Source organism: Nocardiopsis sp. N85, from assembly GCF_028882275.1.
GTDB lineage: Bacteria > Actinomycetota > Actinomycetes > Streptosporangiales > Streptosporangiaceae > Nocardiopsis > Nocardiopsis lambiniae.
Window position 1 is genome coordinate 1 of the sequence record NZ_JARBUT010000022.1, and the last position, 55,931, is coordinate 55,931.

Annotated in this window: 54 protein-coding genes and 2 tRNA genes (1 of these 56 running past the window's edge); 27 read left to right on the forward strand and 29 right to left on the reverse strand. The window is 70.5% G+C overall.

The genetic code is table 11. From position 1 onward, the window contains the following. Positions 1-214 precede the first annotated feature (214 nt). From PWG71_RS23860 to PWG71_RS23875, 4 genes are all read right to left on the reverse strand, one after another. A complete protein-coding gene (locus PWG71_RS23860; protein ID WP_274812216.1) occupies positions 215-1,435 on the reverse strand; it encodes a helix-turn-helix domain-containing protein in 1,221 nt (406 codons plus the stop codon). 129 nt (positions 1,436-1,564) lie between these two features. Beyond that, entirely contained in the window at positions 1,565-2,239 is a 675-nt protein-coding gene (locus PWG71_RS23865; RefSeq protein ID WP_274812217.1) for a DUF2637 domain-containing protein, read from the reverse strand. Next, positions 2,236-2,493: a hypothetical protein gene (locus tag PWG71_RS23870; RefSeq protein ID WP_274812218.1), complete on the reverse strand. Its 258-nt coding sequence runs from the start codon at positions 2,491-2,493 to the stop codon at positions 2,236-2,238. Before PWG71_RS23870 ends, PWG71_RS23865 begins: the two co-directional genes overlap by 4 nt. Then, positions 2,490-2,882 (reverse strand): hypothetical protein, encoded by a 393-nt coding sequence (locus PWG71_RS23875; protein WP_274812219.1) that lies wholly within the window; start codon positions 2,880-2,882, stop codon positions 2,490-2,492. Before PWG71_RS23875 ends, PWG71_RS23870 begins: the two co-directional genes overlap by 4 nt. A gap of 1,138 nt (positions 2,883-4,020) precedes the next feature. On the opposite strand from PWG71_RS23875, the gene PWG71_RS23880 reads away from it, so the two are divergent. Together PWG71_RS23880 and PWG71_RS23885 are read left to right on the forward strand one after the other, a co-directional pair. Continuing rightward, the gene (locus PWG71_RS23880) at positions 4,021-4,353 is read left to right on the forward strand and encodes a WhiB family transcriptional regulator (protein WP_274812220.1); all 333 of its coding nucleotides are present in this window, start codon (positions 4,021-4,023) and stop codon (positions 4,351-4,353) included. Positions 4,354-4,680: 327 nt separating this feature from the next. Next, positions 4,681-5,298, forward strand: a complete 618-nt coding sequence (locus PWG71_RS23885; RefSeq protein ID WP_274812222.1) for a DUF1707 and DUF4870 domain-containing protein — start codon at positions 4,681-4,683, stop codon at positions 5,296-5,298. Between the two features lie 85 nt (positions 5,299-5,383). Here the strand turns inward: PWG71_RS23885 and PWG71_RS23890 are convergent, their stop codons facing one another. Beyond that, entirely contained in the window at positions 5,384-5,983 is a 600-nt protein-coding gene (locus tag PWG71_RS23890; protein WP_274812223.1) for a hypothetical protein, read from the reverse strand. A gap of 309 nt (positions 5,984-6,292) precedes the next feature. Here PWG71_RS23890 and PWG71_RS23895 point away from each other — a divergent pair, with 309 nt between their 5' ends. Both PWG71_RS23895 and PWG71_RS23900 read left to right on the forward strand, forming a co-directional pair. Next, on the forward strand, positions 6,293-6,817 hold the full coding sequence (locus tag PWG71_RS23895; protein WP_274812224.1) for a peptidylprolyl isomerase: 525 nt from the start codon (positions 6,293-6,295) through the stop codon (positions 6,815-6,817). 74 nt (positions 6,818-6,891) lie between these two features. Beyond that, a complete protein-coding gene (locus PWG71_RS23900) occupies positions 6,892-7,800 on the forward strand; it encodes a rhomboid family intramembrane serine protease (protein WP_274812225.1) in 909 nt (302 codons plus the stop codon). Between the two features lie 195 nt (positions 7,801-7,995). Here the strand turns inward: PWG71_RS23900 and PWG71_RS23905 are convergent, their stop codons facing one another. From PWG71_RS23905 to PWG71_RS23940, 8 genes are all read right to left on the reverse strand, one after another. Beyond that, a complete protein-coding gene (locus PWG71_RS23905) occupies positions 7,996-8,250 on the reverse strand; it encodes a cell division protein CrgA (protein ID WP_274812226.1) in 255 nt (84 codons plus the stop codon). Positions 8,251-8,384: 134 nt separating this feature from the next. After that, positions 8,385-10,187, reverse strand: coding sequence for a Stk1 family PASTA domain-containing Ser/Thr kinase (pknB, locus tag PWG71_RS23910; RefSeq protein WP_274812227.1), 1,803 nt, complete (start codon positions 10,185-10,187; stop codon positions 8,385-8,387). 65 nt (positions 10,188-10,252) lie between these two features. Continuing rightward, positions 10,253-11,710 (reverse strand): serine/threonine-protein kinase, encoded by a 1,458-nt coding sequence (locus PWG71_RS23915; RefSeq protein WP_274812228.1) that lies wholly within the window; start codon positions 11,708-11,710, stop codon positions 10,253-10,255. Continuing rightward, entirely contained in the window at positions 11,710-13,164 is a 1,455-nt protein-coding gene (locus PWG71_RS23920) for a peptidoglycan D,D-transpeptidase FtsI family protein (RefSeq protein WP_274812230.1), read from the reverse strand. Before PWG71_RS23920 ends, PWG71_RS23915 begins: the two co-directional genes overlap by 1 nt. Then, complete coding sequence (locus tag PWG71_RS23925; protein WP_274812232.1) at positions 13,161-14,570, reverse strand: FtsW/RodA/SpoVE family cell cycle protein; 1,410 nt, start codon at positions 14,568-14,570, stop codon at positions 13,161-13,163. Before PWG71_RS23925 ends, PWG71_RS23920 begins: the two co-directional genes overlap by 4 nt. A 6-nt stretch (positions 14,571-14,576) precedes the next feature. Continuing rightward, positions 14,577-15,947, reverse strand: coding sequence for a Stp1/IreP family PP2C-type Ser/Thr phosphatase (locus PWG71_RS23930; protein ID WP_274812234.1), 1,371 nt, complete (start codon positions 15,945-15,947; stop codon positions 14,577-14,579). Further along, positions 15,944-16,453: an FHA domain-containing protein FhaB/FipA gene (locus PWG71_RS23935; protein WP_446725089.1), complete on the reverse strand. Its 510-nt coding sequence runs from the start codon at positions 16,451-16,453 to the stop codon at positions 15,944-15,946. Before PWG71_RS23935 ends, PWG71_RS23930 begins: the two co-directional genes overlap by 4 nt. Positions 16,454-16,753: 300 nt before the next feature. Then, positions 16,754-17,518, reverse strand: a complete 765-nt coding sequence (locus tag PWG71_RS23940) for an FhaA domain-containing protein (RefSeq protein ID WP_446725090.1) — start codon at positions 17,516-17,518, stop codon at positions 16,754-16,756. A 230-nt stretch (positions 17,519-17,748) separates the two neighbouring features. Between PWG71_RS23940 and PWG71_RS23945 the strand changes: the two genes are divergently transcribed. Then, positions 17,749-17,831, forward strand: a tRNA-Leu gene (locus PWG71_RS23945). A gap of 177 nt (positions 17,832-18,008) precedes the next feature. Here the strand turns inward: PWG71_RS23945 and PWG71_RS23950 are convergent. Beyond that, complete coding sequence (locus tag PWG71_RS23950; protein ID WP_274812236.1) at positions 18,009-20,411, reverse strand: beta-xylosidase/alpha-l-arabinosidase; 2,403 nt, start codon at positions 20,409-20,411, stop codon at positions 18,009-18,011. Positions 20,412-20,679: 268 nt separating this feature from the next. On the opposite strand from PWG71_RS23950, the gene PWG71_RS23955 reads away from it, so the two are divergent. Then, positions 20,680-21,291 (forward strand): TenA family protein, encoded by a 612-nt coding sequence (locus tag PWG71_RS23955; RefSeq protein ID WP_274812237.1) that lies wholly within the window; start codon positions 20,680-20,682, stop codon positions 21,289-21,291. Positions 21,292-21,383: 92 nt separating this feature from the next. On the opposite strand, the gene PWG71_RS23960 is transcribed toward PWG71_RS23955, so the two are convergent. Next, the gene (locus tag PWG71_RS23960) at positions 21,384-21,935 is read right to left on the reverse strand and encodes an SSI family serine proteinase inhibitor (protein WP_274812238.1); all 552 of its coding nucleotides are present in this window, start codon (positions 21,933-21,935) and stop codon (positions 21,384-21,386) included. Between the two features lie 84 nt (positions 21,936-22,019). Between PWG71_RS23960 and PWG71_RS23965 the strand changes: the two genes are divergently transcribed. The 7 genes from PWG71_RS23965 to pheA all read left to right on the forward strand — a co-directional run bounded on the left by PWG71_RS23965 (position 22,020) and on the right by pheA (position 28,309). Further along, positions 22,020-22,349 carry a rhodanese-like domain-containing protein gene (locus PWG71_RS23965; protein WP_274812239.1) on the forward strand — a complete coding sequence of 110 codons (330 nt, stop codon included), beginning with the start codon at positions 22,020-22,022 and terminating at the stop codon, positions 22,347-22,349. Between the two features lie 76 nt (positions 22,350-22,425). Further along, complete coding sequence (locus PWG71_RS23970; RefSeq protein ID WP_274812241.1) at positions 22,426-24,474, forward strand: sensor histidine kinase; 2,049 nt, start codon at positions 22,426-22,428, stop codon at positions 24,472-24,474. Between the two features lie 123 nt (positions 24,475-24,597). Beyond that, on the forward strand, positions 24,598-25,230 hold the full coding sequence (locus PWG71_RS23975; protein WP_274812242.1) for an ATP-binding protein: 633 nt from the start codon (positions 24,598-24,600) through the stop codon (positions 25,228-25,230). Positions 25,231-25,362: 132 nt separating this feature from the next. Beyond that, positions 25,363-25,719 (forward strand): STAS domain-containing protein, encoded by a 357-nt coding sequence (locus PWG71_RS23980; RefSeq protein WP_274812243.1) that lies wholly within the window; start codon positions 25,363-25,365, stop codon positions 25,717-25,719. An 11-nt stretch (positions 25,720-25,730) separates the two neighbouring features. Further along, the gene (locus tag PWG71_RS23985) at positions 25,731-26,570 is read left to right on the forward strand and encodes a glycosyltransferase family 2 protein (RefSeq protein ID WP_274812244.1); all 840 of its coding nucleotides are present in this window, start codon (positions 25,731-25,733) and stop codon (positions 26,568-26,570) included. A gap of 51 nt (positions 26,571-26,621) precedes the next feature. Then, positions 26,622-27,323, forward strand: coding sequence for a DUF4446 family protein (locus tag PWG71_RS23990; RefSeq protein ID WP_342456004.1), 702 nt, complete (start codon positions 26,622-26,624; stop codon positions 27,321-27,323). Between the two features lie 38 nt (positions 27,324-27,361). After that, positions 27,362-28,309, forward strand: a complete 948-nt coding sequence (gene pheA, locus PWG71_RS23995) for a prephenate dehydratase (RefSeq protein WP_274812247.1) — start codon at positions 27,362-27,364, stop codon at positions 28,307-28,309. A gap of 265 nt (positions 28,310-28,574) precedes the next feature. Here the strand turns inward: pheA and PWG71_RS24000 are convergent, their stop codons facing one another. Then, entirely contained in the window at positions 28,575-28,742 is a 168-nt protein-coding gene (locus tag PWG71_RS24000; RefSeq protein ID WP_446725091.1) for a hypothetical protein, read from the reverse strand. A 136-nt stretch (positions 28,743-28,878) separates the two neighbouring features. Between PWG71_RS24000 and serS the strand changes: the two genes are divergently transcribed. Further along, a complete protein-coding gene (serS, locus tag PWG71_RS24005; protein ID WP_274812249.1) occupies positions 28,879-30,141 on the forward strand; it encodes a serine--tRNA ligase in 1,263 nt (420 codons plus the stop codon). Positions 30,142-30,218: 77 nt separating this feature from the next. Here serS and PWG71_RS24010 read toward each other — a convergent pair whose 3' ends face one another. Together PWG71_RS24010 and PWG71_RS24015 are read right to left on the reverse strand one after the other, a co-directional pair. Beyond that, the gene (locus PWG71_RS24010) at positions 30,219-30,749 is read right to left on the reverse strand and encodes a bacterial proteasome activator family protein (RefSeq protein WP_274812250.1); all 531 of its coding nucleotides are present in this window, start codon (positions 30,747-30,749) and stop codon (positions 30,219-30,221) included. Positions 30,750-30,784: 35 nt separating this feature from the next. Further along, on the reverse strand, positions 30,785-31,759 hold the full coding sequence (locus PWG71_RS24015) for an NAD(P)H-quinone oxidoreductase (protein ID WP_274812251.1): 975 nt from the start codon (positions 31,757-31,759) through the stop codon (positions 30,785-30,787). 158 nt (positions 31,760-31,917) lie between these two features. Between PWG71_RS24015 and PWG71_RS24020 the strand changes: the two genes are divergently transcribed. Beyond that, complete coding sequence (locus PWG71_RS24020) at positions 31,918-33,516, forward strand: MinD/ParA family ATP-binding protein (RefSeq protein WP_274812252.1); 1,599 nt, start codon at positions 31,918-31,920, stop codon at positions 33,514-33,516. A gap of 356 nt (positions 33,517-33,872) precedes the next feature. After that, positions 33,873-34,799, forward strand: a complete 927-nt coding sequence (locus PWG71_RS24025) for a universal stress protein (protein WP_274812253.1) — start codon at positions 33,873-33,875, stop codon at positions 34,797-34,799. A 217-nt stretch (positions 34,800-35,016) separates the two neighbouring features. Here the strand turns inward: PWG71_RS24025 and PWG71_RS24030 are convergent, their stop codons facing one another. The 3 genes from PWG71_RS24030 to PWG71_RS24040 form a co-directional block, all read right to left on the reverse strand. After that, a complete protein-coding gene (locus PWG71_RS24030; protein WP_274812254.1) occupies positions 35,017-35,391 on the reverse strand; it encodes a VOC family protein in 375 nt (124 codons plus the stop codon). A 282-nt stretch (positions 35,392-35,673) separates the two neighbouring features. After that, positions 35,674-36,057, reverse strand: coding sequence for a hypothetical protein (locus PWG71_RS24035; protein WP_274812255.1), 384 nt, complete (start codon positions 36,055-36,057; stop codon positions 35,674-35,676). A 106-nt stretch (positions 36,058-36,163) separates the two neighbouring features. Further along, positions 36,164-36,376 (reverse strand): hypothetical protein, encoded by a 213-nt coding sequence (locus tag PWG71_RS24040; RefSeq protein WP_274812256.1) that lies wholly within the window; start codon positions 36,374-36,376, stop codon positions 36,164-36,166. Between the two features lie 442 nt (positions 36,377-36,818). Between PWG71_RS24040 and PWG71_RS24045 the strand changes: the two genes are divergently transcribed. Beyond that, a complete protein-coding gene (locus tag PWG71_RS24045; RefSeq protein ID WP_274812258.1) occupies positions 36,819-37,601 on the forward strand; it encodes a helix-turn-helix domain-containing protein in 783 nt (260 codons plus the stop codon). Positions 37,602-38,053: 452 nt separating this feature from the next. On the opposite strand, the gene PWG71_RS24050 is transcribed toward PWG71_RS24045, so the two are convergent. Beyond that, positions 38,054-38,142 (reverse strand) — tRNA-Ser (locus PWG71_RS24050). Positions 38,143-38,273: 131 nt separating this feature from the next. Between PWG71_RS24050 and PWG71_RS24055 the strand changes: the two genes are divergently transcribed. Then, entirely contained in the window at positions 38,274-38,732 is a 459-nt protein-coding gene (locus PWG71_RS24055; protein WP_274812322.1) for a DUF4442 domain-containing protein, read from the forward strand. A 149-nt stretch (positions 38,733-38,881) separates the two neighbouring features. Beyond that, entirely contained in the window at positions 38,882-40,018 is a 1,137-nt protein-coding gene (dnaN, locus tag PWG71_RS24060) for a DNA polymerase III subunit beta (protein ID WP_274812323.1), read from the forward strand. 277 nt (positions 40,019-40,295) lie between these two features. On the opposite strand, the gene PWG71_RS24065 is transcribed toward dnaN, so the two are convergent. The 3 genes from PWG71_RS24065 to PWG71_RS24075 form a co-directional block, all read right to left on the reverse strand. Next, a complete protein-coding gene (locus tag PWG71_RS24065; protein WP_274812324.1) occupies positions 40,296-41,105 on the reverse strand; it encodes a DUF2786 domain-containing protein in 810 nt (269 codons plus the stop codon). Positions 41,106-41,192: 87 nt separating this feature from the next. Next, positions 41,193-41,591, reverse strand: coding sequence for a hypothetical protein (locus tag PWG71_RS24070; protein WP_274812259.1), 399 nt, complete (start codon positions 41,589-41,591; stop codon positions 41,193-41,195). Between the two features lie 196 nt (positions 41,592-41,787). Beyond that, complete coding sequence (locus tag PWG71_RS24075; RefSeq protein WP_274812260.1) at positions 41,788-42,330, reverse strand: NUDIX hydrolase; 543 nt, start codon at positions 42,328-42,330, stop codon at positions 41,788-41,790. A 937-nt stretch (positions 42,331-43,267) separates the two neighbouring features. On the opposite strand from PWG71_RS24075, the gene PWG71_RS24080 reads away from it, so the two are divergent. Then, positions 43,268-43,462, forward strand: coding sequence for a hypothetical protein (locus PWG71_RS24080; protein ID WP_274812261.1), 195 nt, complete (start codon positions 43,268-43,270; stop codon positions 43,460-43,462). A 117-nt stretch (positions 43,463-43,579) separates the two neighbouring features. Continuing rightward, on the forward strand, positions 43,580-46,573 hold the full coding sequence (locus PWG71_RS24085) for an AfsR/SARP family transcriptional regulator (protein ID WP_446725094.1): 2,994 nt from the start codon (positions 43,580-43,582) through the stop codon (positions 46,571-46,573). Here PWG71_RS24085 and PWG71_RS24090 read toward each other — a convergent pair. Next, a complete protein-coding gene (locus PWG71_RS24090) occupies positions 46,506-47,351 on the reverse strand; it encodes an oxygenase MpaB family protein (protein ID WP_274812262.1) in 846 nt (281 codons plus the stop codon). The genes PWG71_RS24085 and PWG71_RS24090 overlap by 68 nt on opposite strands. A gap of 745 nt (positions 47,352-48,096) precedes the next feature. On the opposite strand from PWG71_RS24090, the gene PWG71_RS24095 reads away from it, so the two are divergent. Next, positions 48,097-48,654, forward strand: coding sequence for a lytic polysaccharide monooxygenase auxiliary activity family 9 protein (locus PWG71_RS24095; RefSeq protein WP_274812263.1), 558 nt, complete (start codon positions 48,097-48,099; stop codon positions 48,652-48,654). A gap of 233 nt (positions 48,655-48,887) precedes the next feature. On the opposite strand, the gene PWG71_RS24100 is transcribed toward PWG71_RS24095, so the two are convergent. After that, positions 48,888-50,126: a DUF418 domain-containing protein gene (locus PWG71_RS24100; RefSeq protein WP_274812264.1), complete on the reverse strand. Its 1,239-nt coding sequence runs from the start codon at positions 50,124-50,126 to the stop codon at positions 48,888-48,890. A 69-nt stretch (positions 50,127-50,195) separates the two neighbouring features. Next, complete coding sequence (locus PWG71_RS24105) at positions 50,196-50,750, reverse strand: MarR family winged helix-turn-helix transcriptional regulator (protein WP_274812265.1); 555 nt, start codon at positions 50,748-50,750, stop codon at positions 50,196-50,198. Between the two features lie 104 nt (positions 50,751-50,854). Here PWG71_RS24105 and PWG71_RS24110 point away from each other — a divergent pair, with 104 nt between their 5' ends. The 3 genes from PWG71_RS24110 to PWG71_RS24120 all read left to right on the forward strand — a co-directional run bounded on the left by PWG71_RS24110 (position 50,855) and on the right by PWG71_RS24120 (position 53,283). Then, entirely contained in the window at positions 50,855-51,760 is a 906-nt protein-coding gene (locus PWG71_RS24110) for an EamA family transporter (RefSeq protein ID WP_274812266.1), read from the forward strand. Positions 51,761-51,773: 13 nt separating this feature from the next. Next, entirely contained in the window at positions 51,774-52,841 is a 1,068-nt protein-coding gene (locus PWG71_RS24115; RefSeq protein WP_274812267.1) for an alkene reductase, read from the forward strand. Positions 52,842-52,935: 94 nt separating this feature from the next. Next, the gene (locus tag PWG71_RS24120) at positions 52,936-53,283 is read left to right on the forward strand and encodes a ribosomal protein L7/L12 (protein WP_274812268.1); all 348 of its coding nucleotides are present in this window, start codon (positions 52,936-52,938) and stop codon (positions 53,281-53,283) included. Positions 53,284-53,320: 37 nt separating this feature from the next. Here PWG71_RS24120 and PWG71_RS24125 read toward each other — a convergent pair whose 3' ends face one another. Further along, a complete protein-coding gene (locus tag PWG71_RS24125) occupies positions 53,321-53,458 on the reverse strand; it encodes a hypothetical protein (protein WP_274812269.1) in 138 nt (45 codons plus the stop codon). Between the two features lie 232 nt (positions 53,459-53,690). Between PWG71_RS24125 and PWG71_RS24130 the strand changes: the two genes are divergently transcribed. Together PWG71_RS24130 and PWG71_RS28880 are read left to right on the forward strand one after the other, a co-directional pair. Continuing rightward, entirely contained in the window at positions 53,691-55,163 is a 1,473-nt protein-coding gene (locus PWG71_RS24130; RefSeq protein ID WP_274812270.1) for a serine hydrolase domain-containing protein, read from the forward strand. 737 nt (positions 55,164-55,900) lie between these two features. Beyond that, on the forward strand, positions 55,901-55,931 hold the 5' portion of the coding sequence (locus tag PWG71_RS28880) for a tyrosine-type recombinase/integrase (RefSeq protein WP_446725092.1). 317 nt of this gene lie beyond the right edge of the window; 31 of the gene's 348 nt are visible here — the first part of the coding sequence; its start codon is at positions 55,901-55,903; its stop codon lies beyond the right edge, outside the window.

A 55,931-nucleotide genomic window follows, 5' to 3' on the forward strand; every position in this document is an offset into this window, starting at 1 on the left:
CGGGGTAGTCGGCCGCGATGATCTCGATAGCGGACGGGTGCCCGTGCAGGGCCGCACGCTCTCGGGCGTGCTGGTCGATCATCATCGCTCACCTCAGGGGGAAGTCGTGGTGATGACGACGCTACGGATGGTGTGGCGACCGCTACAGACACAGAACATGACAGTTCCCGGGCCACAGCCCCAGAACTGCCACGCTACGTAGTACCCCTACTGTTCAGGCCACACCGAGGAACTCAGCGACCTCCCGGTGTTCGCTGCTGGGCATCCTCTTGGCCTGTTCCAACAGGTCCTCGGCAATGTCCCGGGCCGCCTGCTGCTGCCGGAACCACGACGGCGCACGGCTTTTCAACCCAAGCATGATCTCTGTGGTCCGGTCGACGTTGCGCAACCGGAGGTGAGCCGCCGCCTGGTCGAGCGCGTACCGCTGTTGCGTGTTCGCCGTGGTCTGCCCCTGTCGCGGCCGGATCTCCTCGACGATCTCTAACGCCCGGTCCGGCCGGTCCGCGATCAACTCATTCTGCATGCCGTTCATCAGCGCCGTCGCCCGGCCGAACCGCATGTGCCCCGCTGTCGCGATCTCGTCGCCGACCAACTCCCCCGCGGTCTGCGCGAGGGCCTGGTACTCCCGGGCCTCGTCAGGGCGGTTGTTGCGGACGGCCGCGGCGCCAGCGCGCATGAGGATGTACCCCCAGGCCGCCACGATGTCCTTGCCGGCCTTGGAAAGCTTCGAGGGTTCCAGCGCATCGGCGGTGTCCGCGCACAGGCGTTCCACGTCATCGAACCGGCCTTGCCGCATGAGCGCCCACCCCTGTTCGCCGATGCACGCCGCGGCAAGCGCCTGGTCCCCCACGGTGAGAGCGTCGGTGAGCGCGTCCCGAAGGGCGATGAGGGACAGGTCGTGCTCTCGAATCTGGATCAGGTAGCGCGCGGTCAACTGGAGAGCGTCCGCGCGAAGCCGGATCGCCTCTGTCTTCTCGGAGCCCTCCAACAGGGCCACGTGGGCGTGAGCGGACCGCACGAGAGCGGGGGACAGCCGCGCCACGTCGTCGTACCGGTCGGCTTGGTAGTGAGCCGCCACGGACGACACGGCGCGCTCCAACAACCCCAGGTTCGGGGGCACGTCGTCGTCGGGGTAGAGGCGGCCCCGCAACCCCAACGGCGGATTGACGGCGGACCGGATGTCGGCGAGCACGGCGTCTCGCTGGTCGTCGACCCGCGGGGCCGGCGCTTCGGGGGTCATGAACCACACCGTGCGCACGCCCAGGGTCCGGGCGATGCGGTGATAGTTCTCGATCCGGGCCGTGCCGCCTTGCTCGATCTTGCGGATGACGCCGACGCTGATTCCGGCCTGTTCCGCAAGCCCTTCTTGGGTGAGACCGCGTCGCCGACGGAGTTCTATGAGCCGATCGGCTACGGAGGTATCCTGTAGAGGCATGGCCCCGCCTTTCCTTGATTGGTCGCACTCTCAGGGTAGGTCGGGGCTTTCCTCTTTGTCAGGAGGAATCCGGGGACGGCAAAAGGGCCGGCCCCTGGAGAGGGACCGGCCCCGTTCACGTCATGGGCGTCACCCGGCCGCGCACTCCCGGATGCGGTCGCGCCCCCACCGCTCCGACTTACCGAACCGCGCGGCAAGCTCCCGGCCGGTCAACCGCTCCCCGACGGCAAGAGCGGCACGGAACGCCTGCCGGGCCGCCGCCCTGTCGTCCCCGGGAGCGTCGCCGTCGTCGCCCTGGGCGTCGTCGAGCGGCACCGTCACCACCGCCCGACCGTCGTCGGCTCCCACGGTCGGCACGAGGGCGGCACGCCCCGGTACGGCCACCGGCCGCCCCTCCCCGCCCGGCGCGGGCGCCTTGCCGTCGTCCTTCGGCACGGCGAGCGCCAGCGAGGCGACCAACAACAGGCCGTCGACGGACAGCGGCAACAGGTGCGCCACCAACGCCGTTTCGCCGTAGGACAGCAACAGGTCCCGCATGTGCCCGTAGGACACCACCGCCGCCACCGTGGCCACCACACCCGTGCCGATCCAGCGCAGGGCGACGATCCACCACGGCCCGGCGTTGCGGGCGCGGGCGACCAACTCGGCGACGAGGAGGAGGGCGACGGGCGCCCACCCGGACGCGATGACCTGCCCAGCCTCGACCGGACCTTCGCCATCGAGGGCGTGCAGGACGTTCGCGCCCACGGACACCACGGCGCCGGTCACGAACGCCAACCACGCGACACCGTTCCCGCCCCTCACCGGGTCACCTCACGGGCGGGCAGCGGCATGTGCTCGGCCACGTAGCGGCGCAGCCAAACGGCGCGCTCGGCAGGGTCTCCCGGGTCGCCGATCGCGACCTTCACGGCCTGGACCCGATCGCGGGTGAGTTCGCGTGTCTCCGCCATGGTGGGGCAGGCACCCGCAGGGACGTCGAGCGCGTCGTGGACGGCGTCGAGCAGGGCGCGCAGCCCGGCCGTTTCCTGTGCGGGGTTGCCGTTGGTGGGGTGGCTCATCGGGTCACCGCCGTGAACGTGCCGTGGTGCGGCCAGACGGCAAGGCGTCCGGCACGCTCGATCTCGACCACGGTGTCGAGGGTGAACGGCTGTCCGGGCGCCCACCACCGGGCCACCTCGTGTCCGGCGGGGTCGGTGTCGGGGTCGGGCACGCCCAGGGCGGCGAACGCCAGGGAGCGGACCGGCGCGGCAAGGTGACGGCACGCGCGGGTGAACGCGGCAACGGTCGTGCCGTCGTTGACCACGACCAGGTGGTGAACGCGGCCGGGGACGCCGGGGATCGTGTAGGCGCGGAGGACGTCGCCGGGCGGGAGTTGGGCGGTGGTGATGGACAGCGGCACGTCGTTGGCCACGGGGGTGCCGTTGTGGGCGGGGGTAACGTGGTTCATGGCTTGGGCCTTCTCAGGAGGCCCGGCCGCTGCGCCCGACCAGGTGAGCAGACCTGATCGGGCGCCCCTGTTTCCGGTACGCATTTAGTACGGATGACAGCGGTACAGCCGGGGATGACGCGGTATATGGGAGTGCGAGTTTTCGCAGGTAGACCGCTGCCATTCCGTGTTGTTGCAGGTGGTAAATCCGCTTGCGCGAGATTTGCATACCGGAGGTCAGGGGTTCGACTCCCCTTGGCTCCACTGCGGATACGCGCAGATCGAGAACGTGACGGGGACTCCCTTCGGGGGGTCCCCGTTTCGCGTTCCCGGGGCCTGACGCCCGGACCTCGCGCCCGCCGAGGCGTGTGGTTCCCTCTCGGCGGCCGACCAGGGCCGCGCCCGGATCGACGAGGCCGCCGGCTTCCCCGATGACTTTCGGCCCGACCTGATGGTGCCGGGGGGACACGTGTTCACTCCGAACCCCCTACGATCCCATTCGGTGGTATTCGACCTTTTGGCGGATAAGCACGGAAAATGCGAGTTGGGGACCTGTGACCAGATGGAATAAGGACTTCGAGCGCAAAGTGCGACGAACTGTTTCTGTTACTAATCAGTAGGGAAGGGTGATCCGCTCCCTGCGCGAAATGGGCGTCCTGTGGGGTTGCGGAGCGTGTGTGCCATGGGTGGTCACATAGTCCGTTCGGGTGAGGTCGGGGCCGAGTGACCCACTTCGGTGACGTCCGTCCGGTCCGCGAGGGTCGCTCGTGGGCCGAGATGAAACCGCAGGTCATCCGGCTTATTGCGGAATAGTCGCCCGGGTGCGTTTCGCTAGGGTCACGACTGACCCCTTCTCTGATGTGGTGTAACTCTCCGTGTGTGTATGATGACACTCCATCTAGGTGCAATGGTCCTACTGGGCCATATGAGAAATAGGCCAGTTGGGGTCTGTTGGTGAACTGAGACGATCCGTAGTTTCGACACCAGCGACAACAAGGAAGGCAGCGCGCCGAAACGATCGACCCCCGAAGCCGGGTCGGGCGGCCCCCCGCCCGAGCCTGTTCCCGTCCTCGGATTCGGCCCGCGTCCTCCTTCCCCGCCGGCGATGTCTGCCGGTGGGTCCGATCACCACACATGCTGATCTTGGGAGTGGGGCAACATGTGGAATGAGAAGATGGCGGCCCGTGCCAAATGCCGGGAGATCGATCCGGACGCCCTGTTCGTCCAGGGGGCGGCGCAGAACCGCGCCAAATTGATCTGCCGGGGCTGCCCGGTCCGTACCCAGTGCCTCGCCGAGGCTTTGGACAGCCGCATCGAGTTCGGTGTCTGGGGAGGCATGACCGAGCGCGAACGGCGCGCCCTTCTGCGCCGCCGCAAGGACGTCACCAGTTGGTACGACCTGTTGACCAGCGCCGAACGCCGCTATGAGGAGAAGCGGGATCGGCAGGAGCCCGCCCACGGCGCGTCGACGCCGGTCGTCGCCCACAGCTAGGGGGACGTGCGGCCGCCCGGGCATGGGAGAGGGCGCGCCCCGCGCGGGGGTGCGCACGTCGTCCGGGACGGTGGCACGGCCGAGGAGGGGAGAGCCTCGGCGGGCGCGATCGCGCACCAGGGGGTCACGGCCCCGCGACAACCGGTCGACCCGGTACGCGCACCGACGAAGGTCGGGGGGTCCGGGGGCCGACGATCCGACCTGAGGAGGAGGGGCGGATCAGGGGAGGATCAGGGACGATCCCGATACCGTAACCGCCGCCCATCGCCCATCATGGAGGGAGTGCGACCGTACGGTCGCACTCCCGACGTGCGGGGGAAGAGGGAAATGGCCGTGCAGGATCCTCAATACCCGGTGAGGCGCGCCTGGGAGCGCCCCCGGCCACAGATCCGCTTGACCCACACCGATCGGGACGCCGTCGCCGAGGTGCTCCGTGAGGCCTACAGTCAGGGACAGCTCGACGAGGACGAGTTCGAGGAGCGCCTCGACCAGGCGATGCGCGCCAAGTACGGCGCAGACCTCGAACCCCTCACCCAGGATCTGGGTTTCTCTTCGAACGGTCGCACCGCGGGGCCCGTCTCCGGTGCCGCCAAGGCGGGCGACCCGATCGAGAGCACCGCGGTGGAGCGCGTCGTGGCCGGGGTCGGCCACGCGGGGAACTACTTCTTCCCGATCGTCACACCGTTGCTGCTGTTCCTGATCGGGGACCAGGTCTCGCCCTACATCCGGCGCCAGGCGATGGAATCGCTCAACTTCCAGCTGGCCTGCCTCATCGGCTCGGTCGTCAGCCTGCTGTTGATCTGGCTGGTGGTACCGGCGTTCATGCTGCTGTTCATCGTCCTCGGGTGGGCGATCCTGCCGGCCATCGGTACCATCGCCTCCCTGATGGGGAAGGACTGGCGTTACCCGATGCCCGACAGGTTCCGCATCCTCAAGGACGACTGAGCGCGTCCGCGGAGTAGACCCTCAGGGGAGAGGGGGAGGAGCGCGGGCGGGACCTCATCGTCCGCACCCGGCGCTCATCGCTTCGTCAACGCCCGGGACGACCGTTCTCCTTCGAGCGGTCGCCGGAGGCGGTCTTCACCGTCTCCTTGGCGTCCTGAGCCTTCTCCTTGGCGGCGTCGGCGGTCTTCTCGACCTTGTCCGCCGCCTTGTCGGCCGTCTTCGAGACCTTCTCCTCCAGGTTCTCGCGGGTCTCCCTGACCTGCTCCCGAGCCTGGTCCAGGTGCTCCTGCCACTCGGCGTCCTGGGATGCCTGACGCATCCGGATCAGCGAGTACACGAGCACACCGCCCGCCAGGGCGGCTCCCCCGATCAGGACGCCGCGGGGGACGCGACGTCCGCCGAGGCGCAGTCCGCGTCGGGCCGGAACGGGATCGACCCGCTGGGCCGCGGCCGTGAGCAGCCCGGCGACCCGGGGTGCCACGGTGTCCTCGACTCGCAGGGCCGCGTTCTCCAGCCGGGGCGCGGTCCAACCGCGGGCCTGGAGGAGCGTGCGTGCCGCCTGTTCCCGAGCCTGGTCCGCGTACGGGCCGATCCGGTCGGCCCTGTCCTTCGCCAGGCCCTGAAGGCGAGCGAGGGCCGCCTCGGCCTCCTTGCGGGCCTTGCGGCGCTTTGCAGTGATAGGCACGTCGTCAGCTCCTTCGGTCGTTCACCGATTCATGCGATCTCACCCGGAACGGACGACGGGTGTACCGACGACTCGCGTCCGGGTCTCCCGTCCTCCTTCCCCGTTATCCGGGTGTTATCTCAACATACGTCCTCTGAGTCGGCGATCTGTGCTTCGACACCGCCGACAGGGTGAGCCCGCATCCGGGGCGAGAGTCGGACGTACCGGGACGTGAAGTGCGTTTGCCCCGGTCTCGCCGGGTTACGCCGAAGTCCGCGTGTCGGACGGGTAACGTGATCACGTCAACGAAGTCGACCGAAAGGCACTCAGGTGTCGGACTCCACGGGTCAGCCCACCGCGCGGCTGAACACCTCCAAGGGAACCATCGTCATCCGGCTCTTCGAGGAGGAGGCGCCCGAGACGGTCGCCAACTTCATCGGCCTGGCCGATGGCTCCAAGCAGTGGATGGACCCCGCCACGGGCAAGCCCGGCAGCGGCAGCCTGTACGAGGGCACGGTCTTCCACCGTGTCATCGAGGGCTTCATGATCCAGGGCGGTGACCCGCTCGGCACGGGTCGCGGCGGCCCCGGCTACACCTTCAAGGACGAGTTCCACCCGAAGCTGCGCTTCGACCGCCCCTTCCTGCTGGCCATGGCCAACGCCGGTCCGGGCACCAACGGCTCCCAGTTCTTCATCACCGTCGAGAAGCCGCACTGGCTCGACGGCCGCCACACCATCTTCGGTGAGGTCGTCGAGGGCGACGACATCGTCCAGGCCATCTCCCGGATGGCCACCGACGCCCAGGACCGTCCCCGTGAGGACGTGGTGATCAACAGCATCGAGATCACCCGCTAGTACACGGCGGGAAGCGACGAGGAGCCGCTGGGAAGACCGATGAGAACGCCGAGCACAGGAGGAAGCCCCCGCCCATGACCGCCTCGCCACCGCCGTCAGGGGCGGTTCCAGAGCCGGAGCCGCCCGCCCGACGCACCTGCTACCGGCACCCGGACCGGGTGACACGGCTGGGGTGCAGCCGGTGCGACCGGCCCATCTGCCCGGACTGCATGGTGACGGCGTCGGTGGGGCAGCACTGCCCCGACTGCGTGGCGGAGGGCAATCGTGCGGTGCGCCGGACCCGTACCCCCTTCGGGGGCGGGACCATCAACGCGCCCTACGTCACCTGGGCGATCCTCGGACTGATGGGCGTCGGCTACGTCGCCCAGATGCTCACGGCGTCCTCGCCGCTGAACGCCTGGGATTCTTCCCTGGTGCGGGAGTTGGGCATGTGGGGCGGAGGGGTGGCGTTCCGCGATGAGTGGTACCGGCTCATCACCTCCGCCTTCCTGCACGGGAGCCTGTGGCACATCCTGTTCAACGGGTGGGCCATGTACGTCCTCGGGCCGCAGCTGGAACGGTGGCTGGGCCACGGCCGCTTCCTGACCCTGTGGGTCCTGGGCGCGCTCGGCGGTTCGGTGCTGACCCTGTTGGCGGCGCCGCAGACACTGGCCATCGGCGCCTCGGGGGCGATCTTCGCGCTCTTCGGCGCGGTGTTCGTGATCGGGCGCAGGCTCGGTCTGGACGTGCGGATGATCGCGATCCTGCTCGGGATCAACCTCGTCATCACGTTCCTGTTCCCGGGGATCTCCTGGACCGCCCACATCGGAGGTCTGGTCGTCGGGGCGCTGCTGGGCGCGGTCTTCGCCCATCTGCCCGGACGGTCCGCCTCCCCGAGCACCAGGGGCCTCGTCCACATCGGGGCGATGGTGGTGCTGGGAGTGGTGCTCGTGGCCCTGGTGTACACGTCACCGGTGCTGCTCACCGCTCTGTACGGCTCCTGACGGATCCGGCCACGACGAAGGCCCCCGAGGTCGCCCTCGGGGGCCTTCGTCGAGTGTTCACGGCCGCGGACCGGCCCGGTCGCGGGGCGTCGTGATGAGGGCCGCCCACCCGCGCGGGCGACCCGGTGACGATCGCGGTGGCGCCGGCCCCTGCGGGGATCGGCGCGGCCGGGGCGTCGTGCCCGGCGCGGGGGGTCAGTGCCAGCGGGTGGCCAGGACGATGGCCACGATGATGCCGGCGAAGCCGACGGCGAGGTTCCAGTTGCCCAGGTCCTGCATGTAGGGCACGTACTGACCCGCGATGTAGAAGACCGCGATCCACAGGATGCCCAGGATGAAGAAGCCCAGCATGGTCGGCACCAGCCAACGCGGGCTGACCTTGGGCTTCTCCTTCGAAGGAGGCGGTGTGTAAACGACCTTCTTCTTGCGATCGTTGCGGGACTTGGGCACGGTCGCTGCTCCAGTACGGGTGGGGCCGGTCAGAACGGAAACACAGTCTACGCCCAGGAGGGACCGCGGTGTCACCCCAGGGGCGGGCACAACGGCGACGGGGCCGCCCCTCCAGGGGCGGCCCCGCTCACGTGTCAGTCCTGCCGGCCCGGTCCGAACACGAGTCCGTCCAGTTCCGTCTCCGGTTCCTCGGGGTCGGTCGGTTCCCCGGTGTCCGGCGGCGGGTCCTGCGGCTCGGGATCCGTCGGCGGATCGGGCTGGGCCGGGGCGATCGCCACCGTCACCGTCACCGTGGTGCCCGGGTCGACCTGTTGGCCGCTCTGGATGGACTGGGCGGTGACCGTGTTCGGAGGTGCGGACGCGTCCTCCACCTCGTGGAACGAGGCCACCAGACCACGCTGGTCGAGGGCGGATTGGGCCTGGTCGCGGGTCATCCCCTGGAGGTCGGGGACCTCCACCTGTTGCGGCCCGCTGGAGACGTACAGCGTGATCTCGGTGTCCGGGGCGACCGCGTCTCCGGCGGACGGGTCGGTGCCGATCGCCTGCCCGGACGCGATGCTCGCGTGCGACTGCTGCTCGGAGGAGATGTTCTCGAAGCCCGCCTCGCCGAGCGTGCTGCGGGCGTCGGCCTCGCTCTGCCCCTCCACCGAGGGGATCTCCCGCGCGTCGGGCCCGCTGGAGACATAGAGGACGATCTGCTCGGTCACGGCGATCTCGCTGCCCGCTTCGGGATCGGTCTCCACGACCGTGCCCGCCTCGGCCTCGGAATCGGCGCGCTGTTCCTCGCTGACGTTGTCGAATCCGAGAGCCTCCAGGTCCGCGCGGGCCTCCTCGACCGTGGAGCCGACCACGTCCGGAACGGCCTCCTGCTCCGCCTCCCCCGGGCCCCGGTTGAGCAACCAGAACACCAGGACGATGGAGGCGAGCACGCCGATCCCCAGGAGGGCCCACAGCGCGATCTTGCCCGCGTTGTTCTTCTTCTGGTCCTCGTAGTCGTCGTAGTCGTCGTCGTACCGGTCGTCATAGCGGTCGTCGGCGGGCGGCAGCATCGTCGTCGCCCCGGCCGCCGCCATCGCCATGGTGCCCGCCTGCGTGGGCATGCCGGCCAGACCGCGCTGGATGTCGGCGCGCATCTCCGCCGAGCTCTGGTACCGCTGGTCCCTGTCCTTGGCCATCGCCCGCAGGGTGATGTCCTCCAGCCACTCCGGCACCTGCGGGTCCACCTCGGACGGCGGCACCGGCTCCTCGCGGACGTGCTGGTAGGCGATGGACACCGGGGAGTCGCCGGTGAAGGGGGGCCGGCCGGTCAGCAGTTCGTAGAGCACGCACCCGGTCGAGTAGATGTCGCTGCGCGGGTCCACCCGCTCACCGCGGGCCTGTTCCGGTGACAGGTACTGGGCGGTACCGATGACCTGCGAGGTCTGGGTCATGGTCGCCTGATTGTCGTCCATGGACCGGGCGATGCCGAAGTCCATGACCTTGACCTCGGCGTTGCGGGTCAGCATCACGTTGGCGGGCTTGATGTCCCGGTGGACGATCCCGTTGTCGTGGCTGTACTCCAGCGCCTTGAGGATGCCGTCGACGAGTTCGGCGGAGCGCTCGGGCAGGAGCTTGCGGTCGTCGTCGAGGAGTTCCTTGAGGGTCCGACCGTCCACGTACTCCATGACGATGTACGGGATCGAGAGCCCGTCGATCATGTCCTCGCCGGTGTCGTAGACGGCGATGATCGCGGGGTGGTTCAGGGAGGCGGCGGACTGCGCCTCCCGTCGGAACCGGGCCTGGAACACGTGATCGCGGGCCAGGTCGTGCCTGAGGGTCTTGACCGCGACGAGGCGGTCGAGTCTCAGGTCGCGCGCGCGGTAGACCTCGGCCATGCCGCCGCGCCCGACGGTAGCGTCGAGTTCGTAGCGCCCGCCGAAGAGCCGGGGTTGGGACATGTCGTGTACTGATCCTTGTTCTCACCGGGCCCGCGTGCGGACCTTCTATTCAGAGCGTCTTTCGCTCATTGCCTCGTCACGATGTCGTTGTCGCCGTTGTCACCGCCGCCACCGGGAGGGGGGTCCTCCTCGTCGGGAGGCGTCACGGGGTCGGTCCCCTCGCCGGGACCCTCGGAGTCGCCGTCACCCGGCTCGGGTTCGGGGTCCGTCTCCCCATCGCTGGGTTCGGGGTCCGGGCTGGGGGTCTCCGTGGGAACGCTCGGTTGCCGTTCGGGCGTGTACTCGGGTACGACGGGCGCCTCGATGGGCACGTCTTCCGTGTCCTCTTCGGAGGGACGGGGGGTGACGTCCTCCACGGTCGCCGGAGGCGTGGTCACGTCTCGTACGTTGTCGGCCCCGTCGGAGGAGCCGCCGCTGAGGAAGAAGCCGCCCAGGACGGCCGCGACGATCAGGACCGTCGCGCCGATCGCGGCGAGGATCACCGGCAGGCCGATCTTCCGCTGCGAGTCCAGCCTAGCGGAGTCGCCTTCCCTACCAGGGCTTACGGTCTGTTGCCCCGTGGTCCGTCGGGCGTAGGCCCCGGTGCCCCGACCGGAGTCGGGGACCGCCGCCACCACCCGGGTGGCGGCGACACCGCTGAACCCGGCGGAGGGGGTGGGCGGCCCGGTGCCCGCGTCGGAGCGGATGATCGCGGCCATGTGGGCCACGTCCCCCGCGGAGGCCGGCCGTTCCTCGGGTTCCTTCGACAACAGCAGGAAGACCAGGTCGTCCAGGTCCGGGGGGACGTGCTCCGGTAGTTGCGGCGGTTCGTCGCGGGTGTGCGCCAGCGCCAGCGCGACCGGGCTGTCACCGGTGAACGGCGGCTCCCCGGCCAGACACTCGTAGGCGACCACACCGAGCGCGTACAGGTCCGACGCCGCCGTCGCGGGCCGCCCCGACGCCTGTTCGGGGGAGATGTACTGGGCGGTCCCCATGACCATGCCGGTCTGGGTCAGGGTGACCGACATGTTGCCGCGGGCGATCCCGAAGTCGGTGAGCTTGAGCCGACCGTCGCCGGTGACCAGCAGGTTGCCCGGCTTGATGTCACGGTGCACCACGCCGCGCGCGTGCGCGGCGGCCAGCGCCTGGGCCGCCTGGCCGATGAAGTCGAGGGTCTCGTCCGGGGTGAGGCCACCGCGTTCCTTGAGGACCTGGGAGAGCGGTTCGCCCACCACCAGCTCCATGATGAGGAAGGCCCGGCCGTTCTCCTCCCCGTAGTCGAAGACCTGGGCGATCCCGGGATGGGAGAGTCCGGCCGTGATCCGCCCCTCGGTGCGGAAGCGCTCTCTCGCCGTGGGCTCCGCCATCTGTGACGGGTGGAGGAGCTTGACGGCGACCGGCCGGTTCAGCAGGGTGTCGGTGGCCTTCCAGACCGTGCCCATGCCGCCGGAGCCGATCTGCTCCTCGAGTCGGTAACGGTCGCTCAGAACGGTCCCGGCGAGTCCGCCGGGACCGTTCTGAGAAGACGGTTCGTAGGTGCTCACTACAGAACCACTGCCTCCATCAACGCCTTGGCGACCGGTGCCGCGAGTTCGTTGCCGCTGCCGCCGCCGAACTCGACCACCACGGCGACCGCGATCTGTGGGTCGTCCGCCGGAGCGAAACCGATGAACCAGTTGTGGGTCTTGTCGGTGCCGTTCTCGGCCGTGCCCGTCTTGCCTGCCACCTCGATGCCGGGGATGGCGGCGTTGGTGCCGCCGCCCTCGGGCGGGGTGGTGACCAGGACCATCATCTCCGTGAGCATGTCCGCGGTGCGCGCGCTGACCGCCTGGGAGTGGGTCTCCGGGGAGGTCTGGGTGATCACCGACAGGTCGGAGTCGCGCACCGAGTCCACAACGTAGGGTCGCATGACCTCGCCGCCGTTGGCCACACCCGCGGCGACCATCGCCATCTGCAACGGGGTGGACTCCACGTTGGACTGGCCGATGCCGGCGCGGCCCAGGATGCTCGTGTCCTGCTCGGCCGGGGCGTAGCTGTCGACCACCGACAACGGCACCGTGAGCTGCTCCTCCGGGTTGAACCCGAACGCGGTCGCCTGGTCGCTGAGCGCTTGGCCGCCCACCTCCATGGCCCAGTTCGCGAACGAGGTGTTGCACGAGATCTGGATGGAGTGGGCCAGGGTGTCGGGCTGGCCGCCGTTGCAGCTTCCCATGGCGTTGGGCAGCGGCGGGCCGGACGGGAACTCCAGCAGGTCCGGGGCCGCGATGGTGCTGTCCGGCGTGGCGTCGAGGTTCTCGATCACCGCCGCGGCGGTGACCACCTTGAACGTCGAACCCGGGGGATAACGCTCGTTGAGCGCCCGGTTCAGCAGCGGCTTGTTCGGGTCGTTCTCCAGCTGGACGTACGCGGCCGTGGAGTCGCCGGGGTTGTTGATGTCCACGACCGGGGTGGGGTCGTAGGACGGGTAGGAGATCGCGCCCAGGATCGCCCCGGTCTTGGGGTCGAGGGCGACGGCCGCGCCGTTCCTGCCGCCCAGCCCCGCGAACGCGTCGTAGCCGGCCTGCTGGACCTCGGGCACCAGGGTCAGCTGTACCTGGGCTCCCTCGGGGTCGCGGCCGGTGATCATGTCGCGGAAGTTGCGCACCGCCAGCCGGTCGTCACTGCCGTTGAGCAGGTCGTCCGTGACGGCCTCGATACCGGAGGCACCGAAGTTGCGGAAGGAGCCGACGATCGGCGTGTAGATCTGACCGCCCTCGTAGATCCGCTGGTACCGGGGGGACCTGCCCTCTTCCGCGATGTTCTCGGAGTAGGCGATGTTCTCGCCGCCGGCCTGGATCGGACCGCGCGGAGCGCTGATCTGTTCGGCGAACTGGCGTTTGTTGAGGGGGTCCTCCAGGATGGCCGGGGCCTGGAGGCCCTGGATCCAGGTGACGTTGACCATGAGGACCAGGAACATGAACAGACAGAAGATGCTCAGTCTGCGGATCGTCGTGTTCATCGTCGGATCACCTGGGTCGCGCCCTCGTCCTGGATCGCCTGCGGTGCCGGTCGTCGTGCGTTGTCACTGATGCGGAGGAGGATGCCCATCATGATCCAGCTGGTCAGCAGGGCGGTGCCGCCGGCGGACATGAACGGTGTGGTCGAGCCGGTCAGCGGAATGACCCGTGAGACACCGCCGAGCACGATGAAGGTCTGGTACACCAGCACGAACGCCATACCGCTGGCCAGGAGCTTGTTGAACGTGCCGGTGGAGGCCAGTGCCACCCGCATGCCACGCTCCACCAGCAGGAACAGGGCCATGAGCACGGCCAGCAGGCCGGTCACGCCCAGTTCCTCACCGATGGAGGCGAGGATGAAGTCGCTGTCGGCGGCGAAGATGTCGGTGGGCCGCCCGGCGCCCAGACCGGTGCCGAACAGGCCGCCGTAGGCCATGCCCACGATGCCCTGCACCAGTTGCTGGCTGCCGCCGACCGCCTCGTAGACGTCGTTGTCGAAGGCGTTGATCCAGATGTTGACGCGGGCGCGCACGTGCCAGAACAGGAAGTGGGCGACGGTCGCGCCGCCGGCGAACATCACCAGGCCCAGGGTCACCCACGAGGAGCGCTGGGTGGCGACGTACAGCATCGCCAGGAACGTGCCGAAGAGCAGCAGCGAGGTGCCCAGGTCCCGCAGGACGACCAGCATGCCGATGGCGATCAGCCAGCCGACCAGGATCGGCGCCAGGTCACGGGCGCGGGGCAGTTCGATGAGGGTGAAGCGGCCGACCTTGATCGGTTTGCCCACGATCTGGAGCACCTGGCGCTTGCTCATCAGATACGACGCCAGGAAGATGACCAGCGCGATCTTCGCGAACTCCGACGGCTGGAACGTGATCGGGCCGATCTTGATCCACAGTCGGGCGCCGTACACCTCGTGGCCGATGACCGGCAGGGCCGGCAGGGCCAGCAGCACCAGCGCGATCAGGGCGCTGACGTAGGTGTAGCGCTGGAGGACGCGGGGGTCCTTCAGGAAGATGATGATGAGGAAGCAGAAGATCAGGCCGAGGGCGGTCCAGACCAACTGCATGCCCACGCCGGCGCTCTCGATGTTCTCGCTCTCGACCGCGTTGAGCCGCCAGATCATGGCGACGCCGATGCCGTTGAGGAACAGGGCGCAGGGCAGGATGAGCGGGTCGGCGTAGGGCGCCACGAACCGCATCGCCGCGTGGGCGGCGACGGCGAAGGCGCCGAAGGTCAGGCCGACGGTCCAGGTCGCGGCGGGGACCCGACCGTTGAGGTTGAGACCGGCGATCGCGATGCCCATCATCGTGATGAGCACGGCCACCACGATGAGGACGAGCTCGGCGTTGCGCCGCTTGACGGGGGGGAGCGCGGTGGGGGCCTCGGGTGCTGACGTGTCACTCACCTGGCCTCACCCGCTTCCTTCCTCTGTCCCGGTCTCCTCGTCACCCTCGTCGCCCGGTGCCGGCGTCGCGTTCTCGCGGAGCGCGTCCACCGTCGTTCGGGCGTCTTCGAGGTCATCGGCCGGAACGTTGCCGCTGATGAGCTGACGGTCCGCGTCGGTGAGCGAGTCCAGCGGGATCTCGGTGTCCTCGACCTGCTCCGACAGGCTGAGCCCGGCGAGGTCGGTGTCGATGCCGCGGTAGATGGCGACGGTCTCGCCCGACTCGGACGGGCCGATGTAGTACTGGCCGTCGATGTACTGGCGGCCGAAGTAGTAGCCGGCGCCGGCCACGATGCCGACGAGGATCACGAAGACGAGGATCATCGGCCACCACCGCTTGGTGCGGTACTCGGCCGGCTGACCGTCGCGGGGGCGGCGGGGGGCCGCCGGCTCCTCGTACCCGTCGTAGGACTCCTCGTAGGGGGCGGCATAGGCCGGAGAGCCCGCGGGGTCCTGCTCGTCGCGGACGGGGTCCATCTCGGCGGTGTCGCCGCCCGCGCGCAGTTCCTGGGCCCGTCGGGCCGGGGTGTCCTGTCCCTGCTCCATCACGTCCCGGCGCTGGTCGGCCGCGCCGACCAGCTGGGAGGCGGGGGTGGGCCCCTCGCGGTCGGTGTCGGTCTCGATCACGTCGGCGATGACGGCCGTGATGTTGTCCGGCCCTCCGCCGCGGATCGCCAGGTCGATGAGCTTCTTGACGGCGGTGCGCGGGTCGGCCTCGGTCGCCAGCGTCTCGTGGATGGTCTTCTTGCTGACCACACCGGACAGTCCGTCGGAGCACAGCAGGTAGCGGTCGCCGACCTTGGCCTCGCTGATGGAGATGTCGGGGTCGACCGGGCTCTTGCCGTCCAACGCGCGCAGGATCAGGGACCGCTGCGGGTGGGTGGCGACCTCCTCCTCGGTGATCTTGCCCTCGTCGACGAGGGTCTGCACCAGGGTGTGGTCGTGGGTGATCTGCTCGAAGCGCGATCCCCGCAGCAGGTAGGCGCGCGAGTCGCCGATGTGGATGAGGGCGACCCGGGGTCCCGACCACAGCATGGCGGTCAGGGTGGTGCCCATGTTCTCCAGGCGGGGTTCCTCCATGATCCGCCGGGAGAGGGAGGCGTTGGCCTGTTCGACGGCTTGCTGGAGCACCTCGGCCATGTCGTCGGCCCGGTGGTCCTCGGCGTCCAGGCGGCGGATCGAGGAGATCGCGATGGAGCTGGCCACCTCGCCGCCCGCATAGCCGCCCATGCCGTCCGCCACCGCGAGGAGGTGCTGGCCGGCGTAACCGGAGTCTTCGTTGCCTTCGCGGAGGCATCCTACGTCGGAGTACGCCGCGTATCGGAGAGCGATTGTCATTTGCGCAGTTCCAGGACGGTCTTGCCGATACGGATGGGCTGACCCACCGTGATGGGCTGGGGGCGGTTCAGCTTCTGTTGGCCGAGGTAGGTGCCGTTGGTCGATTTGAGGTCCTCGACGAACCAACGGCCGTTGTCGGAGTAGACGCGCGCGTGTCGGCCCGAGGCGTAGTCATCGGTGATGACCAGTGTCGAGTCGGGCGCGCGGCCGATGAGGATGGGTTGGGCGCCGAGCGGGACGGTGGTGCCCGTCAGCGGTCCCTGGGTGACGGCCAGGACGGTGGGATCGTTCCGTCGCGGACGCGGGGGGCGGGCCGCCTCCGAGTGCGAGGGGGTCCCGCCGCCGCGCGAGGCGGCCGGGCGCGCCGCGGGGCGCGGCTTCTTCTTCGGCTTGCGTTTGGACGGGCCGAAGAGATCGGTGCGGACCACGCCGATCGCCATGAGGATGAACAGCCAAAGCACCGCGAGATACGCGATCTTGATCAGTATGAGGGTCAAGTTGGACATCGAACTGCTCTTCAGCCCCTGTCGTGCTCCGGCCGGGATGGCGGTCATCGGCGCCGTCACCGTGTCTTCCCCACCTTCGCGTCGGTGAGTTGAGGTCGCTGGTCCGCGGCCTTCGGGTCGCGGCCATTGTGCCCGATCGGTCGGGTCTTCGCGGAGACTACCTTCCCGGCCGGATATCCGACAGCGGGTCCGGAATGGACCCGACCTCGGACTCGACCTTTGTGACGCCGGCGCGAGGGTGTTGGTTGCGTCCGGATCGCGCCGGCCGGTGGAGTCCTTCGACCGTCACCCGGTCCGTGGTCAGTCGCGCCGGAACGTCATGGTGGTGCGGCCGAGGCTGATCCTGGTGCCGTCCACCAGGCGGGCCTGGCGCACCTGCTGACCGTTGACGAAGGTCCCGTTGGTGGAACCCTTGTCGACGAGGATGGCCTCGTCCCCGTCCAGGCGGATCTCCACGTGGTGACGCGAGACGCCGTTGTCCACGAGGCGCAGGTCGCAGTCGGTGCCGCGGCCCAGGAGCGTGACCGGCGTGGTCAGCTCGAAGGACTGCTGCATGCCGTGGCTGGCGATGCTGCCCTCGGCGGTGGCGCCGCCGGGGGAGATCAGCAGACGGGGGCGACCGGGCTGGCGCTGCGTGCCGGGGGTGGGGTCGCCCACCGGGGTGCGGACCTCGCCCTCCTTGCTCACCATCGTGCCGCGGACCACACCGGAACGAATGCGGAAGCGGCCGGTCTTGAGCCCGTCGTCGGACCTGAAGTGGACCCGGACCGGGCCGACGAAGGAGTAACCCTGTTCCGTCGCGTAGTCGCGGGCGAGCTTGGACAGCTCCTGGCCGAGACTGTCCGCGTAGACCTCCAGGCGCTCCTTGTCGCTGGTCGCCAGTTCGACGATGAAGTCGTTGGGGACCAGGGTGCGGCCCTGGGCGACGATCGCCGCGCGCTCGTCCATCTCCCGCTGAACGGCGCTCGCCACCTCGACCGGTTGCAACTCGGACTTGAAGGCCATCGCGAAGGTGCCTTCGATCATGCCCTCAAGCCTGCGCTCGAAGCGTTGGAGCACTCCCACGAGGTACCTCCCTTTGTACTCCACATCCGTATGTGTAGACGATCGTAACCGGGCGATGGTGCCCCTGGTTTCATACGTACCCCCGCAAGAGGGGCGCGGAGCGCCTCTCGGAACCCCGGGAGAAACGATGTGCGACCCACCTCCGGGCCGTGCTAGCCTTATCCATGTCGCCAGGGGAAACGGACGAAAAGCCCGAATCACCTGGCAACACAACTGAATGCATGTCACTCGGGCGGGTGGCGGAACGGTAGACGCGCACGGTTCAGGTCCGTGTGTCCGAAAGGATGTGAGGGTTCAAATCCCTCCTCGCCCACAAGATACCCGGTGAAGATCGCGATTCGATCGTCACCGGGTTCTCGCATGTCCGGAATCGGGTGCTCGGGACCGCCCGGGGCCACGGTGACCGCTCCCGGCCATGGCCGGATCCGTCGTCCCGGACGCGAGATCCCCCTCCCCTTCCTCTTTCCCTTCCCCCTTCTTCTCCGCGCCCTCAGTCTCCGATCCGGGACCGGTTCGTGATCTCCCGGTCCCCGGGGACCACCTCCCCCACCGGATCCAGCCGCACGGTTCCGGTGAGGTGGCGGGTGTGGTCGACGGTGCGGGCGGAGCCTTCGAGCATCACGGTGAACGTGTGCCGGGTGTCCGTGGCGGAGGCCGCCAGGATGAGGTCCAACCGGCCCGGATCGACGACGCGCAGCCCGTCGGGCCCGGTGTAGGAGGACAGGTCGGCGTGGACGGTGAAGTCGACGGCGCGGGCCTCCCCCGGCTCCAGGTCCACCCGCGCGTACCCCACCAGCCGCCGCCGCGGCAGGGCCACCCGGGCGACGGGGTCGTGCAGGTACACCTGGACGACCTCCGTCCCGGCCAGGTGCCCGGTGTTGCGGACGGTGCAGCCCACGGTCACCTCCCCGTCGGTGGACGTCCGGGCCGGTCCCCCGTCGAGCGGGTGTCCGTCGACGCGCGGGTCCTCCCAGGAGAAAGAGGTGTAGGACAGGCCGTGCCCGAACGGGTGCCGGGGGGAGGGGTCCACCGAACTGACCTCCCCGTGGTGGGCCAGGTCGGCGCCCAGGTAGGTGGTGGGCTGCCCGCCGGGCGAGCGAGGGACCGACACGGGAAGGCGGCCGCCGGGCCCGATCCGGCCGGACAGCACTCCGGCGATGGCGGAGGCGCCCTCCTCACCCGGCAGGAACGCCTGCACGACGGCGGCCGAGGCGTCGGCCACCGCTCCCAGCGCGTAGGGGCGGCCGGTGATCAGCACCGCGACGACGGGGACGCCGGTGGCCGTCAGCGCCTCCCACAGGTCCTGTTGGACCCCGGGCAGACGCAGGTCCTCGGCGTCGCAGCCCTCCCCCGAGGTGCCGCGACCGAACAGGTCCGAGCGGTCGCCGAGCACCACCACGCACACGTCGGCGTCCCGGGCCGCCGCGACGGCCGCGTCGATGCCGTCGGTCTCCGGACCGTCCACCGTGCAGCCGGGGACGTGGACGATCCGGGTGCCGGGCAGTTCGCCGTGGAGTGCCTCGTACACGGTGGGGACGGACACGCCGAGGGGCACCTCGGGGTGCCTGCGGCCCACGTGGGAGGGGAAGGTGTAGCAGCCGAGCATGGCGTCGGGCGTGTCGGCGAGCGGGCCGACGAGGGCCAGGGTGCGCGGGGCGGTCAGCGGCAGGGCCCCGCGCGGGTTGTCGAGCAGCACGATGGACCGTTCGGCGAGGGTGCGGGCCAGGTCGCGGTGCGCCGCCGGGTCGAGGTCGACGGGGGAGTCGTCGGGGTCGGGGGACCAGTCGGGATCGAGCATGCCCAGATCGCACTTGTGGAGCAGGACGCGGCGGGCGGCCCGGTCGACGAGTCCTTCGTCGAGTTCCCCGGAGCGGACCAGACCGACGAGCCGGTCCCGGTAGCAGTGCGGGTCGGGGAGTTCGACGTCGACACCGGCGGTCAGGGCCAGGGCGCCCGCCCGCTCGGGATCCTCGGCGACCCGGTGCAGGGTGTGCAGGAAGGTGATGCCGAAGTAGTCGGCGACGACGGTCCCCTCGAATCCCCAGCGGTTCCGCAGCAGGTCGGTGAGCAGCCGGGGGTCGGCGGCGGCCGGGACCCGGTCGTTGTCGTTGTAGGCGTGCATGACCGAACGGGCGCCGCCCTCGCGCACGGCCGTCTCGAACGGGGGCAGCATGACGTCGGCGAACTCGCGGGGGCCGATGGACACCGGGGCCAGGTTGCGGCCGGAGCGGGAGGCCGAGTAACCGGCGAAGTGCTTGAGGGTGGCGATGATCCCGGTGGACTGGAGGCCGCGCACGTAGGCGGTGCCGATGGTGGCCACCAGGTGGGGGTCCTCGCCGATGGTCTCCTCGGTGCGCCCCCAGCGGGGGTCGCGGGTGACGTCCAGGACGGGGGCGAGGCCCTGGTGGACGCCGAGCGGGCGCATGGTCTCCCCGATGGCGCGGGCCATCCGCTCGACCAGGTCGGGGTCGAAGGTCGCGCCCCAGGCGAGCGGGACGGGGTGGACGGTGGCCCGCCAGGCGGCCAGGCCGGTCAGGCACTCCTCGTGGGCGATGGCGGGGATGCCGAAGCGGTTGGCCCGCATGATCTCGCGTTGGCTGCGGGCCAGGGAGGCGCGTCCGGCGGCGGGGTCCACGGGGACGGTGCCGAAGGGGCGGGTGAGCTGGCCGAGCCCGTCCTGGACGACCCGTTCCCACACCAGGGGTTCGCGGGAGGCGTCGTGCTGGTGGGGGGCGACCGGGGCACCGGAGGCGTCGGCGCGCACCCACACACCGTTGAGCTGGGCGACCTTCTCCTCCAGGGTCATCGCGGCCAGCAGCCGGTCGACCCGGACGCCGGCGGGCAGGGAGGTGTCCCGCCAGGCGCCTTCGAGGGGTTCGGGGGGTGAGGTCATCCGGGTGTCCTTTCCGGAGCTTAGAAACTTTCGGAAGTTTTATCGAAACCAATGGAACGAGAATGTACGTTCGGCGGACACCCGGGTCAAGAAGTGGAGAGAGGTGAATCACAGAATCCGGAGATCTCCGGAGAAAAAGCCCTGTTCGCCGCTGTATGGGGTGAGTGACCGGAGGGATGATGGAACGATCGGATACCGAAAATTTCGGAGAACCCGAACGCCGGGGGCGCCGCCTCGGCCCGTACGACCCGGATGGCACACTGCGGGCGTGGGAATCATCGAACGCCTTCACGAGATCGGGCGACCCATGGTCGCCGAACAGCTCGCGCACCCGACCGTCGCCGGCATCGCCCGGGGCGACCTCGACGACCGGGCCTTCCGCTACTGGCTGGAGCAGGACCACCTCTACCTGCTCGACTACGCGCGCGCCTTCTCACGCCTGGCCTGGCAGGCCCCCGACGACCACCTGGCCGACCTGGTCGGCATCGCGCACAGCACCCTCAACGAGGAGCTCGAACTGCACCGCTCCCTGGCCGGTGGGTTCGGCGCCGACCTCACCGTTCGGGACAAGGGGCCGGCCTGCGCCGCCTACACCGCGTGGATCGTCGACGCCGCCGCCGACTACCGGGACGGCCTGGCCGCCGTCTACCCGTGCATGTGGGGGTACAACCGGCTCGGCCTGGCCCTGGCCGAGAACAAGCCGGACGAACCTCGCTACCGCAGGTGGGTGGAGACCTACGCCGACCCGGCGTTCACCGAGCTCACCGAGCGGTACGGGCGCAGACTGGAGGAGGCCGCCCCCGACCCCGAGCGCGCCGAGCGCTTCTTCCGCGAGGGCATGCGCCACGAACTCGCCTTCTGGGACACCCCCCACACCTGACCGCGAGGGCGCCGGAAAGGTCGCGGGAACGGAGAACGGGGGTGCGGGGCGTCGGCCCCGCACCCCCGTCGTCCTGCGTCGGGGCGGCTCGATCAGGGATTGATCACCGCCTCCACCTCGGAGAAGCGCTCGATCTCGCAACCGTTGCGCTTGTTGAACTCGGTGTCGATCTCGGTGCCGTCGATATGGCCGGTCACCCGGACCACCTCGGGCCCGCCGATCTGCATCGTGCACGTCATGGTGCTCGTGTCGAGGAGGAAGGGGTCGGTTCCGACCTCCTCGATCTCCGTGCACGCCGCCTCGGGGTCGGGGTGGTCCCCGCTCTCGGGGGCACAGGTGAGCGTCCACACCCCCTCCTCGAAACCGGATTCGGGGGTCAGGCCGTCCTCGTCTCCGAGGGAGCGTTCGATGGTCAGTTCGATGTCGGAGGAGCCGTCCGCCGGCTCGTTCTCCTGGGGTTCGGTACCGTCCCCCTCCTCGGAGGGGGCATCCTGGTCGGGGGCGGAGGGACTGGATTCGTCGGACCCCGGTGCCGGGGCGCCCACCTCGGTGGGCTCGTTGCCACAGGCCGTGAGAAGCAGGCCGAGGGCCGCGAGCGCGGCGAGGCGGGTCGGCAGGGCCGTCGCGATGGTGTGCTGAGCCATGACGCTTGGACGTCACCGCGTCACGTTCGGTTCCCTTCCTTTCCCGGACTTTTCAGACGATCACGGATCAACAGGGGGTTGAGGATGTTCGGCAACGTGCCCGAGGTCAACGTCACCGAGGTTCCCGAGGGCGGGTACCTGCTCGACGTGCGCGAGAACGACGAGTGGGCCGCGGGCCACGCTCCCACCGCCGTGCACATCCCGCTCGGCGAGCTCAACACCCGGGCCGGGGAGATCCCCCGGGACGTTCGGGTGTACGTGGTCTGCCGGGCGGGCGGCCGCTCCGCGCAGGCCGTCGCGGCGCTCAACAACGCGGGGTGGGAGACGGTCAACATCGCCGGCGGCATGCAGGCCTGGGAGCTCACCGGGCTCGACATGGAGACCTCCTCGGACGCCGAGCCGAGAGTGATCTGAGTCCCATCGGGGCCCGAAAGCGATCGGATTGCCCAAAGCCCTGCCCCAAGGGGCCTTCGAGTGGCACTATGACGACGTGAGTTCCGAGCGCGCGCCCCTCAGCGCCGCAGCCGTGCTGGCCTCGTCGGCGGACGCGGTGGTCGGTCTCGACAGCGCACTCCGGGTCTGCCTGTGGAACCCGGCGGCCGAGCGTCTGTTCGGCTGGCGGTCCCAGGACGTGATCGGGGGGCGGCTGCCGATCGTCCCCGCCGAGCTGAAGGCCGAGCACGGCGCGGTGCTCGAACAGGTGCGCGCCGGGCCCCCGTTGACCATCCACACCCGGCGCGTGCGTCGTGACGACACCCCGATCGACGTGCGCGTCAGCACCGCCGCCGTCACCTCGCCCGACGGCGGGCACGACGGCTGGGTGCTCACGCTCTACCCCACCGACAACGAGGCGCAGGCGCACACCGCCGCCATGGAGCGGGCCCGGCTGGTGCGCCGGCTCACCGACGTGGTCGTCGACATCAACGCCGACCTCAGCCTGCAATCGGTGCTGGACCGCATCTCCAGCGGTATCACCGAGCTGACCGGCGCCGACGCCGGCGGTTTCGTCCTGCTCAACGAGGACCGTGTGGAGCTGGTGAGCATCACCCGGCTCTCCCAGACCCTCCAGGGGTACAGCGCCCCGCTGGAGACCAGTCTGTTCGGCGAGCTGCTGCGCAGCGGCAAGTCGGTGCTGCTCGCCAACGACGACACCCGGGGATTACAGGACCTGGTCTGGGCCGACCTGCCCGGCCTGCACACCATCGCCCTGTGCGTGTCCAACGTGCACGGACGCCCCTACGGCGCCCTGTACGCGCTCTACAGTCAGCGCAAGGTCGGCCACGTCGAACTCGAACTGCTCGAACTGCTGGCCGCCCACGCCGGGGTGGCCATCGGCAACGCGATGGCCTACGAGGAGCTCAACCACCAGCGGGTGCACGAACAGGCCGTCGCCGACTCCAGCGCCGACGGCATCGCCGTGCTCGACTTCGGCGGTCGGGTGCGCAAGTGGAACCGGTCGGCGGTCGAACTCACCGGTTACCCGGCGGAGATCGTGGAGGGCCGCCATCCGCCGTTCCCCATCCCCGCCTGCCACGGCCGTCCGGTCAAGCACCGCCTCAAGGACGGACGTTGGCTGGAGATCCTCATGGCGCGCATCCCCCGCACCCACGAGTGGGTGGTGGACTTTCGCGACATCACCGCGCAGAAGGCGATGGAGGACGAACGCGAGGCCTTCCTGGCCACGACCGGCCACGAACTGCGCACCCCCATCACCGCGATCCACGGGTTCGCCACCACCCTGATCCGCAAATGGTCGCGGATGAGCTCGGAGGCGCAGCGCGAGGCGGTGAGCAACATCGTGGACCGGTCGACGGCGCTGACGCTGCTGGTGGAGAGGCTCAGCCTGGGATCGGACGCCTCCCGGGGCGAACTGGACGTCAACCCGGTCCCGTTCGAGCTGTCCCAGGTGCTGCGCCAGGCGGTGATGACGTTCCGCTCCCTGTCCGACCGGCACGACGTGGTGCTCTCCGCCTCGGACGACCTGCCGACGGTGTTCGCCGACCCGCTGGCCACCGGCATCATCATGGACCAGCTGCTGGACAACTCGATCAAGTTCTCTCCCGAGGGCGGCACGGTGCACGTCACGGTGACCGTGGAGGGCGACGAGGTCGCGGTGTCGGTGGACGACGACGGCCCCGGTCTGCGGCCGGGCGACGAGGAGCGGGTCTTCGAGCGGTTCTTCCAGGGCGGGGTGCGCGGCGACCGGCGTCGTTTCGGTGGCCTGGGCCTGGGGTTGTACATCGTTCGTAAACTCGCCCAGGACCAGGGCGGGGACGTCAGGGCCCGTCGGCTGGAGCGCGGTACCCGGATGTACTTCACCCTTCCGCTGCACCGGGACGGGGGCGCCGGCCCCGATCCGGACGGCCCGCGGACGGCGATCGTCGAACCACCCGGGGTGGCGGCCGTCCGGGCCGGTGTGACCGGTGGGCAGACGTCCTTCAAGCCACCCGCGTCACAGGAGTCGTCAAAAATATCCCCAAACCCCGAACCCCTGCCACGCCGACGATCCGCGCGTCCCACGGCCGGCCGAACCGGTTGATTCACCTGGACGTTGGTTTCCGTTCGAGGTGATCGGGGCATTTCCACCCCTGGTGGAATTCGACGTCACACAACGGGCGGGTTCCGGACCGCACCAGAGCACGAACGCGCAGGGACGAAAGCCGTGTCAGGAGATCACACCCCGTTCGACGCCGGGGAGCACCCGAGCAAGGTCGAGCGGCACGTCATCCTCCCCTACGTTCCCCACAGCGTGATGGGCGCGCGGCGACGTCTCAGCGACGATCTGCGCGCCATGGAGATTCACGAGGACCGCATCGACGAGGCCGCCCTCATCATCAGCGAACTGGTCAGCAACGCCCTGCGGCACGCCAGCCCCCTGCCCACCCCCGCCAACCCGGCCAACAGCGTCGGTGTCTCCTGGCGGGCGGAGGTCGACGGTTCCCGGGGGGTCGGCGGCTGGATCGAGATCTCCGTCCGGGACGGTGGATCCACCACGATGCCCCGGGTGGCCCGACCCTCCACCTCCGGTCTGGGCGGCCGAGGCCTGGGGATCGTCCAGCACCTGTCCGGCCGCTGGGGCACCGAGATGGACGCGACCACCACCACGGTGTGGGCCGTCCTGGACCTGTCCGCGGAGGACGGCGGCGCCGGGGCGGGCACGACCGGCGCGGTGATCGAACCGACCTCGACCCCGGACCGGCCCTCGACCGCTCGTCCCGATACCGGTGCCAGATCCTCCGGCCCCCTGTCCTTCGCCGTCCACGACGGCGGCCGTGTCCGAGGCGCTCTGCTCTGACCTGGCACGCGGTCCCCGTCCCGGGCCGCAGGGGCCGCCGTTGTCGGCCCCCTCGGGAGGGAAGGGGACCGATGTCGCGAAACACCGTCCACGAGGTGGCCCGGCCCGGAGCGGGCCGCTACAGTCACGACTGTGGAGTTGAAGATATCGAGCCGATCTCAAGATGACCTCGCGGTGGTAACCGTCGGCGGTGAGATCGACCTGTACACGGCACCCCGATTGCGCGACGAACTCATCGCGGCCCTCGACGAGGGGGCCCGACGGTTGGTCATCGACATGTCGTCGACCGAGTTCTGTGACTCGACCGGCATCAGCGTGCTGCTCTCGGCCATGAAACGCTCCCGGGACAAGGGCGGCGACCTGGAACTGGTCGCGCCCAAACCGGCCGTCATGAAGGTCTTGGAGGTCACCGGCCTGCACGAGGTCTTCGTCATCCACCCCGACACCGACGCGCTGCCGGTGGCCGCGGGGACCGGGACCGCGTCGTAGACCGGCCGGGAATGATACGGGGAAGGCCCGGCGGCCCCGAGCCGACCGGGATCGCCGTGGTGATCGCGGCCAAGGACGAGTCCGCCCGCGTGGGCCGCACCGTGACCGCCGCCCGGGCCCTGCCCGGGGTGGACCTGGTCATCGTGGTCGACGACGGTTCCACGGACGGCACCTCCGAGGCGGCCCTGGCGTCCGGGGCCCGGGTGCTCCGGCACAGCCGCAACCGGGGCAAGGGCGCGGCCATGGAGACCGGTGCCGAGGGCGTTCGGCTCATCGAGGAGCACGAGGAGGGGACCGGCGGCGTTCGCCCGCCCCGACACCTGCTCTTCCTCGACGCGGACCTGGAGGCGAGCGCCGCGGGGGCGGCGCCCCTGCTGGACCCCGTCGTCGAGGGCAAGGCCGACATGACCATCGCGTTGTTCCCGGCCACCCGCCTGCGCCTGGGCGGGCACGGGTTCGTGGTGCGCCTGGCCCGGGGCGGGGTGCGCCGCGCCACCGGGTGGGAACCCGAGCAACCGCTCAACGGGCAGCGCTGCATCACCCGGGCCGCGTTCGAGGCCGCGCGGCCGCTGGCGCCCGGCTTCGGAGTGGAGACCGGACTGACCATCGACGTCCTGCGCGCGGGCCTGCGGGTGATCGAGGTGGAGGTGCCGTTGGAGCACCGCGCCACCGGAACGGACATGCGCGCCCAGTTGCACCGGGCGCGCCAGTTCACCGACGTCCTCCGGGCCCTCGGGGTCCGGAAACTGCCCGCCGTCGTGCGCCGGACCCTGGCGGGACCGCGCGGCCGGATCGGCGGCGCGGGTCGGCGGCGGGGCATGAGTCGGCCATCCTCCGGTGAAAATCGCTGATAACAGCACCATGGGTGCTCTCGGTGGCGATACGCTCACACGGTGTTCACCATGATCCTGGCCGTCCTCGGCGTGCTCACGGGGCTGGGCGGACTCGCCTTCGGCGGGTACGCACTGGCCAGGGCACGTGCCATCGACGCCGACACCCGTGTCCTCGCCCAACGCGCCGTCGCATCCGCGCAGGCCGGCGGTATCGATCCATTCGCCGTGCGCGACATGGCGGTGCTCCACTACGACGCCCTGGAGGAGATGTCCGGGGCCCGGTCCTTCTCCCTGGCGCTGCTCAACGGCGACGGGGACGGGGTGGTCGTCACCTCCATCAACGGGCGCACCGAGTCGCGCACCTACGCCAAGGCGGTGGTGCGGGGCGAGTCCGAGACCCTGCTCAGCCCCGAGGAGTACCGCGTCGTCCGCGCCGCCCGGCTGGGCGACGGCGTCCGTTCCACCACGCCCGTCACCCGGGTGGCCGGTCCGGTGGTACCCGAGGACGCCGAGGCACCGGTGACGGTCGTCTCCGAGCCCGAACCCGGGACCGAGCCCGGGGCGTCGGACGGGGCCGACACCGAGCCCGAGACCGGGGACCCGAAGGTGGTGGAACCGGTCGGACCGCGCGACGCGGATGTCGAGGCCGAGACGGGAACCGGAACCGGGGACCCGAAGGCGGTGGAACCGGCCGGACCGCGCGACGCTGCCGCGCCGTCGCGACACCGGACCGCGATCCGCAAGGCACCCGAGCCGCGCCGCGAACCGTGACCGACCCCGGCGCCCCGGGTGCGTATAGCCTGAGCACCATGCCCGACCGTTACGCCTACCTCGGCCCCGAGGGCACCTTCACCGAGGCCGCCCTGCGCGCCCTGCGCCCTGACGTGCCCGACACCGCGCGCATCCCCTGTGAAGGGGTGGCGGCGGTCTTCGACGCCGTCCGCTCCGGCGAGGTCGCCGGAGGCGTCGTTCCCTTGGAGAACTCGGTCGAGGGAGGCGTCACCTCCACCATCGCCGAACTCATCAACGGCGAACCGCTCGTCATCAGCGGCGAGACCGCGGTGCCGGTGGAGTTCGCCCTGTTCGCCCGGCCCGGTACCACCCTGGCCGACGTCAAGACGGTGGCCACCCACCCGCACGCCCTGGCCCAGTGCCGGGGCTGGCTGGGCCGCCACCTGCCCGACGCCGAGACGAACACCGTCTCCTCCACGGCCGCCGCCGCCCGCAGCGTCGCCGAGCCCGGAACGCCCTACGACGCCGCGATCTGCGCCGTCATCGCCGGGGAGCGCTACGGGCTGCACGCCCTGGCCACCGGGGTGGGCGACCGCGCCGACGCCGCCACCCGGTTCATCTACCTGTCCCGGCCGGGGCGGCCGTCCGAGCCGACCGGCACCGACCTGACCTCGGTGGTCGCGTTCATCGCCGACGACCACCCGGGCGCGCTCATCGAGGTCCTCACCCAGTTCGCCGTGCGCGGGGTCAACCTCACCCGGCTGGAGTCCCGTCCCACCGGGGACGGGCTGGGCAGCTACTGCTTCTGTATCGACGCCGAAGGTCACGTCGCCGACGCCCGCGTCGGCGAGGCCCTCATGGGACTGCGCCGGGTCTGCCGGGACGTGCGCTTCCTCGGCAGCTATCCGCGCAGCGGGCGGGCCACCGAAGTCGACCCGCCGCTGCGCCCCCGGCCCGCGACCGAGGCGGACTACGCCGCGTCGGAGCGGTGGTTGGCCCGGATCCGCTCCGGCGGGATCGACTGACCCACCCGTCGTCACCCCGGGCGGACGGTTCTCCGATCGACGGCGGCCCCCTCCTCCGGAGCGCCGCGTCGCCGCCCCCGCGCGCCGACACCGTCCTCGTTCCCCGGACCGCTTCGGCCGCGCGACCACCGAAGGGGCCCTCACCCCGCAGGGACGTCCGCGTCGCCGGAGGGCCCCGCCCCTCGTCTCGCGAGGGACGGCCCGGACGGCCGCCCGCGGGACCTCGGCCCCGACGAGGCGGGCGGGGGCATCCGAGGAACACGCCCTAGGAGTCCAGCACGTCGCCGGCCTCGCCCTCGCCCTTGAACACCCATTCCTCTTCCTCGGCCGCGGCCCGGCGCAGCTCCAGGTAGAGCGCCAAGCGCAGGGCGGTGTCCCGGGGCCGTTCGGTGTCCAGGGCCTCCAACGCGGCGCTCAGTTCCTCGGTGGTCATCTCTCTCAACGGTTTCACTGCCGTTCCCTTCCCGGACCTCGTCATCTCTCATGGTGATGACGTGGTGACACCGCGTTCATGACGCGAACCCGGAAAAGATGTCGGGGCGGGCGGGCCCGGACGGTAACCTGCAAACGTGATCGACCTTCGCGCTCTCCGAGAAGACCCCGAACGACTCCGTGCCTCCCAGCGGGCCCGCGGTGAGGACCCCTCCGTCGCCGACCGGCTGCTCGAACTCGACGCCGAGCGACGCTCCGCGCTCACTCGTTTCGAGACCCTGCGGGCCGAGCAGAAGAGTGTCGGCAAGTCGGTCTCCAAGGCGTCCCCCGAGGAGCGCGAGGCGCTCCTGGCCAAGGCCAAGGGGCTCGCCGCCGACGTCAAGGCGGCCGAGGCCGAGGCCGACCGCCTCGCCGGTGAACTCGCCACGGTCGTGGCGGGGATCCCCAACATCGTCGAGGAGGGCGCCCCCGAGGGCGGCGTCGACGACTTCAAGGTCCTGGACACCGTCGGCACCCCGCGCACCTTCGACTTCACCCCGCGCGACCACCTGGAACTGGGCGAGAAGCTCGGCGCCATCGACATGGAGCGCGGCGCGAAGGTGTCCGGCTCCCGCTTCTACTTCCTCACCGGCGTCGGCGCCCAGCTGGAGCTGGCCCTGCTCAACATGGCCATGAACCAGGCCGTGGCCGCCGGGTTCACCCCGATGATCCCGCCCGTCCTGGTCAAGCCCGAGACCATGGAGGGCACCGGGTTCCTCGGCTCCCACGCCGACGAGGTCTACCGGCTGCCCGCCGACGACCTGTACCTGGTGGGCACCTCCGAGGTGCCGCTGGCCGGGTACCACGCCGGGGAGATCCTGCCCGCCGACTCCCTGCCCAACCGGTACGTCGGCTGGTCGCCGTGCTTCCGCAGGGAGGCCGGCTCCTACGGCAAGGACACCCGCGGCATCATCCGGGTGCACCAGTTCAACAAGGTGGAGATGTTCGTCTACACCCACCCGGACCAGGCGCACGAGGAGCACAAGCGGCTGCTCGCCTGGGAGCGGGAGATGCTCGACAAGCTCGAACTCCCCTACCGCGTGGTCGACATCGCCGCCGGGGACCTGGGCACCAGCGCCGCCCGCAAGTACGACTGCGAGGCGTGGGTCCCCACCCAGGAGACCTACCGCGAGCTGACCTCCACCTCGAACTGCACCGAGTTCCAGGCCCGCCGCCTCAACGTGCGCTTCCGGGACGAGGACGGCAGGTCGCGCTTCGCCGCCACCCTCAACGGCACGCTCGCCACCACCCGGTGGATCGTCGCCATCCTGGAGAACCACCAGCAGGAGGACGGCTCGGTCGTCGTCCCCGAGGCGCTGCGCCCCTACCTGGGCCGTGACGTGCTGGAGCCCCTCGCCTGACCCGCGACTCCGCCGCGCGAGGAAAGGAGCCCGTCCCCGAGAGATGAGGGGGCGGGCTCCTTCGCGAAGGGGCCGGTCTACAGGTAGGGGCCCGAGACGTGCTCCTCCGCCGGGACCTGGCCAGGCTGGGCCTGGAGTCCCGCGACTCCCGGAGGCAGGGCCTTGCGCATGTTCTCCAACTGGGCGCGGGCCGCCATCTGCTGGGCGAACAGCGTGGTCTGGATGCCGTGGAACAGACCCTCCAGCCATCCCACGAGCTGTGCCTGCGCGATGCGCAGTTCGGCCTCGCTGGGGGCGGTGCCGTCGGCGAACGGCAGGGTGAGGCGGTCCAGCTCCTCGATCAGCTCGGGGGCCAGGCCGTCCTCCAACTCCTTGATGGAGGAGGTGTGGATCTCCTTGAGGCGGGTGCGGCTGGCCTCGTCGAGCGGGGCCGCCTTCACCTCCTCCAGCAACTGTCGGATCATGCTGCCGATCCGCATCACCTTGGCGGGCTGCTCCACCATGTCGGCGAGAGAGCGGGGCCCCTCGTGATCGTCGTCGCCCTCATGCGGGTCTACGCCCACGACCAGCACCTTCGGCTGCTCCTTCGAATCGTCTGCGTTGCTCATCTGTCCCCTTATATGGATGTCGTCGACCGTGCCCGTCAGCGGGTGAGCAGGATCTTGCCGGTGTGCGCGCTCGATTCCATGACGCTGTGCGCCTCCGCCGCGTTCCGCATCGGCAGGGTGCGGTCCACGACGGGGCGGATGGCTCCTTGTTCTACCAACGGCCATACCTGCTCCAGTACTCCCGCGACGATGGCCGACTTCTCGTCGAGAGGTCGCGAACGCAGGGACGTGGCGTGCAGGGAGAGGCGTTTGGTGAGCATGCGGCCCAGATCGGCCTCCGCGGAGCGGCCGCCCATGAGGGCGATGACCACCAGCCGGCCGCCCGTGGCCAACGAGCGGAGATTGGCGTCGAGGTAGGAGCCGCCGACGATGTCGAGGATCAGGTCCGCGCCGCCGGCCTCGCGCATCCGCTCGGTGAAGTCCTCGGTGCGGTAGTTGATCGTGATCTCCGCACCGAGGTCACGGCAGAACGCCAGCTTCTCCTCGCTCCCGGCGGTGACCGCCACCCGGGCGCCCAGCGCGCGGGCGAACTGGATCGCGAACGTGCCGATGCCGCTGCCGCCGCCGTGGACCAGGACGGTCTCCCCGGCGCGCAGGCCGCCGACCATGACCAGGTTCGACCACACCGTGCAGGCGACCTCCGGCAGGGCCGCCGCCTCGGTCACCCCCACACCCTCGGGGATCGGCAGCAGCTGACCGACCGGCACCGCCGCCCTCTCGGCGTAACCGCCCCCGGCCAGGAGCGCGCACACCTCGTCGCCCACCGACCAGCCGGATCCCTCGGTGCCCGGACCGAGTTCCACGATCGTCCCGGAACACTCCAGGCCCGGGTACTCGGAGGCGCCGGGCGGGGGCGGGTAGTGCCCCTGCCGTTGGACGACATCGGCGCGGTTGACGGCGGTGGCGGCCACCTCGACGAGGACCTCCCCCTCGCCGGCGACGGGATCTGGGACCTGTGACCAGGACAGGGCCTCTGGCCCTCCCGGTTCGGTGATACGGATCGCGTGCATGGGAACGACCGTATCCGCTCGGGGGATCGTGTTCGGGATGGGATGGGGGATGCTTTGCCGGGCCACTGCGGGTAAGAGTGAAACCAGGGAGCGACCCCCGCTCCCCGGCGGGGTACCCCTCTCTCCGCAGTACACCCCCTTCACGCAGGAGAACTCCGGTGTCACACCAGGATCAGAACGGGCCGGACGCAGGCTTCGAGGCAGAGGAGCACGACGCGTCCCCGTGGCGGCGGGCGGAGGACGGAACCGACGACTTCGGGGCGGACGTCACCGAGCTCGCGTCGCGCCTGCCGGACGCGCCGAGCCCGCGCGAACAGTGGTTCGGCGGGGACGCCCCGCCGCCCCCGCCGTACGCCGCGCCGATTCCGCTGGAGACGGCGCACGCGCCGCTGGAGTCGCCGCGGCACCTCCCGGACGAGCCGCCCGCCGAGGAGGAGACGGAGCGCGTCCCGTCGGAGCCCGTGTCCGCGCACCCCCCGGCGGAGGACGACGATGACGCCGAGGCGGAGGTGCGAGCCGACACCGTGCGGCTGATGCCACGCGTGCGCGAGCGCCCCGGCCGCCCCGCCCCCGTCGCCGACGATCCCCTGGCCCCCCGCGACCTGCGACGCGACGCCGACGTTCCCGAACCCGAACAACTGCCGCCCCTGGAGCCGGGGGCCGACGCCGAACAGGAGCCCCCCGCCGCGGAGGCGCGGCCCGTGTCCGTGGAGCGGCCGAGGCCGGAGTACCGCCCCGCCCCCGCGCCGCTCGCGTTCCCGCCGGTGGCCCCGGAACCCCCCACCGTCCCCCCGACGCCCCCGGCCTCGGGGGTCCCGAACGAACGGCAGACCTCCGACTCCCTCAACGCCGCGACCCTGGTCCGCAACCGCCGGCAGGGACCCAGCGGCGGCTGGCGGCGCGCCGTGCACTCCGCCACCCTGGGTCTGGTCAACCCCGGGGAATCGCCCAAGGTGCTCCGCCGCCGGGAACTCGTGGCACGGGCCTGCACACCCGTCGCCACCGGCCACCACCGTGTCGCGGTCCTCAGCCTCAAGGGCGGGGTCGGCAAGACCACCACCACCGTCGCCCTCGGGGCCACCCTGGCCTCCCTGCGCGGCGACCGCGTACTGGCCGTGGACGCCAACCCCGACCGCGGCACCCTCTCCGACAAGGTGCGGCTGGAGACCGCCGCGACCATCCGCGACCTGCTCAACGAGCGCCACCTGGTGGCCCGTTACGCCGACATCCGCGGGTTCACCTCCCAGGCGCCCAGCCGGCTGGAGATCCTCGCCTCCGACCGCGATCCCGCCGTGTCCGAGGCGTTCGGCGACGAGGACTACCGGGAGGTCGCCCGGCTCGTCGAGCACTTCTACTCCATCTGCATCACCGACTGCGGGACCGGGCTGCTGCACGCGGCGATGCGCGGCGTGCTCGGGCTGGCCGACCAGATCGTCCTGGTCAGCTCCGCCTCCGTGGACGGGGCGCGCAGTGCCAGCGCCACCCTCGACTGGCTGGAGGCGCACGGACACGAGAAACTGGTGCGCGACGCCGTCGTGGTGCTGTCCATGGTGCGCTCCGACAGCAAGAGCAGCGTCGACCTCGAACGGCTCGAAGGCCACTTCGCCTCCCGGTGCCGCACCGTCGTCCGTGTCCCCTGGGACGGACACCTCGAAGAGGGCGCCGAGGTCGACCTCGACCGGCTCGCCCCCGCCACCCAGGACGCCTACCTCCAACTGGCGGCGACGGTAGGGGAGGGTTTCGCCCGTCAGAGGTGACGGGCCCCGGATTCCCCGGCCTCCTCGTGGGCAGTGGACGAAGAGGAGGCCGGGGGATCCACGACCGCGCCGGGCACATTCATCGGTGCCGTGCGCACGTGGTCCGACCCGGGGCGGGACCACTGAAGGCGGGAGGGGCCGACATCGTCGACATCGGTTCCCGTGTACGCGGTGGCGTGCGCGGCCCGGTCACGGGATCGGGCGGCAGGGGCCGCACCGCACCGGCGTTCCGGTGGCGGTACCGCATTCCGGCGATACGGACCGAAGACCCTCGCATCCGCTACCTTCTCCCCTGTGGCGTTCCCGGCTTCCGATGGTGTACTCGGTGATGATGAGTGGCTGAAAGGGGTCATGACATGGTGAACAAGGACCGCGCACCGCTCGTACTGGTGGGCGTCGACGGGTCGGACAACGCGCAGGCGGCCCTGGAATGGGCGGCGGCCGAGGCCGTCCGCAGGGATGCGCCGTTGCGGATCGTGCACGCCCTGGGCATGCCGCTGATCGTGTCCGCGTACGGTGGGCCGGTTCGGTTCGAACCGAGCGAGGAGATCCAGGGACAGGCCACCGAGGTGCTCCGGGACGCCGTGGCGCACGTCGCCAAGGTCGAACCCGCAGCGCGGACCGAGACGGTCACCGCGCTGGAGGAGGCGCCGCTGGCACTGCTGCGCCAGAGCCACCCGCACGACCTCATCGTGATCGGCACCCGGGGCATGGGCACCGTCAAGTCGCTGTTCGTCGGGTCGGTGAGCGTCCGCGTCGCCGCACACGCGCCGTGCCCGGTCGCGGTGGTGCCCTCGCGCGAGGGGAAGCCGGCGACCACCGGCCTGAAGCGGATCGTGATCGGCGTGGACGGTTCCCCCAACGGGAACCGCGCCCTGGGCCTGGCGGTCGACCTGGCCGCCCAGAACGAGGGCGAACTCGTGGTGGTGCACAGCTGGGAGGTGCCCTACCCGTACGACCCGGTCGCCCTGACGGCCGCGGGGTACCGGCCCCAGGAGGACCTGTTCGAGCGGCAGTCCGAGGAACTGGTGGCCGGACTGCTCGCGGAGGCCATCGACGAGCAACGCGACGACGTCGACATCGACGTCACCGTGGTGCGTACGCAGAACGGTCCGGTGAACGCCATCCTGGAGGCGGCGGAGGGCGCCGACGCCATCGTCGTGGGCTCCCGGGGCCGCGGCACCGTCCGCGGTCTGCTCCTGGGCTCGGTCAGCCAGGGGGTGCTCCACCAATCGAAGATCCCGGTGATCGTGCTCCCCAAGCACGCCGACGAGGACGAATAGCGCGGATCCCGGCGGGGTCCGCCCCGCCGGGGCCTCATTTCCGGGCGTGGTGGAAGACGCTCCACGCGGTGCCCACACAGGAACATCACGTGCACGCTCACGAGGATCGCCGCCCACAGCGGCCGGTCCGGCAGCCACCGGACGAGCACCGCCACGAGCAGGGAGACGGCGGACACCACCACGGGCGACGCCCTGCTCTTCTCCGGGGATTCCCTCGTCACACGGCGTCGTACTCCAGGCAGAAGGGGTGCCCGGCGGGGTCCGCGTACACACGGAACCAGACGCGGTCCCCGTCCTCCTCGACCCGCAGCCGCGTCGCGCCCATCTCCAGCACCCGCTTCTCGGCGGAGGTGATGTCCTCGACCCACACGTCGAGGTGCGCCTGCTGCGGTCTTCCCGGATCCGGCCACGCGGGCGGTCGGTGGCCATCGACCTTCTGGAACGCGATGACCGGCCATTCCTCTCGGTCCCCGATCACCACCCAGTCGCCGTCCCGTAGGCTGACGGGTCTTCCCAGCAGCTCGGCGTAGAACGCCGCCAGAGCCTCGGGGTCGGAACAGTCGTAGACGAAGGTGTGCAGCCGTCCGATCATGCCCGCAGCCTTCCACGCCCACCCGTGCCCTGTCGACGGTCCGACCCATCCCGTGTCCTTCGCGGGTCGGGCCCGGATCCGGGCCCGCGACGCCGCCGAGGACCTTCGCGCGGTGCCACGGCCGTGAGCAAGACCGGCGGTCCGAGCCCCGGGGCCAGTCCCGGAGGCCTCTCCCCCTCGGTCACCCCAGGGCTGGCGGCTCTTTCCCGGAAGGCGGAACCTGGAACCGCTCCGTCGACACCTCGGCCGAACCGCGGTCTCCTCCGCACGTCGCGGAGGGCATCACCGGGCCCGGAACCGGTACGCTCCCTCGGCCGCGTCACCGAGGAGCGGGTCGGGGGTTCCGTTGACGAGCACGTACGGGCGGACCAGGGGTTCGGCGTGGGCGTCGAGGAAGGGCAGGGGGTCCTCGGTCCTGGACCGGGGCACCAGAGTCGGTCGGGGGGCGGCCGGTGTCCCGTGCGGGGACGGCCCCGGTGCGGCCTCCAGCGCCGGGCGTCGCGGTGGCGCCTCCAACGCCGCGCGGAGCCCGCGGTCCTTGGAACGGGTGAGGACCGACGACACCGCGCTCAGCATCCACGCCAGCGCCGAAGCGCACGCCCACCACAGCCGGGACGTCGCCGTCGAGTGCGGCTTCCGGTGGCGTCCGTTGTTGACTCTGACCATGGTCGTGCTCCTGTCATGTGATCAATGTTGCTCAGATTCTGCGATGGTCCCCCGAAGCGAGTGGACAAGGTGACCGATCCGTGCGCGATTTCCGCGGACGAAGGGCTCAGGGCATGACGTCGATGCTCAGGAGCGCGGAGAGCCGCGCGTCCTCGTAGGCCAGCACCGCGGCGTTGACGGCTCCCATCAGCGCGGCGTCCTCCAGGCCACCGACGGGGCGGATGCCTTTCTCCCACCGCCAGGCGCGCAGGTGCTCCGCCGCGGCGTCGAGCGCCTCACCGAGAGCCGCGGTGTCGATCCCTCCACCCTGGGAGACCATCGCCCTGGAAGACACCGACGATGCGGGCCGGGTGTGCCGAAGGGGGTGCTCGTGTGTCGGCATCATGACTGTTCTCCTAGGAGTGGGCGGGCCTGTGGCCGTTGTCGGCGACGGCCGGATGGACGAGGGGGAGCGGCCGGGGCGACCGCCGTGAACGCCCCCGTGTCCACGGCGGCCGCGATCCGGAGTCGTGCTCCATCGGGGCACAGGGGTGTCCCCGGGAAGACGGGAGTGAACCCGGGGGCTCCTGTGACCCGCTCGGAGATGATGGCACACGTGGTCAAGATTGTGCAAACAGAGGTGACCAAGTGGTCAATCATGCTTGCCCGGATTGCCGTGTTCCAGGCGGAACGTATGACAGTCGATGCTCATGACGACCCTGTGCACAACGGCCACCGCCAGAAGTAACCTTGGACACGGACGCGACGTGGGAAGGCGGAACATGGTGGAGAAACCGACGAGGGGAGCACTCGTCAAGGCGCGGCGCAACGAGCTGGGCCTGTCCCAGAACGAACTCGCCGGTCTCGTGGGGGTGTCGCGCGGCACCATCCGCAACATCGAGGCCGACCTGGTCGAACCCAACAAGGCCACCTGGGTGTCCCTGGACCGTGTCCTCGGGAACACGGAGGAGCAGGTCGGGGAGCCTTCGACCGAGGTCGGGGACCGGGTCGAACACGACTCCTACGGGCAGGGGGTGGTCGTCGCCCACGGTCAGGGCTCCCGTATCCGGGTCGACTTCGGAGCGCCCCACGGGGAGAAGGACCTCGTCCTCAAGTACGCGCCGGCCGAACTGGTCGAGGAGGAGGAAACGGGTGGGTCGGAGACCTCCCGTGGCCGCCCGGAGGCGGATCCCTCCTCGGTGCCCGGCGAGATCGCCGAGGTCCTCATGTCGGGGCCGGTCATCGATTACGAGGTGTTCCACCCCAAGGAGGGCGATGGCATCGCCGTCGTCACGATGCTGGTCAAGACCACGGACGCGCGGCTCTCCCGGCGGGAGCGGCGCTACATCTCCGAGGTCTGGGACAGGCTCGCGGACTCATTGCACGCCGACCCGGACTCCGAGGACGTCCCGGAACCGGAACCGGAACCGGCCGCCCCGCAGCGTCGACCGGAGCCCGTCACCGAGCGCCGCACCGTCACCCGGCGGGCCGCGACCGGTACCCCGACGGCTGCTCACGGAACCGGTCCGGAGACCGGCGAGAGGGGTCGCGCCACGGGCCGCTGACCTAGGGCGATCCCTCCCCGCGTGATCCCAAGGACTTTCCCGCCCGCGCCGGGCCCTTCTCTGAGGCATCGGTACGACCGAGCCGCGCCCGATCCGCGGCGTTCCGGCCGATGAGGACCGAGTCCGGCTCCCCGAAGCGTCGGAAGCCGTACGAGACGACGCCGAGCGGGTCACCTTCCCTTGTTCCGATCCGGACCGCTCCCACTTCCCGACAGGTGGCCCTTCGGGCGACTCTGGTACCGGCTCCACCCCACGAGACTCTACGACGCCCTGTCCGAAGCGCTCCGGGCCCGTCCCCGGCACGCCGGGGAGGCGGACGCGGCGCCGGCCGCCCGCCGGGCGAACTCGACCCGCTGCTGAGGGGAGGAGGACCGCTGCCCGAGCCGTGGCGGCCGGGCCGACCGACCCCGGCGACGAAAGAGGCCGCCTGCTTCCCGGCAGACGGCCTTTCGCGGAGGGTGTGGGATTTGAACCCACGAAGCCCCGTCAAGGACTTGGTGCTTTTCAAGAGCACTGCACTCGGCCGCTATGCGAACCCTCCCCCGGGACCTCTCGGTCTCCGTGGGTCATCGTAGCCCACGCGTCCACCTGGCACGTGGCCGCCGGGGAACTTCCCGGCGCCAGGGTGGCGTGTGTGGGTTACCCGCGAGTAACATTCGAGACATGGCAAACATGAACGCCGAGACGGCGGAGATGGTCAAGTCCGGTTTCCTGGCCGCGGTGCCCTTCGCCCGCACCCTCGGCCTCTCCTTCATCGACCTGGACCTCGGCCGCGCCGAGATGCGCCTGCCCGACGACCCCGACCACCACAACCACATCGGTGGGGCGCACGCGGGCGCCATGTTCACCCTGGCCGAGTCGGCCTCCGGCGCCATCATCGTCGGTACCTTCGGCGACACCATGGACCGCGCCCTGCCCCTGCCCACCAAGGCCGAGATCCACTTTTTGAAGATGGCCACCGGCGACCTGACCGCCGAGGCCGTGCTCGGCCGCCCGCGCGAAGAGGTCATCGCCGAACTCGACGGGGGCCGGCGCCCCGAGTTCCCCATCGACGTGGAGATCCGTATGGCGGACGGCACCGTCACCGGCAAGATGACGATCATCTGGACGCTCAAGCCGAACCGGAAGTGACACCCGCCCCCACAGCCACATAACGAACACGATCGGCCCTGGTCGCGCCCCCTTTTCACGGGTCCGTCCGGGGCTCGTCGCTTTGTCGTCTCCGCTGGGTACGTTGACCCTGAACCATGCCGACGAGGAGGCAGATCGTGAAACTGCGTGTGGACCGCGACGCGTTCGCCGAGGCGGTGGCCTGGACCGCGCGGGCCCTCCCCAGCCGCCCCGCCGTACCCGTGCTCGCCGGAATGCGACTGGAGGTCCCCCAGGGCGGTTCCACGCTGGGTCTGTCCGGCTTCGACTACGAGGTCTCCACGCGGGCCTCGGTCGAGGTGCTGGTGGAGGAGGCCGGCGCGGTTCTGGTCCCCGGCCGGCTGCTCTCCGAGATCGTGCGCACCCTCCCCGAGGGCTCGGTGCACATCGACACCGACGGCACGAGGGTGCGGATCAGCGGGGGCGCCGCCCGGTTCACCCTCATCACCATGCCCCTGGAGGACTATCCCACCCTGCCCGGCATGCCGGACAGGATCGGTTCGGTGCCCGCCGACACCTTCGTGGAGGCGGTCCGCCAGGTCACCCCCGCCGCGAGTCGCGACGACACCCTGCCGATGCTGACCGGCGCCTACCTCGACTTCACCGCCGACACGTTGAGCCTGGTGGCCACCGACCGCTACCGCATCGCGGTGCGCGAACTGTGGTGGAAACCGGACGACCCCGACATCGACGTGTCCGCGCTGGTGCCCGCGCGCACCCTGCACGACATGGTCCGGGGCGTGATCGGCGGCTCCAACGTCGACGTGGCCCTGTCGACCGGGCCCGGAAGCGGCGGGTTGGCGCCGGGGGAGGGGACCATCGGCTTCGAGAACGGGGTGCGCAGCAGCACCACCCGGTTGATCGACAGCGATTTCGTCAAGTACGCCGCCTGGTTCCCCGCCGAGTTCGCCGCCCGTGCCGAGGTGGCGGTGGCCCCACTGATGGAGGCGGTCAAGCGGGTGGCCCTGGTGGCAGACCGGCACACGCCGCTGCGATTGGCGTTCAGCGAGGGCGAGGTGTCGCTGGAGGCGGGTTCCGGTGAGGACGCCCAGGCGGTGGAGGCGATCGCCGTCGACTACCAGGGCGATCCGCTGCGGGTCGCGTTCCGTCCGGACTATCTGATGGACGGTCTCACGGCGATCTCGACGGACATCGCCCACCTGAACTTCACGGAACCGACGAAACCCGCCGTGTTCACCGAGGTTCCGTCCAAGGAGGGTGAGGCCCCCTCCTTCCGGTATCTGGTACAGCCGTTGCGGGTGTCCTGATCAGCGGATTCGGGCCTTTTCCCCGACTTGCCGACGATCTTTCCACAGGTTTTCCACAGGCTGGCGATCAGCCTGTGGATAACCCGGGGTAATCAGCCCCAGGAGCACCCGAATCGCCCCCGCTTCGCTCTCGCATTTACGCTTTGACGTGCGAGAACGTCGCAGGGGGCGTTTCTGTGCACAGCCTGTGGAAAACTTCGTGGATCGGAGCCTTCTCCGACCCCCCAAAGTGACGCAAACTAGGACATAAGGTGCAAGGCTGGCAAGTCTTGCTCAGTCACTCTTTTGTGGGCAGAGAGGACGTACCCCCACCGGTTACGGACGTCTCCAGGCCCAACTGCGCCTGCCGCCCTCGCTGGTATCCCGCCCGCGCCCCGGCCGGGCTGTGCGTCCGCTCCGGCCGGTGCTTGCGCAACTGCGGGAACTGCTTCTGGAACTCCTCCTGGACGCGGTGCACGTCGTCGCGCAGCACCAGTTCGGCGCCGCGGATCGAGGTCCCGTCCTTGCCGGCCGAGAAACCCCCCGTGCCGTTCGGCCCCGCCATCTCCTGCAAGCGCCGACGGAACTCCTTGATGCGCTCGGCGACCGCCTGCCCGTAAGCGCGCACGAACGATCGGTAGTACCTTTTGCGCTCGGTCTCCAGGGCCGACCGTGTGTAGTTGCGCAGTTCGCGGATATCGGTCACGTGCGCCGAGCTCATGAACTTCGCCGACGACTCCATCTGCATGGAGATCGACGGCATCAGCATGCGCAGCGCGTCCAGCGCGCTGACCGTGCCCACCAGGATGATCACCCGGTCGGTGTTCTCCGAGGAGTTGCCTCGGACCGCCGACTGGCATCCGTAGGCGGCGGCGATGTCGGCCAGGGCGCGCACGCGGGCCTTGCCGTGGCCGCCCGCCCCGGAGACGGTGTAGTCCATGCGGCCGATCGCGTCGGGTTCCTCGCCCCGCTCCGCGCGGGTCTCGGCCTCCGCGATCGCGTGGCGGGTCATCAGCTCGGCGGCCTTGGCGGTGAACGCCTGGCTCTCGGCATCGGTGACCGAGGGGTCCTCCGCCATGCGGAGGAGCCCTCGGACCCGCTCGACCATCTTCTGACGAGCAGCTTCAGTCATCGGCGCCCGGTTGCTCCCGTAGGTGTGTTCTCCCTTTCCGCACCTGAGCGGAAAACACCGAGCCTACTTCTTGTCCCCGACCACCATGGCGATCACGCCCACCGTCGCCCAGATCGCCAGGGCGACGAAGATCGCCGTGAACGGGCTCAACGTGAGGATCCCGTAGCCCACACCGCCCACGATCGCGGGAACCGCGGCGTATCGGAAGGGGTAGGCGGCCGCGTACCGCCTGCCCCGTCGATCGGCCTTCTTGCTGAGCACGCCCCCCACGCCGCCGATCAGCGAGAAGAAGATCACGGCCGCGCCCAGGCCCGACATGACGGCGGGGAGGATGCCGCCGCTCAGGCTGGTCAAGAAGAAGAGGGCGCCACCGGCCGCCCCACCCAGCACGGACATCGTCCAAGGCCAGATCATCGTCGCCGAGGCGACGGGAGTGAATGCGTTACCGCGCTCCAGCGTCATGTCCACCGCTCCAGTCCGTTCGCGTGACGACCGCTCTCGGCCGGGCCGTCCCCATCAGAATGCAATGCCCCGGGTCGCACGCGCATCAGGGCACACCCCTGACTTACCCCCGAGGGACCGCCACCGCACTCCGGAGGGTGCGGCCGGTGGACGGACGGGGGATACGCGGACCACGTCGGCACAACGAACGGTCGACTCAAGAAGTGCCCGCCGGGGACGCCCCACCCGTTCGGCCGAGTCCGGTGACCCCGGTGACGCCGGGGGCGTCGACGCTCCTGCTCAGATCCGTCACCAGCGACGGCCAGGCCGTCCGGAAGGCGGGCAGCAGCGGCAGCGACTCCGCCGTCGTCACCGGCACCCACCGGATCTCGATGCTCTCCTCGTTGCCGGGTTCGAAGGGGGCCAGCTCCGGAACCCTCACCAGGAACGTGTCGTAGCGCCATACCGCCAGGTCGTGTTCGTGCACCCCCACCACCGTGTAGCCGGCCAGGTCGCCGGCGATCTCCTCGCGGAACTCCCGGATCGCCGCCTCCAAGGGGGTCTCGTCCCGGTTGCGCGCACCACCGGGAATGCCCCACAGGCCGCCCATGTGCGTCCACTCGGCCCGGTGCTGGAGGAGGACATGGCCGGTTCCGGCCACGTCGGTGCCGTACAACAGCAACCCGGCGGCCCCGTAGACTCCCCAGCGCTTGGACCCGTCCGGCAGACCCACCCAGCCGTTCCCGTCGCCGTCCTCCATCAATGCCTCCCGATTCCCCGTGCGCCCTGCCTCGCGCACACCGTCCGTCATCCGTGATCCGTCGTTCGCCGAGGCGCCCGTGCGCGGACGGTGACGCCCACTACTCTCCTGAACCCACGGCACGCTCGACGACTTCCGCAATCCTCTTACCCGCGTACGCGCCCGGTCTCGCCGGACGCTACTGGGTCCCATCGTCGTGCGTCCACACCGCCGGAACGCTGCTGCACGCGGTACCGCCGCGCGGGCCGGTCCGACTCGCCGACGTCGACCGGAGCCGCCCGCTCGCCGGACTCGGTCCGACCCCGATCACGTTCGTGATCATGTCCCAGGTGGTGCGCTCAGGACCGCCGCCGATCGACGCCGAACCGCGCGGAGGTGGTCCGGGAGGGACCGCCGGACCGGTTCGTCGAAGGCGGGCGCGGGGGGCGCGGCGCCGCCCCGGCGGTCACGCCGTTCCTGCCGGTGAGGTCCCGATCGCGTTTCGTCCGATGCCGCCCGGGTATCGGAAAAACCGAATACGCTCTCGGAGTCGATTACCATTCCACTCCGTCCCGCCGTGCGCCGGCCCTCCCGCCCCGGTGCTCCGGGAAAAGCCACGGGTGCGTGATCGGGTATTCCGGAGACCCTGCCCGGAGTGAGCCGTGACCCCGGTCTCCTCGTGGACTGTAAGTGGACTGAAAGCGCCCTGAAAGAGGGTGGCTCCAGTGTTGAACACGTTCGGCACGACCGGTCGTCGCGAGAGGACGGCTCGCGTACCCCTGGACCGGGTCGACGTTCGTTGGACACATGCCACCCGTGGCGTTCCCCGAGGCGGAGTTCGCCACGGGTGGCCCTGTCCGCCCGAAGGGCGGTGAGTTCCGTGATGACACTCAGACGACGTAGGGCCACCTTGCGGCTCTATACGAGCGCGGTGAGACGAGGAGTGCGAGTCCCCCAGATGCTGACTCTCGATGACCGCTTCGGGGCGATCGTCGCCGACGGGATGCCCGAGGCGAAGATGAGGCCCTACCAGGAGCCCGACCCGGTGGCGCCGGCCCCCGCTTACCCGGAGCCCGACCCGGTGGCGCCGGTCCCCGCCGAGGAGCCCCGTCAGGGAATGCCGGTCGAAGAAGTGCCCAAGGAAGAGAAGTAGCGGCTTGAAGTAGCCAAAAGATCACTCCGGGTATCTGATGCGAGGGGAAGATGCTCGGAGCCTTTGGCGTGCCCGGATTCCGATTGTGCGCAATTCGCCTTGCTAGGGTTGCTGCTTGTGGAATTCGGTGTGCTCGGCCCCATCACCGTCTGGTCCGACGGGCGTCCGGTTTCGATCGGTGGACCGCGCCAGCGTTGTGTCCTGGGCGCACTTCTGGTGGATCTCGGCCGCGAGGTCACCGTGGACCGGATCATCGCCTACCTGTGGAGTGACGACCCGCCGCGCACCGCCCGTTCGGTCATTCAGGTACAGGTCTCCCACCTGCGTCGGCTGCTCCCCGACCGCATCTCCACCACGGCCGGCGGTTACGTCCTGGACGTCGATCCGGAGAGCGTCGACCTGCACAGGTTCCGTCGTCTGCGGGACGAAGCGGTCCGCGCCGAACCCGAACACGCGGTGGAGCTCCTGGACCGCGCGCTGGCCTGCTGGAGTGGAGTCCCCTTCTCCGGTATCGGCTCGGAGGCCTTGGAGCACACCGTCATCTCGCCCCTCCGGGAGGAGCGCTGGGCGGCCGTCATCGCCTGGGCCACGTGCGCCCTGGGACTGGGCCGGTACGCCGAGGTGATCTCCCGCCTCACGCCGCTCGCCGGGGAGGAGCCGTTCCGCGAACGCCTGCACCACCTGCTCATCACCGCGCTCTGGCGGGACAACGAGAAGGCCCGCGCCCTGGCCGCCTACGAGGACTTCCGGGCGCGGCTGGCGGACGAACTGGGCGTCGACCCCGGCCCCGAACTCGCCGCCCTGCACGCGCGCATCCTCCACGAGGACGCCGCCCAGGGACGGAACGCGGCGACGGAACCAACGGAACCCGGGGTCCGCTATCGGGTCCGCAACGACCTGCCCCGGGACCTGCCCGACTTCACCGGACGGGGGGACGTCCTGCGGAGCCTGGAGGAGGTGGCACTGGCCGACGATGACCGGGCCCAGGTCTGCGTCATCACGGGTGCCGGCGGAGAGGGTAAGACCACCACGGCCGTGCGGTTCGGTTACGAATCCGCCAAACGTTATCCCGACGGCCAGCTCTTCATCGACCTGTACGGGTACACGGCGGGCAAGGAGCCCCTGGACCCGTCCTCCGCGCTCGGTTCCCTCCTGCGCGCCGTGGGCGTGGAGCCGGAGACGATCCCCGAGACGCTGGAGGAGCGGGCCGCCCTGTGGCGGGCCACCCTCATGGGGCGCCGGATCCTGCTCATCCTGGACAACGCCGTCAACCACGCCCAGGTCAGTCCGCTGCTGTCGTCCTCGCCCGGATCGCTCACCCTCATCACCACCCGCAACGAACTCTCCGGTCTGAGCGGGGCCCGGTTCCTCTCCCTCGGCATGTTCGACGAACGGTCCTCCCTGGAGCTCTTCTCGCGGGTGCTGGGGGAGGCGCGCGTCCGGGACGAGGAGGACCGCGCCCGCGAGATCGCACGCATCTGCGGCGGCCTCCCGCTGGCCCTGCGCGTGATCGCGGGTCGTATGCTCAGCCGTCCCCGGTGGTCCTTCGAGCACGTGGTGCGCCGGCTCACCGAGCAGAACCGCAAGTTCCGCGAACTCCAGGTCGACGGACAGAGCGTCGAGACCGCGATCGACCTCTCCTACCGCAGCCTCACCGAAGAACAGAGCCATGCCTTCCTGACCCTGGGACTGATGATCGGCAACACCATCGACCTCGCGGGTGGGGCGGCGCTGCTGAACGTGTCGCTGGAGGAGGCCGACGACATCCTCCAGGAGCTCGTGGGAGTGTGCCTGCTCGACGAGCCCCAGGGCGACGTGTACCGGATGCACGACCTCATAAGGGAGTTCTCCCTGGACCGGGCGACCGGCGAGTTCGGCGCGGAGCGCGTGGGCCGGATCAGGACGGGGCTCGCCGACCACTACCTGGCGACCGCCCAGCACGCCGCCGACCTGCTCGGGCCCCGCGCCATCCAGGACGAGGAGATGATCAAGCCCGGCTACCGCACCGAGCTGATGAGCCGCGCCGACGCGGAGAGCTGGTTCGATCTGCACCGGGACAACCTCGCCGACACCATCGAGCACTTCGCCGCGCACGACAACGGGGAGCACGCCTGGCGCATGGCCGAGTCGGTGTGGCGCTTCTACGCCCTGTACGGCCAGATGGGGCTGCTCATCAGCTCCCAGGAACGGGCCCTCCAGATCAGCGACCGGCAGGGCAATCTCCGCGGCCGTGCCGTCACCCTCATCGGCCTGGGCATAGGACACTACTTCTCCGGCCGGTTCGAGGACGCGCTGCGGATGCTCGTCGAGGCCCGGGACCTGCTCACCCGCGTGGGCGACAGCCGGGGCATCATCCGGGCCCTGGCCAATCTCGGGATGGTCTACGAACGGGTCGGACGCCTGAGGGAGTCGGCCGAGGCCATCCAGGGTGTCCTCGAACACGCGGTGGCCTTGGGGGACCGGCGGCTGGAGGCCCTCCAGTGGGGCAACCTGGCGGTCGTGCGGCAGGGCCTCGGCCAGCACCGGGAGGCCCTCCACTGCGCGGAACAGGCGCTGGCCAAGGTCCCGAAAGAGGACGACCAAGACTCCAGGGCCCTGGTCAAACGGGTCATGGGAGAGGCCAAGGTCGGTCTGGGGGACGTGGAATCGGCGTTGCGCGACCTCGACGAGGCACTGGATCTGTCCCATCGGCTGGGGCTGGTCGCCAGCCGGATCTACATCCACAACTCCCTCGGTGTCGCCTACCGGGCGGCCTGCTGCTGGGACGAGGCGATCGAGGCCCACGAGGAGGCCCTCGTCCTGGCCGAGAGCTCCGGTCACCGCAGCGGCGACGCCGAGATCCTCACCGACCTGGGCATCACCCACGCCGAGGCGGGTCACCACGAGGAGGCCGTGATCGCCTTGGAGAAGGCCCACGCCGTCGCCGTCGAACGCGATGAGCGCTACATCGTCGCCCGCGCCTGCCTGGCCCTGGGCACCCTGCCCGCGCCCATGATGACCGCGGATCGGGGGGAGGGGTTCCTGCGGACGGCCACGGAGATCTTCACCGAGGTGGGATCGCCCGACGCCGAGCGCGCCCGTGCGGCCCTGGCCGAACGGTTCGGCGGCTGAGACGGGCCGCTTCCCTGCGGCGTATGGACCACAGGCACACCGTGGCGGGCAGGACGCGCAGTGGTCGGGGCAGACGCGGATAGACGGTCCGCGTGATGCCGATGACCGCGTCGAAGACCCGCTGTCTGCGCGGCGACCAGGGCAGGCCGAACCCTTCGCGCAGGTCGGGGGGGAGCAGCCCGGTGGTCAGCAGCCGTTGCAGGGGCATCAGCGCCCGCAGCACCGGTTGACGGGGACGGAACAGGCGGTGGGCGATGTCGCGCGCCTCGTCGCCGACCTTCAAGCCCGACACCGCCTTCTCCCAATAGGCGTCGAACTCCTCGGGAGTGCCCGGCCAGGCCGACTCCGGCAGCCCCAGGGCGGTGCCGAGCACCGATGCCTCGCGCAGGAAGAGCGCGTACTCGTCGCGGTCCCGGAACCCGTCGAACACCATCGTGTGCAGGCGGGCCGCGTTGTGGCACAGCGTGGCGGCGACCCACAGCAGCAGGTCGTCGTCGAGCGCCCGGTATCCGGGGCCGGTGACCTTCTTGTGCGTCGCGCGGACGATGGCGTGCAGCCGTTCCCTCTCGGCCTCGGTGCCGTAGACCGTCCCGTACACGTAGGCGAGGGTGCCGAACAGGCGGGAGAACGGCCGGTGCTCGAAGTCGCTGTGGTGGAGCACCCCGTGCGCGACGCTCGGGTGGGCGATCTGGAGCAGCACGGCGTGACCGGCCCCGCCCAGGAGGCAGGACTCGGCGGTGATCCGCCGCAGCGGGGATTCATCGGACGATCGGCCCATGTCCAGGATCGTAGGAGATAACCGCTTCCGTCGGCTGTGACACACGCCGTACCTTCGGGCGCGTGCACACTCCCGGCGATGGCGACACGGCTCTCCCGCTCCTCTCGGGTGACGAGGATCATGCCCGGTCGACGCTCTCATCCACGACGGAAAGCCCCTCAGGGCGATCGCCACGGTGAAGGAGGCGTTCTCGCCCCGGGGTGGTCTTCGGCTGTACGACGCGCAGGAGATGGTCCTGCGGCGGTTCCGGACACTCCGAAGCCCTCGGAGCGAGGCTCCGACCGGGTTCTCGGCGGCCGGGTAAGGGAAATGTGTCCTTTTGGTCAGGTCTGGTGCTGTGACCTCGCTCACTCCGGATTGGTCTACTCCTTTCGGGAGTGGACCGGTCGCGCGGCGTGTCCGAATCCCCCCTGTTCCCTCTGCTCACACCCCTCCCTCCAGTGGCCGTACCAGTGCTCGGATCGCGCACATTGGGCCGGCGGGCGGTCCGGTCCGATCGTTCCATAGCCCGCCACCAGGCCTCTTGACCGTTCGTCACGGGCTGCTTACGTTCTTCCAGAACGGGCGGGAGACCCCGGTGCACAGGGGTCTCCGGGACATCGCCGTCCGGTGCCAGGGGCCCATCCGAACCCCGAGCGCCCAGCCCCGCCCTGGACCGGTCACGGTCCGGGTCATCCCGCTACGCGTCCCCCTCGGCGTGTTCCCGTGCGAAGGGGGACCATGACCCACCACAGAAGGGCCTCGCATGTCGATCCTTGAGTCCGTGCCCCCCGGCGCCACCCCGCGCAGGAAGCGCCGCCTCCGCGCCGCGACGGCCATCGCCGCCGCCACCACGCTGTTCTTCGGCCTCATGCCCGCCGGTGTCGCCAACGCCCACGGCTACATCTCCAATCCGCTGAGCCGGCAGGCCCAGTGCGCCGCCGGCATCGTCCAGTGCGGCTCCATCCAGTGGGAGCCGCAGAGCGTGGAGGGCCCCAAGGGCCTCACCAGCTGCTCCGGCGGTAACTCCCAGTTCTCCGAGCTCAACGACGACGGCCGCGGGTGGCGGGTGACGGACGTGGGCCGCACCCAGCCCTTCACGTGGACCATCACCGCCAACCACCGCACCTCCACCTGGGAGTACTTCATCGGCGGGCAGCGGGTCGACGTGTTCAACGACAACGGGGCGCAGCCGCCGTCGACCTTCACGCACAACGTGGACCTGTCCGGCTACAACGGCCGGCAGAAGCTCCTCGCGGTGTGGAACATCGCCGACACCCCCAACGCCTTCTACGTCTGCGTCGACATCAACATCCGCAGCTAGGGCGGGTTCGGAGGGTCTCGGGTCCGCGGCTCCAACGGTCGGTGTACGACCGGGACACGAGCCGCGGACTCGAACCCCCCGACGGCGAGCGGAACCCGATCCGGCGCCGCCGGAGCACGGAAAGTACGTCGCCGGTGAGGCGGGCGGCTCGGCGACCGCCCCGCCCCTCGGGGGCACGCGCTCCGCGGTGTGCGCCCCGGCGCCGGGGTTTCCGGGCCGGGGAGCGGGGGCCGTCAGCGGTTCGCGCGGTAGGAGAGCCCGCGCAGCAGGGTCTCCGCCGGGCCGCGCACACCGGCGCGGTCCATCAGGAACGCCACCGCCACGGTGGCCGCCCACGCGGCGACCGCCACGAGCACCGCCGACCAACTGGACAGGTGCACGCCCCAGCCCAGGCCCCAGGCGGCGAGGAACGGGGCGAACACCAGTGACTGGGCGAGGTAACCGCTCAGGGAGCGGCGGCCCAGGGACACCAGCGCCCGGACCGGCAGTCGGTCCCGGGTTCCGCGCGCGCTGACGCGGTGGGCGATGAGGCCGAAGAGCGCGGCGTAGCCCACCCCGGTGAAGATGCCGGTGAAGAAGTGCGCGGAGGCGGTCACCGCCATGTGGTCGGGGCTCAGAACGCCCACGTGCTGGAGGGCGAACACCGCGCCGACGGCCCACCCGACGGAGATGCCCCAGAAGGCGACCCGGCGCAGCAGCGGCAGGTGGCGTCCGGGCTCCTCCAGGATCCGCCACCGGGCGGCGAGCAGGCCCATGAGGAAGGCCGTGGGCAGGGCCAGCGTGAGCACGCCGGAGAACAGGGTGAGGAACCAGGTGGGCAGGCGGATCGCGGCGGAGACCAGGTAGTCGGTCTCGGAGATGCTGAGCCGCTGCACGTCGGCGGCCCCTCCGGCGGACGCGACCGGATCCGCGGCCAGGGAGAAGAACAGGGTGAGGGCGCCGAACAGGGCGCCCAGGGCGAGCAGCACGACCACCCCGATCTTGACGGTGCGGTCGCTGCGGTCGAAGAACAGCGGCAGCATGACGAGGCCGATCAGCCCGTAGACGCCCAGGATGTCGCCCTGCCACAGCAGGGCGGCGTGCACCGCGCCGAAGACGAGCATCCACAGGTGGCGGCGACGCAGGATCCTGCGGGCGTCGCGTTCGCTCGTGCCGCGCGTCCTCTGCCGGGCGTACATCTGGCCGATGCCGTAGGCGAAGAGGAAGGCGAACATGGTGTGTGTGCGGGCGTCCACGACGATGATCGTCAGGGCCTGGGCGATCCGGTCGGCGAGGTTCCCCTCGGTGGGGTGCAGCAGGGCGGTGCCGCCGGGGGCGTCGTAGATGAACCAGGGCACGTGGGCCAGGGCGATGAGCAGCAGCATCATGCCGCGGGCGAGGTCCGGTGCCGGCACGCGTTCGGCGACCGGGGTGGAGCGCGCCGAAGGCCCGGCTTCGGGAGCGGGCGGTGGGTGCTCGGTGTGAGAGGACATGACCTCACCGTCCCCCGGCGGCCCGCCCCGGGTCAGTGCCGCCGCGTCACCGTCCCGTGTGGCGTGACGTCACACGGGACGGTTTCCCCGGCCTCCTCGGTCGCCGGTGGCGGTGGCCGGGCCGAGGTCGTCCTGGCTGTCGCCGAGCGAACACAACAGGGCGCGCAGCAACCGGTCGAGTCCCGCCCGATCCTCCTCGCTCAGCCCCGCCAACAGACGGCGTTCGGTGGCCAGATGGCCCTCCAGGACCCGGTCCACCCACGCCTCCCCCTCGGGGGTGAGGCTGATGAGCAGCCGACGCCGGTTGTCCGGGTCCACCTCGCGACCGACCATCCCCTTGGCGACCAGCCGGTCCACCCTGTTCGTCATCGCGGCCGAGCCGACCATGGTCATCGCCGACAGCTCCTTCGGGGTGAGGGTGTGCGGTGGTCCGGAGCGCACCAGCGTCGCCAGTACGTCGAACTCCCACGCCTCCATGTCCTCCCGGGCGAAGTTCTCCTTCAGCCTTTTCCCCACCAGGTGGGAGGCCCGCGACAGACGGCCGATCGGCCCCATGGGGGAGACGTCGAGCCCGGGGCGCTCACGCGCCCACTGGTCCAGGAACATGTCCACCGCGTCCCGCATCGTCGCGCAACCTTTCGACGTCGAACTGTTTGACATACAGGTTAGCAGTGTGCCTATGATCTCGGCATCGGAAAGTTTGACATCGAAAGGTTCGTGATCGAGTCATGAGTGCCACCGCCAGGGGAGGCTTATCCGACCTCCTCCTCACCACCCTCCCCCCGGTCGTGTGGGGCAGCACCTACCTCGTCACCACCGAACTCCTCCCCCCGGACCGCCCCCTGCTGGCCGCCACGGTCCGCGCCCTTCCGGTCGGCCTCGCCCTGATCGCCCTCGGCCGCGTCCTCCCCCGCGGTTCCTGGTGGTGGCGCTCCGCCGTCCTGGGCGTCCTCAACATCGGCGCCTTCTTCCTCCTCCTCTTCGTGGCCGCCTACCACCTGCCCGGCGGGGTGGCCGCGCTCGTCATGGCGATCCAGCCGATCCTCGTCCTGGGCCTGTCCGCACTCCTGCTCGGCGACCGGATCCGCCCGGTCCAGATCCTCGCCGCGACCACCGCCATCGCCGGGGTCGCCCTCCTCGTCCTGCGCCCCGACGCCGCCCTCGACACCGTCGGCGTCATCGCCGGTCTCCTCGGCGCGGTCAGCATGGCCACCGGTATCGTGCTCACCAAACGCTGGGGACGCCCACCGGGCACGACCCTGTTGACCTTCACCGGATGGCAACTGACCGCCGGAGGGCTGGCCCTGCTCCCCTTCCTGCTCCTCGTCGAGGGACTCCCCGACCGGATCACCGTCGGCAACCTCACCGGGTTCGCCTACCTGAGCGTCATCGGTGCGCTCATCGCCTACGCGCTCTGGTTCCGCGGCATCGAACGCCTGCCCGCGCCGACGGTCTCCTTCCTGTCCTTCGGCAGCCCCCTCGCCGCGGTCCTCCTCGGTTACCTGGTCCTCGGCCAGGCGCTGGCCCCCCTCCAACTGGTCGGTGCCCTCGCCGTCATCACCGCCGTCGTCCTGGCCGGTCGGCCGCCCCGAGCACCGGCCGCCCGCACCCCCGCCCCCACCCCCGTCCGCTGAAAAGGAGACCGCCGTGTCCCGGCTCTTCACCCCCACCACCCTCGGCAAGATCCCCCTCGCCAACCGCCTGGTGATGGCGCCCATGACCCGCAACCGCGCCACCCCGGACGGTCGCGCCACCGCGCTCACCGCCGAGTACTACGCCCAGCGCGCCGGAGCCGGGCTGATCATCACCGAGGGCGTCCACCCCGACGCCGTCGGCCAGGGCTTCATCGACACCCCGGGTCTGCACACCGACGCCCAGGTCGCCTCCTGGCGTCCGGTCACCGAGGCCGTGCACCGCGCCGGCGGACGCATCGTCGCCCAGCTCATGCACGCCGGGCGCATCGGCCACCCGGACCTCAACCACGAGGGCCACCACCCGGTCGCGCCCTCCCCGGTACGGGCCGCCGGTCGGGCCTACGCCCCGGGCCGCGCCCTGGAGTACCCGGTTCCCCGCGAACTCACCGCCGACGACATCGCCCGCACCGTCGAGGGTTTCGCCAGGGCCGCCCGCAACGCGGTCGACGCCGGGTTCGACGGGGTGGAGGTCCACGCGGGCAACGGATTCCTCCTCCACCAGTTCCTCGCCGACAACGCCAACCGGCGCACCGACTCCTACGGGGGTTCCCTCACCGGGCGCTCCCGCGCCGTCGTCGAGACCGTCGACGCGGTCGCCGAGGCCGTCGGGGCCGACCGCGTGGGCCTGCGGATCTCCCCGGCCAACCCCTACAACGACATCGCCGAGAGCGACGCCGCCGACCTCTACCCCGTGCTCCTGTCCGCCCTGCCCCCGCTGGCGTTCCTCCACGTCGGCGAGACCGGGGACCGGGGCCTGACCGCCCTCGTCCGCTCCGCGTGGTCCGGCTCGCTCATCCTCAACCCGCACCCCGCCCCGGACGCGGGCCCGGTCACCCCCGAGCGCGCCGAGGAGACCATCGAGGGCGGCCTGGCCGAGGCGGTGTCGCTGGCCACCCTGTTCCTCGCCAACCCGGACCTGCCCGACCGCATCCGCGCCGGCGGCCCCTACAACACCCCGGACCGCCCCACCTTCTACGGCGGCGACCACCGCGGTTACACCGACTACCCGGCCCTCGCCTGATCCCTCCCGGTGGACGGGTCCCGGCCCCGGCGTACACTGCGGGGCCGGGGCGGAGGCCCGTCCGACACCTTCATGAAGAGGGGAACCCCAGAGCATGGCCGGATTCTTCGACCGTTTCCGTCAACCCCCGACACCGCCCGGTCCGCTCGACCAGGACACGGTCGACAACGCGCTGGGGCTCGTGCGCGCGGGACGCAAGATCGTGGCCATCAAGCTCGTGCGCGAACGCACCGGCCTGGGCCTGGCCGAGGCCAAGGGTGTCGTGGACGCCATCGAGGAGGGCCGGCGGGTGCCCGTCGAGCCCGGGCCGGGCTCCCTCGCGGACCGGGTCAGGGAGCTGCTCGGCCGTGACCGCGTCGCCGACGCCATCGTGCTGGTCGCGGGCGAGACCGGCATGACCGAGGCGGAGGCCGCCCGCTTCATCGACGCCCTCGACCGCTGACCCCGGGACGCGTCGCGGTCCTCCCGGGGCCCGCGGTTCACCGCCCGTGCAGATGGGCGCCGCTCGACGGTAGGAACATCGCGACCATCGGTCCGAGCACGGCGGCGATGTCCAGCGCCCGCACCGTGTGGTAGGTCGGCTCGGCTTCGCCGGCCGCGGCCAGGGCCGCCCCCACGTTCCCGTCCGCGACGAATCAGTCGACCAACGGCACCACGAGACTCGCCAGGCCGACGGGGAGGACGCCCGCACGGGTGGTTCGGCTCCTTCGCGGGACGTGGAGGTGGATCCCGCCCCACCCACGAGACGGGTGAGGCCCGTAGTGTGCCGGGACCGGCCGCGACCGTAGCGTCTCCTGGCCGGCTCGTGTCCACGGGGGATGCGTAGCGGACCGGATCGAGGAGCCATGTATGACCGCCCCCACCCCCCTTGCCGACCGACACCGTACGGGTGGCCCCCGAGGATGGGTGATCACGGCGATGATCGCCGTCCTCGCCACCGCCGCCGCGATCACACTGGCGCCTCGGCCCTACGAACTCGCGGCGGAGTCCAGCGGAGACGCGGAAATGGCCGAACGCGTGCGCCAGGGCATCGACGACACCACGGGGTACCACGGGCTGTCGGTCGCGCTGGTCGAACCGGACGGGAGGGGAGGCTTCCACGTGCGCACCGCGGGTCTGGGCACCACCGGATCCGATGGAGACCCGGTGGAGGAGCGCACCCTGTTCGGCTCCGCCTCGGTCGCGAAGGTACTGCCGGGCATGCTGCTCGCCGACATGGCGGACCGGGGTGAACTCACCCTGAACACCCGGGTCGGTGAACTCCTGCCCGAACTCGACTTCTCCGACCCGGCGCTCGCCGACGTCGAGGTGGAGGAATTGGCGACGCACACCGCCGGCCTCACCCGCGAGGAGACGAGCCTGCCCCAGACACTGTGGCAGTTCGCGGCCAAACGCCACCCGGAGCCGCCCGAATCGGTCGACGACTTCCTGGTGACCGTGGCCGAAGAGGTACGGGTCGACCCCGCGCTCCGAGGGGCCAACCACTACTCCAACACCGGCGTCGACCTGCTCGGGCACGCTCTGGCGGCGCACGCCGGAACGACCTACGACCGGCTCGTCCAGGAACGGATCCTCGACCCGTTGGGCATGGAGGACAGTGCTATCTGGACGGCCGCGGCCGGCCCCGGGTTCCAGGTGCACAACGCCGACCTCGGCCGCCCCCTCACCTTGGACGGCTCGGAGGCCGGTGGCCCGTCCGGAGGGCTGGTCACGACCGCGGGCGATCTCGGCCTGCTCCTGGCGGCGGTGATGGAGGGATCCGCTCCGGGTTCCGAGGCCGTGCGCCCCGTCGCGCCGGGCGACGTCGAGCGCCGCGAACAGGGTCTGGGCTGGTACGTGGAGACCCTGGGAGGGGTGGCGATCACCGGTCACGGCGGGAACGCCACGACCAACGGCCATACGGCGTGGATCGGCTACACCGGTGATCGGGGCGCCGTGGTCCTGTCCAACACGCACCGGTTCAGCGAGGACATCGGCATCCGCCTGCTCGGCGTCGACGAGCCGAGCCCCGACAACGCGACGGGGGAGAGGGTCTACGCGACCGCCACGATCCTGCTCACTCTTCTTCCCGGCCTCTTCGCGCTGGGGTTCGCCGCCAGGCGTCGTCCCGGCCGCTGGTGGCGCCGCGCCACCGACCGCGCGGGGATCGTCGCCTACGGGTTCGGCGGCACGGCGGTGCTCGCATACGCGTTCCTCGCCGGGTTCTGGCACCTGGTGTCCCCGTGGGTGTGGGTCGCCGGCGTGCTCCTCCTGGTGGGGGCCGTCCTGGTGGGGGCGCACCGGTGGCCGGTCCTCCCGACCGCGAGAGGGACCCGGCCGTGAGCCCGGTGGCTGTCGGTGTTCCCCGTCATCGCGGGGAGCGCGGTTCTCCTGGCTCTCCTGGCCCTCGTCTGACCGCGAGCAGGGGGTCGGGTCTCCCGTCGACATGCGGAGGCCTTACCGGAAACCCGCCCCGAGAGTGATCGAAGGCGCGCACAACGAAGGGACGGGTGCCCACCTGCGTGGACACCCGTTCCTTCGTCGGGGTGGCGGGATTTGAACCCACGACTTCTTCGTCCCGAAGCGGAATCGGCGCAGAACCCCACCCTGGACCGATTTTCCGAACCGACCTAGAGTCCCTGGTAGAGCGGCGATTCGGAGTGTCGCTCAGGGCCGATCCCTGACAGGTGATGACGCACGGTCCACGGTCAGACCACGGTCGGGGAGAAGGGTTCAACCGTGGGGTTCTCACGGAAGCGGGTAGGGCGGGCCGGGAAACCGCGTTACACCGCCTACTACAAGGACATCAGGGACAGGGAGCGGTCGGCGGGGACTTTCGCCACCAAGCGGGACGCCGACAGGGCGTGGCAGCGCGCCGAGGCGAAGCAGGCCGAGGGGCGGGTGGGTGATCCGGCTCGTGGCCGGAAGTCCTTCCAGCGCTACGTCGAGGAGACCTGGCTGCCCAACCACGAGGTGGAGGCGACCACCAGGCAGAGCTACACCTACTCGATCCGCAGGCACGTCATGCCCGAGTTCGGGCCGATGCGGATGGTGGAAATCCTTGTAAGGACGCCTACGCCTTGTACCGGGCGCGCCGACGTGCGGAGGGCA

What these genes read in the sequence shown, in the direction of transcription:
- PWG71_RS24035 (WP_274812255.1), bottom strand. Translation starts at nt 36,057, where the DNA reads ATGGTCAGAGTCAACAACGGACGCCACCGGAAGCCGCACTCGACGGCG.
- pheA (WP_274812247.1), top strand. Translation starts at nt 27,362, where the DNA reads ATGCCCGACCGTTACGCCTACCTCGGCCCCGAGGGCACCTTCACCGAG.
- pknB (WP_274812227.1), bottom strand. Translation starts at nt 10,187, where the DNA reads ATGTCCCAACCCCGGCTCTTCGGCGGGCGCTACGAACTCGACGCTACC.
- PWG71_RS24055 (WP_274812322.1), top strand. Translation starts at nt 38,274, where the DNA reads ATGAACGCCGAGACGGCGGAGATGGTCAAGTCCGGTTTCCTGGCCGCG.
- PWG71_RS23985 (WP_274812244.1), top strand. Translation starts at nt 25,731, where the DNA reads ATGATACGGGGAAGGCCCGGCGGCCCCGAGCCGACCGGGATCGCCGTG.
- PWG71_RS23935 (WP_446725089.1), bottom strand. Translation starts at nt 16,453, where the DNA reads ATGTCCAACTTGACCCTCATACTGATCAAGATCGCGTATCTCGCGGTG.
- PWG71_RS24065 (WP_274812324.1), bottom strand. Translation starts at nt 41,105, where the DNA reads ATGGTCGAGCGGGTCCGAGGGCTCCTCCGCATGGCGGAGGACCCCTCG.
- PWG71_RS23875 (WP_274812219.1), bottom strand. Translation starts at nt 2,882, where the DNA reads ATGAACCACGTTACCCCCGCCCACAACGGCACCCCCGTGGCCAACGAC.
- PWG71_RS23880 (WP_274812220.1), top strand. Translation starts at nt 4,021, where the DNA reads ATGTGGAATGAGAAGATGGCGGCCCGTGCCAAATGCCGGGAGATCGAT.
- PWG71_RS24030 (WP_274812254.1), bottom strand. Translation starts at nt 35,391, where the DNA reads ATGATCGGACGGCTGCACACCTTCGTCTACGACTGTTCCGACCCCGAG.
- PWG71_RS23870 (WP_274812218.1), bottom strand. Translation starts at nt 2,493, where the DNA reads ATGAGCCACCCCACCAACGGCAACCCCGCACAGGAAACGGCCGGGCTG.
- PWG71_RS23965 (WP_274812239.1), top strand. Translation starts at nt 22,020, where the DNA reads ATGTTCGGCAACGTGCCCGAGGTCAACGTCACCGAGGTTCCCGAGGGC.
- PWG71_RS24110 (WP_274812266.1), top strand. Translation starts at nt 50,855, where the DNA reads ATGAGTGCCACCGCCAGGGGAGGCTTATCCGACCTCCTCCTCACCACC.
- PWG71_RS24090 (WP_274812262.1), bottom strand. Translation starts at nt 47,351, where the DNA reads ATGGGCCGATCGTCCGATGAATCCCCGCTGCGGCGGATCACCGCCGAG.
- PWG71_RS24025 (WP_274812253.1), top strand. Translation starts at nt 33,873, where the DNA reads ATGGTGAACAAGGACCGCGCACCGCTCGTACTGGTGGGCGTCGACGGG.
- PWG71_RS24120 (WP_274812268.1), top strand. Translation starts at nt 52,936, where the DNA reads ATGGCCGGATTCTTCGACCGTTTCCGTCAACCCCCGACACCGCCCGGT.
- PWG71_RS24070 (WP_274812259.1), bottom strand. Translation starts at nt 41,591, where the DNA reads ATGACGCTGGAGCGCGGTAACGCATTCACTCCCGTCGCCTCGGCGACG.
- PWG71_RS23950 (WP_274812236.1), bottom strand. Translation starts at nt 20,411, where the DNA reads ATGACCTCACCCCCCGAACCCCTCGAAGGCGCCTGGCGGGACACCTCC.
- PWG71_RS23960 (WP_274812238.1), bottom strand. Translation starts at nt 21,935, where the DNA reads ATGGCTCAGCACACCATCGCGACGGCCCTGCCGACCCGCCTCGCCGCG.
- PWG71_RS24075 (WP_274812260.1), bottom strand. Translation starts at nt 42,330, where the DNA reads ATGGAGGACGGCGACGGGAACGGCTGGGTGGGTCTGCCGGACGGGTCC.
- PWG71_RS24130 (WP_274812270.1), top strand. Translation starts at nt 53,691, where the DNA reads ATGACCGCCCCCACCCCCCTTGCCGACCGACACCGTACGGGTGGCCCC.
- PWG71_RS24010 (WP_274812250.1), bottom strand. Translation starts at nt 30,749, where the DNA reads ATGAGCAACGCAGACGATTCGAAGGAGCAGCCGAAGGTGCTGGTCGTG.
- PWG71_RS24095 (WP_274812263.1), top strand. Translation starts at nt 48,097, where the DNA reads ATGTCGATCCTTGAGTCCGTGCCCCCCGGCGCCACCCCGCGCAGGAAG.
- PWG71_RS24015 (WP_274812251.1), bottom strand. Translation starts at nt 31,759, where the DNA reads ATGCACGCGATCCGTATCACCGAACCGGGAGGGCCAGAGGCCCTGTCC.
- PWG71_RS24105 (WP_274812265.1), bottom strand. Translation starts at nt 50,750, where the DNA reads ATGCGGGACGCGGTGGACATGTTCCTGGACCAGTGGGCGCGTGAGCGC.
- PWG71_RS24080 (WP_274812261.1), top strand. Translation starts at nt 43,268, where the DNA reads ATGCTGACTCTCGATGACCGCTTCGGGGCGATCGTCGCCGACGGGATG.
- PWG71_RS23860 (WP_274812216.1), bottom strand. Translation starts at nt 1,435, where the DNA reads ATGCCTCTACAGGATACCTCCGTAGCCGATCGGCTCATAGAACTCCGT.
- PWG71_RS23900 (WP_274812225.1), top strand. Translation starts at nt 6,892, where the DNA reads ATGACCGCCTCGCCACCGCCGTCAGGGGCGGTTCCAGAGCCGGAGCCG.
- PWG71_RS24040 (WP_274812256.1), bottom strand. Translation starts at nt 36,376, where the DNA reads ATGGTCTCCCAGGGTGGAGGGATCGACACCGCGGCTCTCGGTGAGGCG.
- PWG71_RS23990 (WP_342456004.1), top strand. Translation starts at nt 26,622, where the DNA reads ATGATCCTGGCCGTCCTCGGCGTGCTCACGGGGCTGGGCGGACTCGCC.
- PWG71_RS24100 (WP_274812264.1), bottom strand. Translation starts at nt 50,126, where the DNA reads ATGTCCTCTCACACCGAGCACCCACCGCCCGCTCCCGAAGCCGGGCCT.
- PWG71_RS24000 (WP_446725091.1), bottom strand. Translation starts at nt 28,742, where the DNA reads ATGACCACCGAGGAACTGAGCGCCGCGTTGGAGGCCCTGGACACCGAA.
- PWG71_RS24045 (WP_274812258.1), top strand. Translation starts at nt 36,819, where the DNA reads ATGGTGGAGAAACCGACGAGGGGAGCACTCGTCAAGGCGCGGCGCAAC.
- PWG71_RS23920 (WP_274812230.1), bottom strand. Translation starts at nt 13,164, where the DNA reads ATGAACACGACGATCCGCAGACTGAGCATCTTCTGTCTGTTCATGTTC.
- PWG71_RS23930 (WP_274812234.1), bottom strand. Translation starts at nt 15,947, where the DNA reads ATGACAATCGCTCTCCGATACGCGGCGTACTCCGACGTAGGATGCCTC.
- PWG71_RS23885 (WP_274812222.1), top strand. Translation starts at nt 4,681, where the DNA reads ATGGCCGTGCAGGATCCTCAATACCCGGTGAGGCGCGCCTGGGAGCGC.